Raw genomic sequence first — 56776 nt, forward strand, 5'->3', positions numbered from 1 at the left:
CCCCCCCCCCCCCCCCCCCCCCCCCCCCCCCCCCCCCCCCCCCCCCCCCCCCCTCTACAGGCAGGATTCAATCCACGCAGATCATGCCCTGCGCCTTGCCCTCATCAATGCGCTGGCGGCATCCGAAGTTCTGGCGCACATCGCGCTGGCAGATCCCGGTGGCGACGCTGCCGACAGTCACCTCGCCGCCGGCCAGGCACTGGCCCATGCAGTCGCTCTTGCGGCTGCAGGCCTTGCCGGCGTCGGCGTAAGGAATCACGCACTGTTCGCGCTGCAGCCGGCCCAGCCGCTGCAGGGTGCCGCCAGCGGCCTGGCAGTCGACGTCGCGCGCTTCGCGGTACGCCTCGGCCGCTTCGGGGCTGGTGGCTGCGGCGGATGCCGCCGCCGTATCGGCAGCCGGTGGTGTGCTGCTGCAGGCGGCAAGCAGCGCGGTCAGGACTAGGCTGGTGAAGCGGCGCAGGCGCATGACGATACCTGATCGAAGCGGACAGGCCGCCAGCATACGCATCGGCGATGCAGGCGGCGTGTCAGCGTGGCTCAGGCCTCGTCGCCGTCGCCTTCACTGCCCTCGTCCTCGGCGGCCGCATCACCCTTGGCCAGATCGCCGAGCAACGACTGTGCCTGTTCGGACGCCAGCGACTCCACGCCACGCAGGCGCCGTTCGATGGTGCGGGTCTTGCGGCTGGCCTCGCCGATGCTGCGACCCACCGTGGTGATCTGCTTCTCGGCCTTTTCGAGGATGCCGGCGAACTTGCCGAACTCGCTCTTCACCGCACCCAGCAGGCTCCACACCTCGCTGGAACGCTGCTCGATGGCCAGCGTGCGGAAGCCCATCTGCAGGCTGTTGAGCAGCGCGGTGACCGTGGTCGGGCCGGCCACCACCACGCGGTGCTCGCGCTGCAGCAGGTCGACCAGGCCCGGGCGCCGGATCACTTCGGCATACAGGCCCTCGGTGGGCAGGAACATCACCGCGAAGTCGGTGGTGTGCGGCGGCGCGATGTACTTGTCGCAGATCGACTTGGCCTGCACGCGCACCGCGCGTTCAAGCTGGATGCCCTGCAGGCGCACACCCTCGGCGTCTCCCTGTTCCTGCGCGTCCAGCAGGCGCTCGTAGTCCTCGCGCGGGAACTTGGAGTCGATCGGCAGCCACACCGGCGTGTCGTCGCTGCTGCGGCCCGGCAGGCGCACGGCGATATCGACCATCTCGCCACTATCCGGGCGCACCTTCACCGCACGCGCGTACTGCTCCTGGGTGAGCGTCTGCTCGAGGATGTTCTCCAGCTGCACTTCACCCCAGCTGCCACGGTTCTTGACGTTGGTCAGCACGCGCTTGAGGTCGCCGACGCCGGTGGCCAGCTGCTGCATTTCGCCGAGGCCACGCTGCACCTGTTCCAGGCGCTCGGAGACCAGCTTGAAGGAATTGCCCAGCCGCGTTTCCAGCGTGGACTGCAGCTTCTCGTCCACGGTGTGGCGCATCTGCTCCAGCTTCTGCGCGTTGTCGTTCTGCAGCGCGCGCAGCTGTTCTTCCAGCGTCGTGCGCATCTCGGCGATGCGCTGCTCGTTGCGCTGGGTCAGTTCCTGCAGGCGCAGGCCAAGGCTTTCGGTCAGGCGCTGCTGCGACTGCGCGCCCTCCTCGCGGCCCTTGCGTGCATCGTCCACCAGGGTCTGGCGCAGCGCGCCGAGCTGGGTATCGGTACGCCCGGTGAGCTCCTGCAGCTGCTGGCCAAACGCATGGATGCGCGCTTCCTGCTGCTGGCCGAAGGTCTCCAGCTGGCCCCGCAGTTCCTGCAGCCGCTGTCCCATCAACGCCGCGCCCCTCTGCTGGCTCTCGGCCGCTTCGGCGCGCGCCTTGCGGGCATCTTCGCCCAGCGCTTCGCGCAGCAGGTCCAGGCGCTGGTCGGTGCGGGTGGACAGATCGGTCAGCGCGCGGGCGAAGCCATCGAGCTGTTCGCGCAGTTCGCTGCGCCCGGCGCGCGCCTCCTCCCGCACCGCCTGCTCCAGGCGGTCGTGCGGCGGGCGGCGCAGCAGGGCGACCAGCTGCAGGATGAGCACGGCCAATAGAAGACCGCCAATGAGCAGATATTCGGTTTGCATGGGGCAAGTGTAGGCTGGCCGAGTCTCAGCTGCTGCGTCAGGACCATGCTCGCTCTGTACGGAAAGCCCACCTCCATCAATGTGCGCAAGGTGCTGTGGCTGTGCGCCGGTCTGGACTTGCCCCTGCACCACGAACCGGCCCCCCCGCCGGACCTGCTGGCCGCGCTGAACCCCAACCGGCAGGTGCCGGTGCTGCGCGATGGCGACTTCGTGCTGTGGGAATCCAACAGCATCTGCCGCTACCTGGCCGCACGCGCCGGTCGCGAGGATCTGCTGCCACCTGCAGCGAAGGACCGGGCCCGGGTGGAGCAGTGGATGGACTGGCAGGCCAGCGACCTCAACAGCGCCTGGCGCCACGTGTTCATGGCGCGCGTACGCCAGCATCCGGACTACCCGGACGATGCCCGCGCCGAGGCCAGCCTGGCGCAGTGGAACCGGCTGATGGGTGTGCTTGAAGCCCAGCTGGCCGCCACCGATGCCTACGTGGCAGGCAGCACCTTCACCCTTGCAGATATCGTGCTGGGGCTGTCGACCCAACGCTGGCGCAGCACGCCGGGCAGCAAGCCCGCGCTGCCCCACCTCGTCGCATGGTTCGAGCGCCTGCGAGAGCAGCCCGGTTTCGCCGAACACGTCGACAACGGCGTGGCGTGAGCCGTGGTTCCCGCAGCTGTTGGTAGGTGTCGCCCCTGGTCGACACGGCTGATCCACGCCATGCGTGGATGAAGCTCCGTAGAGCCGAGCCTATGCTCGGCTGACGCCCACGCGCGAACGGCAGCCGAGCGTGGGCCCGGCTCTACAGACAGCGTCTGCTCCTACCAGCCTTCCAGCACGATCTTGCCCTTGGCGCGATGGCTCTCCAGCAGCGCATGGGCACGGCGCAGGTTGGCTGCGTCGATGCGTCCGAAATGCTCGCCCAGGGTGGTCTGCAGCACGCCCGTGTCGATCAGCTCGGCCACCCGGTTCAACAGATCGTGCTGGCGCTGCATGTCGGCGGTGCGGTACAGCGGCCGGGTGAACATCGATTCCCAGTGCAGTGACAGCGCCTTGCGCTTGAGCGCCATCACATCCACCTGGCCCGGGTCATCGATCAGGCCGAGCTGGCCCTGCGGCGCCAGCAGCTCCACGATCTGCGCGTAGTGCTGGTCGGAGTGGGTCAGGCTGGCCACGTGCTGCACCTCGCTGATGCCGAGCCATGCCAGGCCCTCGGCCAGCGGCAGGCTGTGGTCGATCACGTGGTGCGCGCCCATCGCGTAGACCCAGTCCTGGGTATCCGGACGCGAAGCGGTGCCGATCACGGTCAGCTTGGTCAGCTTCCGCGCCAGCTGCACCAGGATCGAACCGACACCACCGGCAGCACCGATCACCAGCAGGGCCTGGCCCTCGCCACCGCCCTCGGGAATACGCAGACGGTCGAACAGCAGCTCCCAGGCGGTGATGGCGGTCAGCGGCAACGCTGCGGCGGCCGCATCGTCGAGACTGGCCGGCTTGCGGCCGACGCTGCGCTCGTCCACCAGCTGGTATTCGGCATTGCTGCCCGGCCGGTCGATCACGCCGGCGTAGTAGACCGCATCGCCAGGCTGGAACAGGGTCACCTCGCTGCCCACCGCATCGACGATGCCGACCGCATCCCAGCCCAGCACGCGCGGGCCGTCGGTGGCCACGCCACGGCGGACCTTGGTGTCGACCGGGTTCACCGCCACCGCGCGCACCGCCACGCGCAGGTCACGCGGGCCGGGCTGTGGCAGCTCCAGTTCGATGTCGATCAGGGCCTGGGCATCATCGATCGGCAGGCCGGCTTGGGTGTAGGCAATGGCGCGCATGGCAGCGGTCCAGTGGGGAAGGAGGCGACAGGTTGCGCCGCGCGCGCTCCCGCAGAAAGGCGCAGAATCGGGCAGCACTTTCACTCTGGCAATGAAGATGATCCGCTTCGACGATCTGCAGCTGTTCGTCCGCACTGCCGCGCTGGGCAGCTTCTCGCAGGCGGCGCGCGAGGCCGATCTGCTGCCGGGGCAGGTCGCCGCGGCGGTGGCGCGGCTGGAACGCGAGCTGGACCTTCGCCTGTTCGTGCGTACCACCCGCAGCCTGCGCCTGACCGGCGAGGGCGCACTGTACCTGCCATATGCGCAGGAGGTGCTGGCCACCCTGCGCGAGGGCCAGGCGCGCGTGCAGGGCGAGGACACCGAGCTGCACGGCACCCTGCAGCTGTCGGCGCCCTCGGACCTCGGCCGCAACCTGCTACTGCCCTGGCTGAGCGCCTTCCGCGCCGCGCACCCGCGGCTGCGCCTGCACCTGCGCTTGTCCGACGAGGTGGCCGATGTGTTCCGCGACCCGGTCGACGTGGCCATCCGCATCGGCCACTTCGACGACGCCAACTACGTCGCCCTGCCCCTGCTGGAAGGCAACCGGCGCGTGCTCGCGGCCTCGCCCGACTATCTGCAGCGGCGCGGTACGCCCACACGCCTGGACGAACTGCGCGAGCACGACTGCCTGGTCTACCAGCTCAGTGGCCGCGCCTACGATCGCTGGTCGTTCGAGGTTGACGGGCGCCGCAGCGTGATTCCGGTGCGCGGTCCGCTGGTCTGCGACGACGCCGATGTAGTGCGACGCTGGGCGGTGGCCGGCGAAGGCATCACCTACAAGTCCTGGCTGGACCTGCGCGAGGACGTGCTGGCCGGGCGCCTGCAGCTGCTGCTGGACGGTGTTGGCAGCAGCATCCCGCTGCAGCTGGTATGCCCGCACCGCAAGCAGTTCTCGCCAGCGGTACGGCAACTGCATGCGCAGCTGCGCCAGCACCTGCAACCGCTGCTGTCTGGCATGCCCGATGGCCTCGCCAGCCCCCTGTCGCCAAGTGCAGCACTGGCCGACAATGGCGGCCCCCCGTAAGAGAGAACGCCGCCATGCCGTGGATGGGCATCCAGGACCTGTGGACGTTTCTGGTCGCTGTGCTGGTGTTTCTCGCCCTGCCCGGCCCCGGCACCTTCACCCTGCTGACCGCCACCGGCCGGGGCGGCGTGCGTGGCGGCTACACCGCGCTGGCCGGCCTGCTGGTCGGCGACCAGATCCTGATGTGGCTGGCGCTGGCCGGTGTGGCCGCACTGCTGAAGGCCAACCCACTGGTGTTCCACGCCGTGCAGTACCTGGGTGCGGCCTACCTGGTGTGGGTGGGCATCAGCCTGCTGCGCACGCCGAAACACGAGGGGGGTGACGCCGGCCCGATCCGCATGCAGACGGGCCGCTACTTCCAGCAGGCGATCCTGGTCAGCCTGCTCAACCCGAAGGCGATCCTGTTCTACATGGCCTTCCTGCCGTTGTTCATCGATCCGAAGGCACACCAGGGCATCGCCACCTTCGCGGCACTGGCCGGCATCATCCTGGTGGTCAGCATCGGCTACTGCTCGATGCTGATCGGTGTGGGCAACCTGGCCCGTCGCCGGTTGATCCAGCACCCGCGGATCAGCGATGCGCTGCGCCGCGTGGCCGGCCTGTTCCTGGTGGGGTTCGGCATCCGGTTGGGGCTGAACGGATGATCCGGCGGCTGCTGGTGCTGGTGTTCATCGGGCTTCTGGCCGACACCGCAGCGGCCAGCGTGCAGGACCATCGCTGCCTCACCGGGGGCCGCAACGACGGCATCCACCTGCTGTGGCGCTGGCTGGACGATGGCAGCGCCGACGTGCAGTACGCCGGGCAGCGAGGCCGCCTGCAACTGCAACAGGTGTCGCAGGAAACGACGGTGCTGGCCGAAGACCGCCCGTACCAGTTCGACAGCGTCTGGGAAGAACGCATCGGTGGCCGCCTCAATGGGCGCTACTACCTGAGCACCCAGGGCGCGCACGTCTACGGTTTCAGCTACGAGCGCGCCCGCGACGGGCGACGTATCGAGTTCAACGAGGACGTCGAGGCGTGGCACGAGGATGGCTGCCATTGGCCGGGAGGCGTAGCGGCGCGCGTGGTCGATTGAAGCATGCCAACCAAGGTTGGCATCTACCGGTGGTGCATCTCCGCGCGCAGGTGATCGATGAACACCCGCAGCTTGGGCGCCATCTGCTCACGCGCGGGGTAGTACAGGTGGAAGCCGGGGAACGGCGGCTGCCAGTCCTGCAGCACGCTCTGCAGTCGCCCAGCGGCGATGTCGTCGGCCATCAGCGAAGCGAAGCCTTGGGCCATGCCCAGCCCCGCCAGCACAGCGTGATGGGCGACGCCGGCATCGTTGAACACCAGCCGCCCGCTCACTTCCACGTCCAGGTCGTGGCCTTCGCGGCTGAACTCCCAGGGCATCAGCCGGCCATTGGCCAGGCGGTGCACGATGCAGGCGTGGCCCTGCAGGTCATGCGGGGTCTGCGGCACGCCATGGCGTTCGAAATAGGCCGGCGTGGCCACCACCACCTGGCGCTCAGGTGGCCCGACCGGCACCGCGATCATGCCCTGTGCGAGTGATTCGCCGAGGCGGATGCCGGCGTCGAAGCCCTCGGCCACCAGATCGGTCAGCGCCGGGTCGACGCACAGTTCCACCTGCACCTGCGGGTAGCGCGCAAGGAAATCGGGCAGCCGCGGCAGGACCATGCGATCGGCGACGATGCGCGGCAGGGTCACACGCAGCCGCCCGGCAGGCACCGAGCGCGCGCTGTCCAGTTCGGCAAAGGCCTGGTCGATCTGGTCCAGGCCGCCGCGCACGCGCTGCAGGAAGCGCGCGCCGTGTTCGGTCAGGCTGACCCGCCGTGTGGTCCGCTGCAGCAGGCGCACGCCCATCCGCGCTTCCAGCGCGCGCACGCTCTGTGACAGCGCCGAGGTCGACACGCCCAGGGCATCGGCGGCGCGGGTAAAGCTGGCGTGCTCGGCCACGTGGACGAAGGCGACCACAGCGGTGAGGGGGACGGAGGCATCCATTGTGAAGCCAGTCTTCAAGGTAAGTCCGGTGGCACGCAGTTTATCCACATGATGACGTGGAGGATGCTGTGCCCCTCGTCACTGCCCATCCAGGCGTGGCGCCTTCCCCAAGGAGATCCGCATGAAGACCCGTACTCTCGGCCGCGCCGGCCCCACCGTGTCCACCCTCGGCCTGGGCTGCATGGGCATGAGCGCCTACTACGGCGGCCGCGGCAGTGACGATGACGGCATTGCCGTCATCCGGCACGCGCTGGACCGGGGCGTGACCCTGCTCGACACCGCCGATGTGTATGGCCCGCACACCAACGAGGTGCTGGTCGGCCGCGCGATTGCCGGCCGCCGCAACCAGGTGTTCCTGGCCAGCAAGTTCGGTATCGGCCTGGACCCGACCGACCCGAAGGGGCGGCCGGTCAACGGCCACCCGGACTATGTGCAGGCCGCCTGCGAGGCCAGCCTGCGCCGCCTGGGCGTGGACCACATCGACCTGTACTACCAGCACCGCGTCGACCCGACCGTGCCGATCGAGGACACCGTAGGTGCGATGGCACGCCTGGTGGAACAGGGCAAGGTGCGCTGGCTGGGCTTGTCCGAGGCCTCGGCGGCCACCCTCCGCCGTGCCCATGCGGTCCACCCGATCACGGCGGTGCAGAGCGAGTACTCGCTGTGGTCGCGCGATCCGGAGCAGAACGGAGTGCTGGCCACCACGGCGGAACTGGGCATCGGCTTCGTGCCGTATTCGCCGCTGGGCCGTGGCTTCCTGACCGGCGCCATCCGCAGCCCGGACGACTTCGACGCCGACGATTACCGGCGCACCTCGCCCCGCTTCGAAGGCGAAAACTTCCAGCGCAACCTTGCACTGGTGGACACCGTACAGACGCTGGCCGCCGAGCGCGGCATCGCCGCCTCGCAGCTGGCGCTGGCCTGGGTGCTGTCGCGCGGCGAGCACATCGTGCCGATTCCGGGCACGACGCGGCGGGTACGGCTGGACGAGAACCTCGGTGCGCTGCAGGTGGAACTGGATGCGGCCACGCTGGACGCACTGGATGCGGCCTTCCCGCCGCATGCCGCGGCCGGTGAGCGCTATTCGGTCAGCGGCATGGCCAACATCCAGTCGTAGCAGCGGCCGGGACCATTGCACACCGGTGGCTGCCGCCGGATTGTGCCGATTCCGGCAGCCTGGCCGGGGCGCAGCGCGCGCCCCGCTATGCATGACCCCCGTCAGTGGTAATGCTGCGCTGCGTTCGGTCACACTCGGGAACTTGTCGTTCTTAGTCACCCCTTCCGAGGCCTGCATGTCCCTGTTCCGGCGCAAGTCCCTAGATTCCGTCACCGTCCACGAAGCCGGCAGGCGCCTGATCCCCACGCTCAGCTGGCCGCACCTGATCGCGCTGGGCATCGGCGCCATCGTCGGTACCGGCATCTATACGCTGATCGGCGTGGGTGCCAACCTGGCCGGCCCGGCCGTGCTGATCTCCTTCGCCATCGCCGGTGCGGTCTGCGCCTGTGCGGCGCTGTCCTACGCCGAGCTGTCGACGATGATGCCGGCCGCCGGCAGTGCCTACACCTACAGCTACAGCGCGCTGGGCGAGGTGTTTGCCTGGGTGGTGGGCTGGAGCCTGATCCTGGAGTACTCGCTGGTGGTGAGTACGGTGGCGGTGGGCTGGTCCGGCTACTTCGTCGGCTTCCTCGAATGGGTCCATACCCAGTTCGGCTGGAACGTGCACCTGCCGGCCTGGCTGGCGGCCGGCCCGCATGTGGAAGGCGGCATGATCAATCTGCCGGCGATCATCATCACCTGGCTGGTGGCCGGCATGCTGATGGCCGGCACCAAGGAGAGCGCGACGCTCAACGCCATCCTGGTGGTGTTCAAGCTGATCGCGCTGGCCATCTTCGTGGCCGTGGCCCTGCCTGCGTTCGACAGCGCCAACCTGCAGCCGTTCATGCCCTACGGTTTCGCCAAGTCGATGGGCCCTGATGGCGTCGAGCACGGCGTGATGGCGGCAGCGGCCATCATCTTCTTCGCCTTCTACGGCTTCGATGCGATCTCCACCGCCGCCGAGGAAACCAAGAACCCGGGCCGCGACCTGTCGATCGGCATCATCGGTTCGATGATCGGCTGCACCATCGTCTACGTGCTGGTGGCGCTGGCCGCCGTGGGTGCGATGAGCTACGCGGTGTTCGGCCACAGCGCCGAGCCGCTGGCCCTGATCATGCGCCAGCTGGGCCATCCGACCGCGGCGATGGTGATCGGCGTGATTGCGATCATCGCCCTGCCGACCGTGCTGTTGGCCTTCCTGTACGGCCAGAGCCGCATCTTCTTCGTGATGAGCCGCGATGGCCTGCTGCCGCGTCGCCTGTCCAAGGTGAATGCACGTACCGGCACGCCGGTGGCGACCACGCTGTTCACTGCGGTGGTGGTGTCGGCGCTGGCCGGTGTCGCCCGCCTGGACGAGATCGCCGCACTGGCCAACGCCGGTACCCTGGCCGCGTTCACTGCGGTAGGCATCTGCCTGGTGGTGCTGCGCCTGCGCGAGCCCAACCGCGAACGCACGTTCCGTACGCCGCTGGCCTTCGTGGTCGGCCCGCTGGCCGCGCTGGGCTGCATCTACCTGTTCATCAGCCTGCCGCATACCACCCAGCTGTACTTCCTGCTGTGGAACGTGGCCGGCCTGGTGCTGTACCTGCTGTACAGCCGACGCCATGCGCTGATCGCGAAATAGACCGATCACCGGTAGTGGGGGGAATCTGGCGGCGCCACCACAAAGAGGCTCTACCCCCCACTGGGCGCCCCCCCCCCCCCCCCCCACCACCGCAGGGCGTTTCAACCGCCCTGCTTTGCGGCGTAGTCCTGCGCCTGGCGCATCACCCGCAGCAGGTTGCCGCCCCAGATGCCGGCGATCTGCTTCTCGGTATAGCCCTTGCGCAGCAGCCACGCGGTGATCTTCGGCAGCTGGCTGACATCGGGCAGGTCACTCAGGCCACCGCCGCCATCCCAGTCCAGGCCAATGCCCACGTGCTCGGGGCCGACCACCTTGAGGATGTGCTCGAAGTGGGCGAAGAAATCGTCCAGGCTGGCATGGCGCACTGGATGCTCGTGGTCCAGCGCCTGCTCGGCCTTCAGCAGGGCAACGCCCTGTTCGATGCCCATGCCTTCCCAGCCACCCAGCTGTTTGCTCAGCGCTTCCTCGGCCTGCTTGCGCTCGGGCGTCTTTGCGGTGTCGATCAGGTAACCACCATAGGCATTCACCTGGATCACGCCGCCGGCCTTGGCCAGCTTGCGCAGGCGCGCGTCGTCGAGATTGCGCGGGTGGTCGTAGACCGCCTTGGCCGAGCTGTGCGACAGCACGAACGGTACCGGCATCATTGCCAGCAGATCGTCGAACACCGCATCCGATGCATGTGACTGGTCGATCACGATGCCCAGCTTCACCGCCTGCCGCACCAGGTCCTTGCCGGCCGGGCTCAGGCCTTTCCATTCCGCGCCCTTGGGATCGGTGGCCGAATCGGCGAACTCGTTGTTGGCGAAGTGCACGGTACTGAGCAGGCGCAGGCCGGCGCGGTGATAGAACGAGAGCAGGCTAGGGTCTTCCACCAGCGGGCTGGCGTTTTCCATGCTGATGTAGACCACGCGCTTGCCGGCAGCCTTGATCCGCGCCGCGTCATCGGCGGTCAATGCCAGCGCGAAACGCTCGGGATTGGCGGCCAGCATTTCGCGGATCTCCAGCAGCCGCTGCAGGCCGTGGTCACGCTCGGCCAGATGGGCGGCGGCGGTGCGGTCGCCCTGGTCGGTGTAGATCGCCCAGAAACCGCCGTCCAGCGCGCCTTCGACCATGCGCGGGTAGTCCACCTGCGAGAGCGCGTTGCGGTCGTGGCGCTGCTCGATGTCGAAGCCGCTGCGGCCGAAATTGGCCGGCGTATCCAGATGGCTGTCGAGGGTGACCAGGCGCTGCTGCAGGGCCTTGGCGCGGACCAGTTCCTGTGCGCTGAACTCGATGGCATGAGCCGACAGCGGCGCGCACAGCGCCAGGGCAAGCACGACGGACAGGTGGCGCAACGATGGCATGGGCTCTCACCGGCAATGGGAAGAGCCCGACCATAGCGCTGCGGCCGCGCATTGGGTAGCGCCGGGCCACGCCCGGCGGATCTTGAGGCTGTCAGGCAGATCAGCCGAGCATGGGCTCGGCTCTACAGCGTCCCGCGGTCAATCCACCACGCGGCAGAACACGGCCTTGAGATAACGCGATTCCTGCACGTGGGCCATGAACGGATGGTCCGGACCGGCGCCGGCCACCTTCAGGATCTGGATCGTGCGGCCGGAGAAATAGGCCGCGCGGCGCAGCATGTCGAGGAACTGGTCCTCGGCCACCAGGCCGGTGCACGAGAACGTGGCGAACAGGCCACCGGGCTTGACCACGCCCAGCGCCAGCTTGTTCATGTCCAGGTACTTCTTCAGCGCGGTGATGACCTGGTCGCGGTCGCGGGTCATCTTCGCCGGGTCCAGGATCACCACGTCGTACTGCTCGCCGCGGTTGGCGGCATCGCGCAGCCACGGGAAGATGTCGGACTGGACGAACTTCGGGCGCACGTTGTTCAGGCGCGAATTGCCCTTGGCGATCTGGATGACGTCTTCATCGATGTCGATGCCGACCACTTCCGAAGCGCCACGCGCCGCCGCATACACGGCGAAACCGCCGGTGTTGCAGCACAGGTCGAGCACGCTCTTGCCTTCCACCTGCCGGCTCAGCCATTCGCGGTTCTCGCGCTGGTCGGCAAAGAAACCGGTCTTGTGCGCACCGGCCGGGTCGGCGCGGAACTTGATGCCGTACTCGGTGATCACCGACGCTTCGGTGGTGGTGTTGCCGTGGAAGTCGAAACTTTCCTGCTTCTGCACGTGCTCGTCGGCGAAGCTGTGGAAGCGGCAGCCTGGGAACTGCTCGCGCAGGGCGTCGTAGATCCACTCGCGATGGCGGAACATGCCGGCGGCGAAGAACTCGACCACCACCAGATCGCCATAGCGGTCGACCACCAGGCCGGACAGGCCGTCGCCTTCGCTGTGCACCACGCGCCAGGCATCGGAGACCGCATCGAGCTTGAGCACCTCACGGCGCAGCGACACCGCCTGGGCGATCTTGCGCGAGAACCAGCCGGCATCCACCGGCACGTTCTGATCGGTTTCGAGGATGCGCACGGCGATGCGCGAGTGCCCGTTGTAGAACCCGCGGCCAATGAACTCACCATCGATGCCGACGACGTCGACGATGGAACCGGGCTTGGGCCGGACGGTCGGCTTCTCGACCAGTTTCTGGAAGATCCACGGGTGGCTGGAACGCCACGCATTCTTGAGGCGGACAATCGGAAGGGGGGTATTCATCCACCTATTGTAAACCGGGCACCGGGGTCAGATTCCCGCAGCGGCTCTGACCCGGGCCGGCATCCCAACCAAGGTGGGCATCTACCAGAGCGGGGGTGCGGAGCCCTGTTGGGGATCCGACCCCAGTGCAGGGGCATTTGACGGCGGCCCGGCCAAGCCGCAGAATCGGCGTCAGAAGGGGAGTAGCTCCCAGACGTTGTCGCCGTCATTTCGAGCCCGCAGGCTCCGGTGCAACGGCAGTTCCAGCCGACTGGGACTGCGAGCGAGACCTTCGCCGTACTGGCGAAGCTCTGTCCCTGGATCCCCCTCCCGATCCTCCGTTGCAGATCCTCGCCGTCCGGCCTGGCATTCATCTTTCCAACGGACATTCCCAATGCAGACGATCGGTAACGTGTGGTTGTGGGGCGGCTTCGCAGCGGTGGTGGTCATCGCACTGCTGGTCGACCTCGTGTTGATGCGCCATGGTGGACCGCACAAGGTCACCTTCAAGGAGGCCTTGTGGTGGTCCATCGGCTGGGTCGCGCTGGCCCTGCTGTTCAATGCGGGCCTCTGGTACTACCTGAATGAGACTGCCGGCCAGGTGGTGGCCAACAAGGTCGGCCTCGAGTTCCTGACCGGCTACCTGGTCGAGAAGGCGCTGGCGGTCGACAACATCTTTGTCTTCCTGATGATCATGAGCTACTTCGCGGTGCCGGAGGAACAGCGCCAGAAGGTGCTGATCATCGGCATCCTGGGTGCGATCGTGCTGCGTACGATCATGATCTTCGCCGGCAGCGTGCTGATCAGTCAGTTCCATTGGCTGCTCTACGTGTTCGGTGCCTTCCTGCTGTTCACCGGCTGGAAGATGTGGTTCGCCGCCGGCCAGGAGCCGGACCTGGAGACCAACCCGGCCCTGCGCTGGATGCGCAAGCACCTGCGCCTGCTGCCGGACTACGCGGGCAACGCGCTGAGCGTGAAGCGCGATGGCGTGCGCTGGTTCACCCCGCTGTTCGCGGTGCTGATCCTGATCGCGGTCACCGACGTGATCTTCGCGGTGGACAGCATCCCGGCGATCTTCGCGATCACCACCGACCCGTTCATCGTGCTCACCTCCAACGTGTTCGCGGTGCTGGGCCTGCGTGCGATGTTCTTCCTGCTGGCCGGCATGGCCGACCGCTTCCACCTGCTGCCGTATGGCCTGGCACTGGTGCTGGGCTTCATCGGCATCAAGATGATGATCATCGACCTGTTCAAGATCCCGACCCCGGTGTCGCTGGGCGTGGTGGCGGTGATCATCGCCGCCACCGTGGTACTGAGCCTGAAGTACCCGCCGAAGGAAGGCGAAGGCCAGGCCTGAGCCCGACCCGCTGGATGGCGCGGCCGGTGGGATTGTCCCGCCGGCCGTTTCCACTCTCCCGCCGCGGTGGCCTTGGTTTCGCGCCAACCACCGCCATTGCTGAGGTATGGACAACAACGCGCCCCTGCCCGCTGGCGACGTGCCGGCCCCCCGCAATGACCGCTCGCGCATCCTGCGGGCGTTCAATGCCAGCCTGGCCGCCGTGCTGGTGCTGGTGGCCGTGTTCGCGCTGCAGGGCACGTTCGACTGGCGACCGTGGGCGGTCGCGCCGCTGGAAGCCAAGGGCCTGCTTGGCCTGATCGGCGGCCCGATGCTGCATGCCTCGGTCGAGCACATCGTCGCCAACAGCATTGCGATCCTGATCCTCGGCACGCTGGCCGGCAGCGTCTACCCGAAAGCCACCGTTCGCGCGCTGCCCCTGCTGTGGCTGGGCTCGGGCATCGGCGCGTGGATGCTTGGCAATCCGGGCAGCGTGCACCTGGGCGCCAGTGGCGTGACCCATGGCCTGATGTTCCTGCTGGCCAGCCTGGGCCTGCTGCGCCGCGATCGCGCGGCGATTGCCACCGGCCTGATCGGCATGCTGTTCTACGGCGGCATGCTGATGACCATCCTGCCGCACGCCGACGGCGTGTCCTGGCAGTCGCACATGGGCGGCGCCTTCGCCGGCATCATCGCCGCGCTGCTGTTCCGCAATGCCGACCCGCTGCCGCCGCGCCCGCGCTACAGCTGGGAAGACGAGGAAGAAGACATCGAACCGCTGCCCGACGACGAGCTGGAGCCGCCGTCACCGCAGCGCGTGCCGGTGCTGTGGCAGCCGCGCGAAGGCCAGGACTACGTGGTGATCCCGTTCCGCCGGCCGGACGAGCCGCGCAGCTAGGTGACGGTGGTGCCGGCCGCTGGCCGGCAACCTCATGACCCAGTAGTGGCCGACCTTGGTCGGCGCGGTTGTTGTGTGCCAACCAAGGTTGGCACCTACCGGAGCACACCGGCACCCCGGGTAGCGCCGGCCCATGCCCGGCGGCGTTGATCGCTCAGTTCCCTGCCGCGCCCGTGCCATCCACCGCCTGCCTGCCCAGTGCCGGGTCGTCGGTGAAGAAGGCATCGATGCCGGTGGCCAGGTAGGCACGCATTTCGGCGATCGATCCCTCTGCATTGCGCGCGTTGTCGGCCCCCTTGCGCAGGTTGCTGGCCTGGAAGCGGTTCTCCGGGCGGAAGGTGTACGGAATCACCATCAGGCCCACCGCATGCGCATCGCGCACCAGCGTGGTCGGCGTGCCCAGTGCGCCCTTGTCATCCAGCGGAATGATCGAGCGCAGCTCCGGGCCGATGCTGTCGGCGTAGCTGGCGATATCCTTCAATCCGGCCGGCGTCATCATCTGCGCGTAGGTCAGCGTGCCACCGGCCTTGGCGATGTCGGCCGGCTGGGTGTCGCCCTTCCACAGCAGCTGCAGCAGGCGGATGTTGCTGCCACGCGGGATCTTGCCGCGCAGGTAACGCAGGTTGGCGGTCTCGAACGACTGGATGGTGACCGGGCCGACGTTGGTATAGGGGTTGCCACGCAGCGCGGCCAGTAGTTTGTCTTCCATCGGCAGGCTGATCGACTGGAAGTAGGTCGGGTGCTTGATCTCCGGCACCAGGCCGATGCCGCGGTTGGCGCGGCCGGCCTGCTGGACCAGGAAGGCCAGGATCTCGTCCAGGCTGGCGATGCGGAACTGGCCGTCGTAGGCGGTGCTGCGCAGCTCCGGCAGGCGTTCGCGCGCGTACAGGGTCTTCAGCTCTGCCAGGGTGAAGTCTTCGGTGAACCAGCCGTCGACCTTCTGCCCGTCGATGACCTTGCTGGTGCGGCGGCTGGCGAACTCCGGATGCGAGGCGACGTCGGTGGTGCCACCGATCTCGTTCTCGTGGCGGGCCACCATCACCCCGTCCTTGGTCATCACCAGGTCCGGTTCGATGTAGTCGGCGCCATCGGCGATCGCCTGGGCGTAGGCCGCCAGGGTGTGCTCCGGCAACAGCGCGCTTGCGCCGCGATGGCCGTAGACCGACACCTTGTGCGCGGCCGGGGTGGAGGATTCAGCACTCATGGCCACCGATGGTGCCACGGCCAGCGACAACAGCAACGCACAACCCCACGACTTCACTGCGACTTCCCCAAGCGGTATGTGATGGGCGTCAGTATGCGGCGGCAATGTGACAGGTGGGGGACCTGGGGTCGGATCCCCGAAGGGGCTCCGATCCCGCGTCTTCAATCGACCAAGGCGTCATGGAAATCGCGTTCGTGAACGATCATGATCCGCAGTCCTTCCTTGCGCAGTTCCACTGCGCGTTCCACCTTGCGGCCGTAGCAGGCGTAGCTCCAGCAAGGGTTTCCCTCAGCGCCAATCACCAGGTAGTCAACCTTTTTCGAAGGTGCACTGTGCACCCGCCCTCCTCGCGCCGTTACCAGCGCCTGGATATCGGCACGCGACCCTCGGGACGATGCACCCGTAAAGCAGAATCCCCTCTCCTCGAAATGGATCTCGGGAGCCACCGCACAAAGCCCGACCAGACTACCGGCGATCTGCAACGACGGATCGGTCAAGGTGCGGTCATCGCCGAGGACGACGAACTCGCTGAAGAACTGGCGAAGCAGATCTTGTTCCTGCGCATCCACCACACCATCAGCCAGTACCTTGGCTACGAGGTGTCCGATTTCGTCGTACGGCCAGCATCCCTGTAGATGGGAATGCTCATCCATCCAGTCCGAAAGACCACGTAGCTCGGCCTCTGAAATCTGGCCATCAGCGATTATTCCGCCCAGTACGGCATGAAGTCGCTGGAGATCTGCTGTGGTGGCATTGACCCGATCACTTGAGCACATCCGGTCGATCAACCATCGCAGATCCTCCGCCGCATCTTCATCCATGCGACCTTCGCCAAGTGAGCGCTCGAGCACAGGCATCAGTTCAGTGAACGGATGCTGCTGGCGCTGATGCAAATGATCTTGGATCCAGTGCGCCAAGAAGCGACGCTCATCGGCGTTGATCTCTCTGTCAATGGAGATCCCTTCGATGATGCCCGCCAGTGAGTTCAACGCACGAGTGAGCTGCGCCGGGCTTGTGAAGTGAACGTAGGAAACATGGTCCGGATGCATCCGCAATTCCTTTGCCTGAATTTCCTGCACGCTAGCTCGGTCGGCGCCGGTACTCAAGACGTACCGGACAAGACTCCGGAGTATTGGAGCTGATCACGTCATTTCACGGGGTCAGAGGCCCTTCGCGGATCTTACCCCGAGTTGCTGAGACCTAAAGCAGCCGAGCATGGGCTCGGCTCTACAGTTACTTGCCGATGCAGAAACTGGAGAAGATCCTTCCCAGCAGGTCATCGGCACTCATCTGCCCGGTGATCTCGCCCAGCGCGTCATGCGCCAGCCGTAGTTCCTCAGCAGCCAGTTCCAGGTGCTCATGCGCCAGCTCGCCATCGGCGCGCTGCGCGTGTTCCTGCGCACGCTCGATTGCATCCACATGCCGCGTGCGCGCCGAGAACTCGCCATCCACCTGCTCCCCTGCCCCGGCCGATGCGATCGAACGCAGGCGCGCGTGCAGATCCTCCAGGCCGGCACCGGTCGCAGCGGAGACGAACACGCGGTCCGGATCGTCCAGCGCCGGCAGCACATCGAGCAGATCCGATTTGTTGTGGATGTAGACCTTGTGCGGCACCGCTGCCACGGCCTCGCCCAGCGCGGCTTCACCCGCCGCCGGATCGCGCGCATCCAGCACGATCAGGGCCAGGTCGGTGCGCTCGATCTCCACATGGGCGCGGCGCATGCCTTCGCGTTCGATGGCGTCACCGCCGTCGCGCAGGCCGGCGGTGTCGACCAGGGTCAGTTCCAGGCCATCCAGGCGGATGGTCTCGCGCAGGGTGTCGCGGGTGGTGCCGGCGATGTCGGTAACGATGGCGCGTTCGCTGCCGGCCAGTGCGTTCAGCAGTGAGCTCTTGCCGGCATTCGGCGGACCGATCAGCACGGCATGCAGGCCATCGCGCAGGCGGCGGCCACGTTCGGCGTCGCGGCGCAGCAGGGCCAGGTCGCTGCGCGCCTGTTCCAGGCCACGCCGCACCTGCGCGCCGCCGAGGGTATCCAGCGGTTCGTCGGCGAAGTCGATGGCCGCTTCCACATGGATGCGCAGCAGCACCAGCTGCTCGACCACGGCGTCGATGCGGCGCGAGAACACGCCGTCCAGCGAGCGACGTGCCGCGCGCGCCGCGCGGTTGTCGCCGGCCGCGATCAGGTCGGCGATGGCTTCGGCCTGGGCCAGGTCGAGCTTGCCGTTGAGGAACGCGCGTTCGCTGAACTCGCCCGGCCGCGCCTGGCGCGCACCGAGCGCGATGCAGCGCGCGACCAGTTGCTGCAGCAGGACCGGACTGCCGTGGCCCTGCAGTTCCACCACCTCTTCGCCGGTGAAGCTGTTCGGTGCCGGGAACCACAGCACGATGCCATCGTCGATGACCTCGCCATCGGCGTCGCGCAGGCGTGCGTAGTGCGCATGGCGCGGGCGCAGTGCAGGCGCACCCAACGCGTTGGCGATGGCCGCTGCGCGCGGACCGGACAGGCGCAGCAGGCCGACACCGCCCGCGCCGGGGGCACTGGCGATGGCCACGATGGTATCGGTGCGGATTGCATCATTCATGGCTCAGAGTTTCTCCAGCTGCGCCCGTGCCTGCGCGGCACCACTGCCCTGCGGCTGCAGCGCCAGGTAGGTGGTGTAGGCCTGCTTCGCCTTCGCCTTGTCGCCTGCGTTGAAGTAGGCATCGCCCAGGTTGAGATAGGCCACCGCACGCGAGGGGTCGATCTTCAGTGTGTTCTCCAGCCAGCGCGCCGCTTCGGCATAGCGCTGCTGGCGGTAGTAGACGAAGCCGAGGTTGTTGGCGGCCTGGGCGAAGTCCGGACGCAGCTTCAGTGCCTCGGTGAACTGGGCTACCGCTTCGTCGTACTGCTTCTCGCGGTACAGCTGCAGGCCGCGGTCATTGGCCTGCTGCGCGCGCTGGCGGTCGGAGGCCGGGCCGGCGGTGGGCACCACCAGCTTGGCCTTGCCGCCCTGCAGGTCGGCCACCGTCACCAGCGCCTGGCTGCCCTTGGCTTCGCTGGCGGCTTCAACCTTGTTGTTCAGTGCGATTGCATCGGCGGTCAGCTGGCGCGTATCGGCGTTGAGGAATTCCTGGCTGTCGGGCACCTGGAACACGAACTCGCCGCCCTGCGAACCCGGCAGGCTGCCGAAGGCCGGGGTCTGGTGCGAAACGGCCGAGACGGCCGGCGCCACGTAGGCGGCCAGTTCGGTACCGGTGATCAGGCCATCGCCGTTGAGATCGCCCTTGCCAGCCAGCGCCTGCAGCAGCACCCAGGTGAACACCGAGTGACCGTTCGGGCCGGCATCGGCCACCTGCTGGTCGGCGCCGCCGGCGGTCAGCATCTGCCGTGCGCTGCGACGTGCGTTCTCGCGCAGGAACGACGACGAAGAAGGGCCACCACGGGTCAGGCCCAGGCCGCTGTAGCAGGCATCCATCACGAACATCACGTGCTTGGCCTGCATGCTCTCGGCAATGTTCTGGATGTCGGTCATTGCGATGGCGTCGGTGGCGAACTCCTTCGGGTCCGAATCCACCGGAATGATGTAGCCCAGGTCACGCCCGGAGGCGAGTTGGCGGGTGGCGCCGTGGCCGGCAAAGAACACGAACACGCGGTCGTTCTTTCCGGTGCGGTCATCGGCCAGGCGGTCGTGGAAGGCGGCCAGGATGTTGTTGCGCGTGGCCTGCTCGTTCTTCAGCACGATCACCTGCGAAGACGGGAAGCCGAACTGCCCGGTCAGGGTATCGGCCACCGCCTGCGCATCGTGGCTGGCGTATTCCAGCTTTGGCCACTTGGCGTAGTTGTCGATGCCGACCACGATCGCCCACGACTTCTCGTAGCCGGTGGTGACGGTGGCGGGGCTGGTGTCACCCTTGCGCGCGCGGGCGACGGTGAAGTCGCGGCCATTCCACCCGGCGAACTGGTAGCCATCAGCGATCAGCCGGTCGAGGATCTGCGGCAACGCCTTCACCGCACGGTCGTGGATGTCATGGAACAGGATGATGCCGCGCTGTTCCTTGTTCACCTGGTCGAGCACGCGCTGCACGATCGATTCCGGCACCGGGTCGGCCCAGTCCATCGAATCGATGTTCCACATGATCGACTTCAACCCGGCTTCCTTGAGCAGCTGCAGGCCTTCGGCATTACGCGCGCCATAGGGGAAGCGGAACAGCGGCGCGCGCTTGCTGTCGACATCCTTCAGCAGCGTGTCGGTGTCCAGCACCTGCTGGCGCAGCGCATCGCCGGTGGTACGCGACAGCTGCGCATGGGTCAGGCTGTGGTTGCCGACGGCGTAGCCCTCTTCCATCAGGTTGCGGCTGATCTTCGCCATCGGCCCGAGGCTGACCTTGCCGTCGGTCTCGACCTTGCCGAGGTTGCGGCCGACCTCGAAGAACACGGCCGGTACGTCGTAGCGCTTGAGGATGGCCACCACTTCATCGGTATAGGCCTTGTGCGGGCCATCGTCGAAGGTCAGCACCACCGTCTTCGGCGGCAGGTCGCGGCCGAAGATCTCGCGTTCGCTGTCCTTCATCGACATCGGGTACGGCTCGATCACGCCGTAGTCGCGCAGGATCGCTTCGCGGCTGTAGTCCTTGTGCAGGTGCGCGATGTAGTCGTCCCACTTCTCGCGCTTCAGTTCGATGGCACGGGTGCGCTCGAAGCGGCTGAAGATGCGGGTCAGTTCCTGGTTGTAGTTGCGCTCGATCTCGTCCAGCGCCTCCAGGTCTTCGCCGATGCGCTGGTGCAGCTTCACTGCCGGCAGCGACGAATCGGCGCCGACGCGCTCATGCAGATCGCGCAGCACTTCTCGGAAGGCCAAGCGGTCGGCGTCGAACAGCTCCGGCGCCGATTCGATGTAGTCCAGCACGGTGCCGAGGGTGGCGAAGCGCTGCGGGCTGCTACCACGCAGCAGCGTGTCGAACTGCGCGGCAATGGCGCTGCGCTGTTCCAGGCCGTCGTGGAACAGCTGCTGGCCGATGCGGGTGGAGGTGCTGCGATCGGCCGCGGACTGCTGTTCCTCATCGGCCAGCAGCACGACGATCCGGCGATAGCCATCGAGCTGCTTCTGCAGCGCGGCCAGCAACGGCGCCGCGGCCGGATCGGCGACGGCCGCGGCCTGCGCGCTGGGCTGGGTGACGGTGGTCGCCGGCGCCTTCGCATCCTTGTCACCACAACCGGCAACGACCAGGGTCAACAACAGCGAGGGCAGGAACAGGCGGAACGACGACGCACGCGGCATGGCGGACTCGATGGATGCAGGATCGGTGTGCCGGCGATTCTAACGCCGGATGCGAAAAGCCCGCCTTGCGGCGGGCTTCTGCTGGGGTCAGCCGGCCAGCGGCCGGCTCTACCGATTACTTCTTTTTGACCGGGGCCGGAGCGGTGGTGGCCGGGACCGGCTCGCCGCCATGGCGCTTGGTCATCCACCACTGCTGCAGCAGGCCCAGGCCGCCGTTGACCACCCAGTACAGGACCAGGCCGGACGGCATGAAGGCCATCATGACGCCGAACACCAGCGGCATGAACTGCATCATCTTCTGCTGCATCGGGTCCATGCCCGGTGCCGGGGTCAGCTTCTGGGTGAACCACATCACCGCCACGTTGATCACCGGCAGGATGAAGTACGGGTCGCGTGCGGTCAGGTCCTGGATCCAGCCGAACCAGGGCGCCTGGCGCAGTTCGACCGATTCCACCAGCACCCAGTACAGGGCGAAGAAGATCGGCATCTGGATGAGGATCGGCAGGCAGCCGCCCATCGGATTGATCTTTTCCTTCTTGTACAGCTCCATCATCGCGGTCTGGAACTTCTGGCGATCATCGCCATAGCGTTCCTTCAGCTGCGCGATGCGCGGCTGGAAGCGACGCATCTTCGCACCGCTCTTGTACTGGGTCGCCGACAGCGGGTACAGCACCAGCTTCAGCAGCACCACCAGGCCGACGATCGCCCAGCCCCAGTTGCCAACCAGCTTGTGCACCTGGTTCAACACCCAGAACAGGCCCTGGCCGATCACCGCCATCATCGAGAAGCGGCTGTAGTCGACCACGCGGTCCAGGCCCGGCACATCTTCCTTGGCGATCAGGTTGACCAGCTTCGGGCCGACCCACAGGCGGGCTTCGGTGCTCGTGGACTGGCCCGGTGCCACGGTGAAGGCCGGGCCACGCGCTTCGATCAGGTCACGACCGGCCACCTGCGACAGCACGTAGTGTGCGGTCTGGTCCTTCTGCGGGATCCAGGCAGTGAAGAAGTGGTGCTGCAGCATCGCCAGCCAGCCGCCGGTGATGTTCTGGTTCAGCGTGCCGTCTTCCAGGTAGTCCTTGAACGCACGACGCTGGTACTTCTTGTCGTTGTCGTACCAGGTGGCACCGTTGAAGCTGAAGGAATCCGGGTTGGTCATGCTCCGCGACAGGATGGTCGGGGTGCGGTCCAGGGTGCGGTAGACGTAGCCGTTCCAGGGAGCGGCACCAGTGTTGCTGACTTCGTCCTTGAAGCGCACGGCGTACTCGTTGCGCGAGACGGTCAGGGTGCGCTTGATGGTCACGCCGTTGTCGGCGGTCCACACAAACGGGATCTGCAGCTCGTTCTGGCCCTTGGCCAGCACGAAGTCCTTGGTGTCACCCACCAGCTTGAAGCCGTCAGCGCCGGGGACCGGGGTGTTCTTGTCTTCGCTGGCCCAGCCACTGATCGCGCTGTACGGATGCGCGGGGTCTTCGGTCAGCAGGCGGACCGGCGGGCTGCCTTCGTCCTTGGTCTGCGGGAACTGCAGCAGCTCGGCGTCGAGCACGCGGCCGCCATCGAGCACCAGGCGCAGGACGTCGGTGGTGACGGTCACGCGCTGGCTGGCGGGGGTGGCGCTGGCCTGCGCCTGCACGGCGGCCTGGCCGGGCGCACCCGGAACCTGGGCGCTGGGGATGGCGCCCGGGGTTGCGCCCGGAACGCTCTGTGCAGCGGCCGGGGCCGACGTGGTCGTCGGTGCCGGGGTCGGAGCAGCCTTTTCACGGCTCCACTCCATCCACAGCAGCACGGCCACCATCAGCCAGGCAAAAATGAGGAATACGCGGGTCTGGTTCATCAGCGGACAGGCTCGGCGGGGCCGGGACGCGATGCCGGCTCGGTCAAAGAAGGAGTTGCGATGCCATCAGGCGGCGGCATTGTGCCGTCCACGCCCGGCGTGGGCAATGCACGCAGGCGACGCAGCAGGCGCAGGAAGGCCTGGCGGATCTCGTCGTTGCTGGCGGAACGCGCAGCACTACGAGCCACGACGACAAAGTCGCCTGGCTGGATGTCGGTACGTGTCTGACGCAGGATGTCCCGCAGGACGCGCTTGATCCGGTTACGCCCGACGGCGTTCGGATCAACCTTGCGGGAAACCGCCAGACCCAGCCTGGCCGGCCGGTCAGCCGGCAGCCAGTGCAGGGTCATCAGCGGATCGGACACACGGCGGGCGCCGTTGAAGACCGTTGAGTATTCGGCACGCGTGCGAACCCGCGCAGAGCGAGGGAATCGCTTGCGCGGGTCTGCAGTATTCACTGTCGAAGGGATTGCGTCTGCCGCGATGTGCGGCATGGCAATCAGGCGCTCAGGACTTTGCGGCCCTTGGCGCGGCGACGCGACAGGATCTTGCGGCCGTCAGCGGTCTTCATACGGGCACGGAAGCCGTGGTCGCGCTTACGCTTGAGGTTGCTGGGCTGGTAGGTGCGCTTCGTGGCCATTGGGGGCCTCTCGTATGAATGGGACGGAAAGAACCGGAAATTCTAGAGAGGTACCCCGCCCCAAGTCAACCCCTGGCAGCTACGCGAATTCACTGGGCTGTGCAATAGCTGTGGATGTTTTTGTGAATAAGTAGGGGACAAGCATTCCGAAGGCGGGCGCTCGGTGGTAGTCTGAGCCATCCATTTCCCCCCTTTCCGGCCTGTGTTTGGGCGCCTTGTCGCGTCCATGCCCCGGCCACCGGACGATTATTGCTGATGGATGCTTGGTCCCGTAGTCTCGAGCGCCTCGAAGCGGAGTTCCCGCCGGAAGACGTTCATACCTGGTTGAAGCCGCTGCAGGCCGATCTGCGCGTGGACAGCCTGGTGCTGTATGCACCGAATGCCTTCATCGTCGACCAGGTCCGCGAGCTGTATCTGGCCCGGATCCGCGAACTGCTGGCGCATTTCGCCGGCTTCAGCGACGTTTTTCTTGAAATCGGCTCGCGCCCGCGCCCTGTGGAGGCGCAGAACGCGCCGGTTTCCGCGTCATCGGCGCATGTGTCCAGCGAACCGCAGGTGCCCTTCGCCGGCAACCTGGACAATCACTACACGTTCGCCAACTTCGTGGAAGGCCGCAGCAACCAGCTGGGCCTGGCCGCCGCCTTCCAGGCAGCGCAGAAGCCGGGCGACCGCGCGCACAATCCGCTGCTGCTGTACGGAGGCACCGGCCTGGGCAAGACCCACCTGATGTTCGCTGCCGGCAACGCCATGCGCCAGGCCAATCCGGGCGCGAAGGTGCTGTACCTGCGTTCTGAACAGTTCTTCAGCGCGATGATCCGGGCCCTGCAGGAAAAGACCATGGATCAGTTCAAGCGCCAGTTCCAGCAGGTCGACGCGCTGCTGATCGATGACATCCAGTTCTTCGCCGGCAAGGACCGCACCCAGGAAGAGTTCTTCCACACCTTCAACGCGTTGTTCGATGGCAAGCAGCAGATCATCCTGACCTGTGACCGCTATCCGCGCGAAGTCGAGGGCCTGGAAGCGCGCCTGAAGTCGCGGCTTGCCTGGGGCCTGTCGGTCGCGATCGAACCGCCGGACTTCGAGACCCGCGCCGCGATCGTGCTGGCCAAGGCACGCGAACGCGGTGCCGAGATTCCCGATGATGTTGCGTTCCTTATCGCCAAGAAGATGCGCTCCAACGTGCGCGACCTCGAGGGTGCGCTGAATACCCTGACCGCCCGCGCCAATTTCACCGGCCGCGCGATCACCACCGAATTCGCCCAGGAAACCCTGCGCGACCTGCTGCGCGCCCAGCAGCAGGCGATCAGCATTCCCAACATCCAGAAAACCGTGGCCGACTACTACGGGCTGCAGATCAAGGATCTGCTGTCCAAGCGTCGGACCCGCTCACTGGCACGTCCGCGCCAGGTCGCCATGGCCCTGACCAAGGAACTGACCGAGCACAGCCTGCCCGAGATCGGCGATGCCTTTGCCGGTCGCGATCACACCACGGTGCTGCATGCCTGCCGCCAGATCCGGACCCTGATGGAGACCGACGGCAAGCTCCGCGAGGACTGGGACAAGCTGATCCGGAAGCTGAGCGAATGATGCACGGATGCCGATGAGGCGTCATCGCAAAAAACGGTGCAGAATCCGGTAGCAAGCGCGGGACACGTTGTGGATAAAAATGGCGTTTGAAATCGCTCCGAATTTATCCACAGCTTTCCCCACCCCCTGGGGGTCGGTAATACAGAGGGTTTCGAGGTCTGAAATTCTTTTATTTACAAAGACTTAGCGTTGTTTTCCAGCGATTCTGTCTCTACCAGCACCACCAAGCTTTTGATTTATTCCACATTTTTTAAAGCATAGGGGCACGGAACCACATGCGTTTCACACTGCAGCGCGAAGCCTTTCTCAAGCCGTTGGCACAGGTCGTCAACGTGGTCGAACGCCGCCAGACCCTTCCGGTTCTGGCCAATTTCCTGGTCCAGGTGCAGAACGGCCAGCTGTCGCTGACCGGTACCGACCTGGAAGTGGAGATGGTGTCGCGGATCGCGGTTGAAGACGCCCAGGACGGCGAAACCACCATTCCCGCCCGCAAGCTGTTCGAGATCATCCGCGCCCTGCCCGACGGCAGCCGGATTACCGTCTCGCAGACCGGTGACAAGATCACCGTGCAGGCCGGTCGCAGCCGCTTCACCCTGGCCACCCTGCCGTCCAATGACTTCCCGTCGGTGGACGAAGTGGAAGCCACCGAGCGCGTGGCCATCGGCGAAGCGACCCTGAAGGAGCTGATCGAGCGCACCGCGTTCGCGATGGCCCAGCAGGACGTGCGCTACTACCTCAACGGTCTGCTGTTCGACCTGCGTGGCGATGCACTGCGCACCGTTGCCACCGACGGCCACCGTCTGGCCCTTTGCGAAACCGACCTGGCCAAGCCCAGCGGTTCGAAGCGCCAGATCATCGTGCCGCGCAAGGGCGTGACAGAGCTGCAGCGCCTGCTGGAAAGCGGCGATCGCGAGATCGAGCTGGAAGTCGGCCGCAGCCACGTCCGCGTCAAGCGCGACGATGTCACCTTCACTTCGAAGCTGATCGATGGCCGTTTCCCGGACTACGAAGCGGTGATCCCGATCGGTGCCGACCGCGAAGTGAAGGTTGATCGTGAAGCACTGCGTGCCTCGCTGCAGCGCGCCGCGATCCTGTCCAACGAGAAGTACCGCGGCATTCGCGTGGAAGTCTCGCCGGGCAACCTGAAGATCAGCGCGCACAACCCGGAACAGGAAGAAGCCCAGGAAGAGATCGAGGCCGACACCACGGTCAGCGATCTGGCCATCGGCTTCAACGTGAACTACCTGTTGGATGCCCTCTCCGCCCTGCGCGACGAGGAAGTGATCATCCAGCTGCGCGACTCCAACTCCTCGGCGCTGGTGCGTGAATCCAGCAGCGAGAAGTCGCGCCACGTGGTGATGCCGCTGCGTCTCTGACGGAAACGCTGTTTCACGTGGAACCCAGAGCGCCCGGGACCTCCCGGGCGTTTTTTTATGTTCCACGTGGAGCATTGTCGAAACGGATCGTAGAAATCCTGGACGTGCCCTGCTCGGCCCCAAACCAACTCGATCTCGCTTGCTCGAAGCAACTCGGAATCCAGGACGTTGGGAATTCGTCTTGCAGTGCTCGTCGGGCTCCATGCGATCTGGGTTCTGGCAGCGAGCGCTTCGCATGTCCCACTTCGTTGTCCTGATCTTCAATGGTGGAAGCAGCAGATCATCTTCCCCGGGAGGAGGTCCTTCGCTTCTGCAAACGGCACTGTCCACTGGCCGGCTCGGGGGCACACTTGGGCAATCCTAGCTTCTAAATCTGGGTATAAATCTAAAGCATGGTGGTGATGGTAGAGCCAGATTTCGTGGAGAAATGTATTATCTGTTTGTTTTTAAAGGGATTTATGAGCCTGAAACCCCCTGTATAGAGGGCCCTCGGCCTGGGGGGGAACCTGTGGATAGTTTTCAGCGCTGAGCAAAAGGGCTTTTTTATCCACAGATTGCCCATACCTTGTGTATAAGTCATACATGCCTCCTGTGGACAGTGTGGAACTAGCGTCCTGGATTTCTTGAAATCTGTGGAACCCTCCAAGGCATCGGATCGCAGATTTGAAGGAATCGGCGGGATCATCCGTCGGAACCACCCGCGAGGTGTCCCGCGATGGCCCTGCAGTGCTCATGAAATCGGCGAAATCTGAGGGCCTGGACTCTGGAACCCCGCGCAGATTTGAAGAAATTTCGGGCAGTTCCTGCCCGGAACGGGCGCGTCACCCGCATTCCACGTGGAACGCGTCCATCGATGGGTGCAGAAGCTGCACCTTCGGCTCGACCGGCCTGCCCCGCGCCCGGCTTGACCGATGCAGTAAGCTGATGGATTCCCTGCCCCTCTACCGCCTCGTGCGGATGGTCTTTCGCGCCCCATGCAGATCCGCCGCCTCGCCTTGCATCAACTGCGTCGCTTCAGTGCGGTGGACCTGTCGCCCCAGCCGGGATTGAACCTGCTGACCGGCGACAACGGTGCCGGCAAGACCAGCGTGCTCGAAGCCCTGCACCTGATGGCCTATGGGCGCAGCTTCCGTGGTCGAGTGCGCGACGGTCTGGTGCGTCAGGGCCAGGAAGCGCTGGAAATCTTCGTGGAATGGGACGAACAGCGTGCCAATCACCCGCCGCACCGCCGAAAAGCCGGGCTGCGCCACAGTGGCCAGGATTGGAAGGGGCGATTGGACGGCGAAGATGTCGCGCAGCTGGGTAATCTCTGCGCAGCACTGGCCGTGGTGACGTTCGAGCCCGGGAGCCATGCACTGGTCAGTGGTGGTGGCGAACCCCGCCGCCGCTTCCTCGATTGGGGCTTGTTCCACGTGGAACCGGATTTTCTGTCCTTGTGGCGCCGCTACTCCCGGGCGCTGAAGCAGCGCAACGCCCTGCTCAAGCAGGGCGGGCCGTCGCGGATGCTCGATACCTGGGATCACGAGCTGGCCGAGGCCGGAGAACCGCTGACCAGCCGCCGCCAGCACTACCTGGAGCGTCTGCAGCAGCGCACTGTGGCTTTGGCCGCCAGCCTGGCGCCGCAACTGGGCATCCACGGACTGGACCTGAGTCCTGGATGGCGGCGGCATGAGCTCCCCTTGGCCGATGCCTTGCTTCTGGCCCGGGAACGTGACCGGCAGGCCGGGTATACCTCGGTCGGCCCGCACCGGGCGGACTGGAGTGTGGATTTCCACAGCATTCCGGGGCGTGATGCACTGTCCCGCGGCCAGGCCAAGCTGACGGCATTGGCGTGCCTGCTGGCACAGGCCGAGGACTATGCGGAACAGCGCGGCGAATGGCCGGTGATCGCGCTGGATGATCTGGCTTCGGAACTGGATCGCACCCACCAGGCGCGGGTATTGGAGCGCCTGCTCAATGGCCCGGCACAGATCTTCATCACCGCCACCGAAACCCCGGCGGCGCTGCAGGAACTGACCCACATCGCCCGGTTCCACGTGGAACATGCACAGATCGTGGCTGTGCCATAGTGGGCACACCAGGGCCGCTCGACCCCGGCTGGTATAATTCGGGTTGGAATCCTTTCATTCTCGGCGCATCGCCCCAAGCGGTGGCCGACCTGCGGAGCCTACGGCAAGCGCAATGAGCGACGAACAGAACACCCCGGCAAACAACGGCAATTACGACGCCAACAGCATTACCGCCCTGGAAGGCCTGGAGGCTGTCCGCAAGCGTCCAGGCATGTACATCGGCGACGTGCATGACGGTACCGGTCTGCACCACATGGTGTTCGAGGTCGTCGACAACTCGATCGACGAAGCGCTGGCCGGCCACGCCGACCATGTTGCAGTGACGATCCACGCCGACGGCTCGGTCTCGGTGTCCGACAACGGCCGCGGCATTCCGACCGGCAAGCACGAGCAGATGAGCGCCAAGCTCGGCCGCGAAGTGTCTGCGGCCGAAGTGGTCATGACCGTCCTGCACGCGGGCGGCAAGTTCGACGACAACAGCTACAAGGTTTCGGGCGGCCTGCACGGCGTCGGCGTCAGCGTGGTCAACGCGTTGTCGCAGAAGCTGCTGGTGGACGTGTTCCAGAACGGTTCCCACTACCAGCAGGAATTCAGCAACGGCGCAGCCGTGACCGCGCTGGCCAAGCTGGAAGCCACCACCAAGCGTGGCACCACCGTGCGTTTCTGGCCGTCCACCGTCGCCTTCCACGACAACGTGGAGTTCCACTACGACATCCTGGCCCGCCGCCTGCGCGAGCTGTCGTTCCTGAACTCCGGCGTCAAGATCGTCCTTGCCGACGAGCGTGGTGATGGCCGTCGCGATGATTTCCACTACGAGGGCGGCATCCGCAGCTTCGTGGAGCATCTGGCCCAGCTGAAGACTCCGCTGCACCCGAACGTCATCTCGGTCACCGGCGAGCACAACGGCATCGTGGTGGACGTGGCGCTGCAGTGGACCGACTCCTATCAGGAGACGATGTACTGCTTCACCAACAACATTCCGCAGAAGGACGGCGGTACCCACCTGGCCGGTTTCCGCGGTGCGTTGACCCGGGTGCTCAACAACTACATCGAGCAGAACGGCATCGCCAAGCAGGCCAAGATCAACCTGACCGGCGACGACATGCGCGAAGGCATGATCGCGGTGCTGTCGGTGAAGGTGCCGGACCCGAGCTTCTCCAGCCAGACCAAGGAAAAGCTGGTCAGCTCCGACGTGCGTCCGGCGGTGGAAAATGCCTTCGGTGCGCGCCTGGAAGAGTTCCTGCAGGAAAACCCGAACGAAGCCAAGGCGATCGCCGGCAAGATCGTCGATGCCGCCCGTGCACGTGAAGCTGCGCGCAAGGCCCGCGACCTGACCCGCCGCAAGGGTGCGCTGGATATCGCTGGCCTGCCGGGCAAGCTGGCCGACTGCCAGGAAAAGGATCCGGCACTGTCCGAACTGTTCATCGTCGAGGGTGACTCGGCAGGTGGCTCGGCCAAGCAGGGCCGCAACCGCAAGAACCAGGCGGTGCTGCCGCTGCGCGGCAAGATCCTCAACGTGGAACGCGCGCGCTTCGACCGCATGCTGTCCTCCGACCAGGTCGGTACGCTGATCACCGCGCTGGGCACCGGCATCGGCCGTGACGAGTACAACCCGGACAAGCTGCGGTACCACAAGATCATCATCATGACCGACGCCGACGTCGACGGCGCCCACATCCGCACCCTGCTGCTGACGTTCTTCTACCGTCAGATGCCGGAGCTGATCGAGCGCGGTTACGTCTACATCGGCCTGCCGCCGCTGTACAAGATCAAGCAGGGCAAGCAGGAGCTGTACCTGAAGGACGACCCGGCGCTGGACAGCTACCTGGCCAGCAGCGCAGTGGAAAACGCTGCACTGGTGCCGGCCACCGGCGAGCCCGGCATCGAAGGCCTTGCGCTGGAGAAGCTGCTGCTGGCCTACGCGGCCGCGCTGGATTCGATCGAGCGCAACGCACATCGCTACGACCGCAACCTGCTTGAAGCGCTGGTCGACTTCGTACCGATGGACCTGGAAAGCCTGCGCGCTGCCGGCGAAGGTGAAGGACTGGACGCACTGGCCAAGCGCCTCAACCAGGGTAGCCTGGGCAGCCCGCGCTTCACGCTGGAACTGCAGGAAGCCAACGACGAGCGCCCGGCCGCCGTGCTGGTGACCCGTCGCCACATGGGTGAACAGCACATCCAGGTGCTGCCGATGTCGGCCTTCGAAAGCGGCGAACTGCGCGCAATCCACCAGGCATCGAAGCTGCTGCACGGTCTGGTCCGCGAAGGCGCGACCATTTCCCGCGGTGCCAAGTCGATCGAAGTCGACAGCTTTGCCAAGGCACAGAACTGGCTGCTCGAGGAGGCCAAGCGCGGCCGCCAGATCCAGCGATTCAAGGGCCTGGGTGAAATGAATCCGGAGCAGCTGTGGGACACCACGGTGAATCCGGAAACCCGTCGACTGCTGCAGGTGCGCATCGAAGACGCTGTCGCTGCTGACCAGATATTCAGCACGCTGATGGGCGATGTCGTCGAACCGCGTCGCGACTTCATCGAAAACAACGCGCTGAAGGTCGCAAACCTGGATATCTGACACAATCGGGACACGGCCGGTGCGCGGGGAGGCGCGCCGGCCTTCGACTCTTGAACACAGGTACCTGATGTCCGCATCCGCCCCGGTTTCCGCTCCGCCCCCGGTTCCGCCGGCTTCTGCCGCGCCGCGTGCCGTTTCGCCGTTGGCGGGGTTCTTCATCGACCTGGGCATCGCCGCCGTCACCCTGTTCGGCCTGAGCCTGATCAGCGGCCTGCTGTGGGGCCTGTACCGTGGCGTGGTGGTCGGTTACGCGAACGCACAGGCCGGCGCTGGCGCACCCGAGGCCAGTTCGGTAGCGGCGTCACTGGGCCAGCCCGGCGCGCTTGCGCAGATTCTCATGGCGCTGTTTGCCACCGGCGGCGCCGCGCTGCTGCTGTACTTCTGGCGACGTCCGGCCAACACGGCCGAGCGCCACGCGTCGCGCCAGGCGCTGCGCCGTCCCTCCACCTGGGGCTGGACCCTGCTGGTGGCGACCCTGATCGTGCTCGGCAGCAATGGCATCGCCTTCCTGGCCAAGCAGTTCGGTATCGAGCCGGTTCCCACCAACCTGGCGCTGATGCAGAGCGCGATCGCGCGCTTCCCCTTGTTCCTGGTGCTGTTCGCGGTGGTACTGGCACCGGCCTACGAGGAGCTGCTGTTCCGCCGCGTGCTGTTTGGCCGCCTGTGGAAAGCCGGGCGTCCGTGGCTGGGCGTGGTACTGAGCAGCCTTGCTTTTGCCCTCATCCATGAAATCCCTGGCACCAGCGCCAACGGCCCGGCCGAGATCGCGCAGCTGTGGCTGGTCTATGGCGGCATGGGGGCTGCGTTCTGCTGGTTGTACCAGCGCACCGGTACGCTCTGGGCCGCGATCGCCGCGCACGCGCTGAACAACGGTGTGGCGCTTGCCGCACTTGTGTTCTTCGGGGCAACGTAACGCCGTGTCCGCTTGACGAAAGATTAAGCCGCTACGCTACACACTGCGCATATGAACACGGGGGTGGATCCATGAAACAACTGCTGCTGGCCCTTGTCATCACCACCCTGGTCAGCGCCTGCGCGACCACAACCTCCCCTACCGGCCGCCGGCAGATGGTGGGCGGGGTGTCGCAGGCGCAGCTGGATCAGCTCGGCGCTCAGGCGTTCGCCGAAACCAAGCAGAAGGAAAAGATCAGCACCGACGGCCGCCAGAACGGTTATGTGCAGTGCGTGGTCAATGCCCTGGTCGCGCAGTTGCCGCCTCAATACCGTGGCGTACGGTGGGAGACGGCGGTGTTCGTCGACAAGGAGCCCAACGCCTTCGCCCTGCCCGGCGGCAAGGTCGGCGTGAACACTGGCATCTTCACCGTCGCCAAGAACCAGGATCAGCTGGCTGCCGTAATCGGCCATGAAATCGGCCACGTCATCGCCCGCCACCACGAGGAGCGCATCACCCGGCAGATGGGCGCGCAGACCGGGCTGGCCGTGCTCGGTGCGCTGGCCGGCGCGGCCTACGGCGAAGGCGCTGCCAGCACCGTCAACCAGCTTGGTGGCATGGGCGCGCAGACCGCCTTCCTGCTGCCCGGTTCACGCACCCAGGAAAGCGAGGCCGACGTGATCGGCCAGCGACTGATGGCCCAGGCCGGCTTCAACCCGGCGCAGGCGGTCGACCTGTGGCAGAACATGATGGCTGCCAGTGGCGGTCGCAGCCCACAATGGCTGTCCACCCACCCCGACCCAGCCAACCGGATCCAGGAACTGCGACGCGATGCACCGGCTCTGACGCCGGTCTATCAGCAGGCGCAGGCGGCCGGGCTGCGGCCAAAGTGCGGATGAGTGCGCATTTCTATGCTGTATTGCAGCACATAAAACGATTTCTCACGCCATCTGTTTCTGATACGTTTGGCGGCTCAGATTTTTCTGACAGTCCGACTTTGCCGCTAACCGGCGGTTCGATCGAGGTGAACGATGATTTTCCGTAACCACAAAGCTGTGCTTTCCGTCCTCGTCGCGACCGCCCTGACCGGCGCCGTGGTCACCGATGCCTTCGCGCAGTCCTCGCGTTCCTCCGAGCGTGGCAACCGCGGCGGCAAGCAGGCCAAGGCCGAAGCGCTGTACCCGAACGCGACCCGCGAGGAGCCGACCGTCAAGGCATCGGCCAAGCTGGGCAGCAAGCTGCAGAAGATGATCGACAGCTACAACAAGGAAAAGTTCCCGGAGACGCGCACGCAGGCCGACGCGATCCTCGCTGACAGCGCCGCGAACGAGTACGACAAGTCGCTGGCCGCGCAGCTGGCCTCGCAGGCCGCCTACCAGACCGACGACACGCCGGCTGCCGTTGCCTACCTGAAGCAGGTCCTGCAGTTCAACGGCCTGGACAACAACGGCCACTTCCAGTCGATGCTGATGCTGGGCCAGCTGCAGCTGCAGGAAGACCAGACCGCCGAAGGCCTGGCGACCCTGGACAAGTACTTCGCCGAGAGCAAGTCGACCAAGCCGGAAGAACTGATCGCCAAGGGCCAGGCGCTGTACCAGCTGGAGCGCTACCAGGAAGCGATCCCGGTGCTCAAGCAGGCCATCGCCGGTGCCACCGAACCGAAGGACAACTGGAACCAGCTGCTGATGGCGGCCCTCGCCGAAGCCGGCCAGTCCGGCGAAGCGGTGAAGGAAGCCGAGGCGCTGGCCGCCAAGAACCCGAACGACAAGAAGGCCCAGCTGAACCTGGCCAGCATGTACATGCAGGCCGACCAGATGGAAAAGGCTGCCGCGGTGATGGACAAGCTGCGCAGCAGCGGCCAGCTCACCGAAGAGCGCGAGTACAAGCAGCTGTACTCGATCTATGCCAACACCGAACACAAGGAAAAGGACGTCATCGCGGTCATCAACGAAGGGTTGCAGAAGGGCATCCTGAAGCCGGATTACCAGGTCTACCTGGCGCTGGCCCAGTCCTACTACTACTCCGACCAGGTGCCGCAGGCGATCGATGCGTGGCAGAAGGCTGCCCCGCTGTCCAAGGACGGTGAGACCTACCTGAACCTGGCACGCGTCCTGCATGCCGAAGGTCGCATCCCGGAGGCCAAGCAGGCCGCCCAGCAGGCGCTGGCGAAGGGTGTGAAGAACCAGGCTGATGCCAAAAAAATCATCAACCTGAAGTAAGTAGGAATAACGCCTGAATGCCTGCACAGTTGATGCGCAGGCGCTCAGGATTGGTATAAGCTTGGAGGTTCCTGCGGTGTCATGCACCGCTGATCAGGGATTCCGCCCCCGGCATCCCGGCCCCACTATTGAGCTCTTGGCGCATGACGGAACAACTAGTCGTTCACCGGTACGAACAACCCGATGACAAGGGGCTGAGCTGGCCTCGCATCGTCGGCATCGCGTTTGTAATTGCCCTGCATCTGGCCGCGTTCATGATGCTCCTGATCCCCGCCGTGGCTCCCAAGGCCGTGGCTGAGAAGGAGCGCAACGTCATGGTGACGATCGTCGACGCCCCGCCGCCGCCGCCCCCGCCGCCGCCGCCGCCGCCGCCGACCGATACTCCGCCGCCGCCGGTGAAGAATCTGTCGCCGCCGAAGCCGTCGCCGGTCCCGCCGCCGCCGCAGGCGCCGGTCGTGGACGTGCCGGAACCGCGCCCGAACGACATCGTCACCCCGCCGTCGCCTCCGGCGCCGCCGGCACCGCCGACCTCGATCGAGGCCAGCGTGGACATCTCGTCGAAGGCCATGAATCCGCCGCGCTACCCGCCGGCAGCCTTCCGCGCGGGTATCCAGGGCGAAGTGATCCTGATCATTGATGTCGATGCCAGCGGCAACGTCACCAATGTCACGGTGGAAAAGTCCAGCCGTAACCGCGACCTGGACCGTGCTGCGATGGAAGCGGCTCGCAAGTGGCGCTTCAACGCCGCTGAAGCAGGCGGTAAGAAGACGGCAGGTCGCGTTCGCGTTCCGGTCAACTTTGCGCTGAACTGATGCGCCCGGGTGGCCGCCGGCCACCCCCGCTCCCGGTTCGATTGTTTAGCTTAGCTACACCCTTTATCACCACACACAACAAAGGTAAGCGTCATGCTGCAGGAAATTTTCATCGCCGCTGCTGCCGGGGGCAATCCGTCCAACGCCCTGTCGCAGATGGGCTTCGAGCACCTGATCCACGAAATGACCACCAAGCCGGGTGATTTCGCGGTTTCCTGGGTCGTGCTGCTGACCCTGGTCGTCATGTCGGCCATGTCCTGGTACTGGACCGTCATCAACATCTTCCGTGCTACCCGCCTGAAGAGCGCCGCCGATCGCGTCGTCAGCCTGTTCTGGGACACCCCGAACGCGCAGGACGCCATCCGTGCGATGGAAGAACAGCCGGCTTCCGAGCCGTTCTCGAAGATCGCCCTGGACGCTGCCCAGGCGGCTGCCCACCACCAGCGCGCTGAAGGCGGCGCCACCGGCGGCGTGGGTGAGAACCTGAGCCGTTCGGAGTTCGTCGACCGCGCCCTGCGTCAGGCCGTGACCCGCGAAAGCAACAAGCTGCAGTCGGGCATGACCCTGCTGGCCACCGTCGGCGCAACCGCTCCGTTCGTCGGTCTGCTGGGTACCGTGTGGGGCATCTACGGCGCGCTGATCAAGATCGGTGCCACCGGCTCCGCTTCGATCGACGCCGTTGCCGGCCCGGTGGGTGAAGCGCTGATCATGACCGCGATCGGTCTGTTCGTCGCGATCCCGGCCGTGTTCGCCTTCAACTTCTTCAGCAAGATCAACAGCGCGACCATCAGCAAGTTCGATACCTTCGCGCACGACCTGCACGACTTCTTCGCCACCGGCTCGCGCGTCCGCTAATTGCGGCGCGCGTCACCCAGCGACGAACGTAAGTAGTCACCAAGATCTAGACGGAGCCCGTTATGGCTTTCAGTAGTGGTAACAGCGGCGGCCCCATGGCCGACATCAACGTTACGCCCCTCGTGGACGTGATGCTGGTGCTGCTGATCATCTTCATCATCACGGCGCCCCTGATGTCCCACAAGGTCAAGGTGGATCTGCCGGAAGCCAACCTGATCCAGAAGCCGGAAGACGCTGAAAAGCGTTCCGGACCGATCACCCTGGCAGTCAAGGAAGACGGCTCGATCTACTGGAACGACGAAGAAATCAACAAGCAGACTCTCGAGTCGCGCTTGGCGACCGCCGCCCAGCAGACCCCGCAGCCGCCGCTGAACCTGCGTGGTGACCGCACCACCAAGATGCGTGTCATCAACGACCTGACCAAGGTCGCGCAGGAGCAGGGCATGCTTGACGTCGGCTTCGTCGCGACCAAAGAAAAGGGGCAATAAGCCATGGCATTCAGTAGTGGTGGTGGCAAGGGCCCCATGGCAGACATCAACGTCACGCCCCTCGTGGACGTGATGCTGGTTCTGCTGATCATCTTCATCGTGACCGCGCCGATCATGACGTACCCGATCGCCGTGGACCTGCCGCAGCGCGTGCTCAACCCACCGCCGCAGCTGGTCGAACCGCCGCCGCCGATCGAACTGAAGATCGACGCCAGCAACCAGGTCTCGTGGAACAACAGCCCGATCAATACCAGCGAGCTGCAGCAGCGGATGGAGCAGGAGGTCCAGCGTGACCCGACCAACCAGCCGGAACTGCGCATCGACGCCAGCCCGGATTCCGAGTACGACGTGATGGCCAAGGTTCTGGCCGCTGCGAAGAACGCTCAGATGAAGAAGATCGGTTTTGTGCAGCAGTAATCGCTACACCGCAACACAACAGTCATGACGCGACTGCAGACGCCCCTGGAAACAGGGGCGTCTTTTTTTGTTCTCATCCTGGCACACGGGTCGAGGTTGGATCCCATCGGGTGGCATGCGCCGCTATGATCGGCGGATGCTCGCCCTCTTCGACTCCCTGCGCCACTGGCTGGACGGCATTGCCCACCTCGGTACCATCCTGGCGGTGGCCTATCTGCTGTACCTGCTCGCGCTGACCGGCTGGATCATGCTGCAGAAGCGCGAGCCGGTGGCGACGCTGAGCTGGATCCTGTCGCTGGCGCTGCTGCCGTACCTGGGCCTCTTCATCTACTACCTGCTGGGCCCGCAGAAGGTGAAGCGGCAGCGTTTGCGCCGTGGCCGCGCGCGGTCGGGCATGGAGCACTACAGCGACGTCTGCCCACCCGACGCCGACTGCACCGAGCTGGCCAAGATCGCCCAGGCCACGACCGGGCTTGCGCCGAGCAGCGCCACCGAAGTGACCTGGCTGGTGGACGGCGCGGCGACCTACGCCGCGCTGCTTGAGGCCGTCGCACAGGCACGCGACCACGTGCATCTGGAGTACTACATCTTCAACCCGGACCATGCCGGAACCGCCCTGCGTGACGCGCTGGTGGAACGTGCACAGGCCGGCGTGCAGGTGCGCCTGCTGCTCGATGCCGTAGGCTCTTCCGCCCTGCCCAGCCGCTTCCTGCAGCCGCTGCTCGACGCCGGTGGCGAAGCGATCTGGTTCCACCCACGGCAGCTGCTGAAGCCGTTCAAGCGCCCGTGGTTGAACCTGCGTACCCACCGCAAGCTGGTGATCGTCGATGGGCGCCTCGCCTTCACCGGTGGCATCAACATCACCGACGACGAGGATGAAAGCCGCAGGGCGGATGCCTACCGCGACCTGCACATGCGCATCCGCGGCCACGTGGTGCGCAGCCTGCAGCTGGTGTTTGCCGAGGACTGGCTCTACGCAAGTGGGCAGGATCCCTCGCGCATGGACATCGCCCGTCTGTGGCCGGCCGACATGCCGCTGCGCGGCGATGGTGCGATCAACTCCCAGGTGCTGGTCTCCGGTCCGGACTCGGGCTGGGAAACGATCCATCGCCTGCACGTGGCGGCGATCCAGGAAGCGCATGAGCGTGTCTGGCTGGTCACGCCCTACTTCGTGCCGGGCGAAGCGGCGCGGATGGCGTTGACCTCGGCCGCGCTGGGCGGCCTGGACGTGCGCCTGCTGGTACCGAAGATGAGCGATTCCTGGTTCGTCACCCAGGCCGCCCGCTCCTACTTCGACGAGCTGCTGCATGCCGGGGTGAAGATCTACGAGTACGGCCCGCGCATGCTGCATACCAAGGCCTTCATCGCCGACGACGATGTCTGCATCGTTGGCAGTGCCAACTTCGATCACCGCAGCTTCCGGCTGAACTTCGAGCTGTCGATGATGATCAGTGACCGTGACCGGGTGGCTGCCCTGGCCGAACTGCTGCAGGGTGAGTTCGACCGTTCCACGCGGGTGCGCGACCAGGCCGGCCGCTCGTTGTGGCTGCACCGCCTGCCCGAGGCCTTCGCCCGGCTGGCCTCGCCGCTGCTCTGACGCAGCGCTACACTGCGGCGATCACCCGGGGAGCCCCACTATGTACTGGTTGTACCTGCTGCTGGCGCTGGGCTGTTTCGCCTTCGCGCTGAAGACCCCCAGCGCCGGGCTGATGACTCTGTGCCTGCTGGCCGCCCTCGCCTTCCTGCTGGCCTGGGTGCGAGGCGGCTACGTGGCCCGCTTCGGCGATCTGCAGCGCGACCCTGCCACCCTGGTCGATGCCGAGGAACTGCGCCGCCTGCGCGAGCGGGCCCAGGCCCGCCCTGGTGACGACCACAACGACCACGATCCGTCCCCTCTTTCCCAGTAGTTCCGTTCCATGACCCAGCTCAGCGTCAACGTCAACAAGATCGCCGTCCTGCGCAATTCGCGCGGCGGTGCCGAACCGGACGTGGTGCGTGCCGCCCAGGCCTGCCTGGACGCCGGTGCGCATGGCATCACCGTGCACCCGCGGCCGGACCGCCGACACATCACCGCCGAGGACGTGCTGGCGCTGTCGACGCTGACCCGCGCGCGTGGCGTCGAATTCAACATCGAAGGCAACCCGTTCGCGCCGCCGCGCGAGGGCTACCCCGGGCTGCTGCCGCTGTGCGAACAGACCCGCCCGGCGCAGGCCACGCTGGTGCCGGATGGCGATGGGCAGATCACGTCCGATCACGGTTTCGACTTCGAGCGTGACGGCGAGCGGTTGCGACCACTGGTGGCCGAACTGAAGGCGATGGGTTGCCGGGTCAGCCTGTTCGTTGACGCCGGTAATCCGCTGCTGGAGCAGGCGGCCGACGTCGGCGCCGATCGCATCGAGCTGTACACCGGCCCCTACGCCGAAGCGCACGCCGCCGGTGATGCCGAGGCGATGCTGGCGCTGTTTGCCACCGCCGCACGCCGCGCACAGGCGGTTGGGCTGGGCGTCAACGCCGGCCACGACCTGTCGCAGGACAACCTGCGTGACTTCCTGGCGAACGTGCCGGACGTGCTGGAAGTATCGATCGGCCACGCGCTGATCGGCGAAGCGCTGTATGACGGGCTGGATGCTACGGTGCGCGGCTACCTGGCGCTGCTCTGATGCATTGCAGCCGAGCGTAGGCTCGGCTCTACAAGGTCTCTGCATCAACTGTAGAGCCGAGCCCATGCTCGGCTCAGCACCGCCCTGAACCCTTCAGGCGGCCGTCGCAGCCATTGAGACGGCCACGATGTACGCTGCCACAATGGGTATTGCGATCAAGGGCCGAGGTTCCACGTCCCACCTTGCCGGGCGCTTTGAAAGCACCGTCAGCGAGGCGGTGGACGACGGCTGGGCGGTGGACGAGAGCGAGGAGTTCCTTGCCCCGCGCCTCCGCACCGAGGTGCGTGCCGAGACCGCGCGTAGCATCATCACCCGCAACACCTCGCCGGACGTCGGCTTCAGCCAGTCGGTAAATCCCTACCGCGGCTGCGAGCATGGCTGCTCCTACTGCTTCGCGCGCCCCTCGCATGCCTATCTGAACCTGTCGCCGGGCCTGGACTTCGAGACCAAGCTGTTCGCCAAGACCAATGCCCCCCAGCTGCTGCGCAAGGAGCTGTCGAAGCCGGGTTACGTGCCGCAGCCGATCGCACTGGGCATCAATACCGATGCGTACCAGCCGATCGAGCGCAAGTTCAAGCTGACCCGCCAGCTGATCGAAGTGATGCTGGAGACCAAGCATCCTTTTTCGCTGATCACCAAGAACGCACTGGTCGAGCGCGATATCGATCTGCTTGCACCGCTGGCGGCGGAGAACCTGGTCAGCGTGCACTTCTCGGTGACCACGCTGGACCCGCATCTTTCCGCAAAGCTGGAACCGCGCGCATCGGCGCCGCATGCACGGCTGCGCGCGATGAAGCGTCTGCATGAAGCGGGCATTCCGGTCGGTGTGATGGTGGCGCCGGTGATCCCATGGATCAACGACAGCGAGCTGGAGGCCGTGCTGGAGGCTGCGCACGACGCTGGCGCCAGTACCGCTGGTTACGTGCTGCTGCGCTTGCCGCTTGAAGTGGCGCCGTTGTTCCGCGACTGGCTGGACACCCATCATCCCGATCGTGCCGCGCATGTGATGAGCACCATCCAGCAGCTGCGTGGCGGCAAGGACTACGACAGCCAGTTCGGAACCCGCATGCGGGGCCAGGGTGTGTATGCGGATCTGTTGAACAACCGCTTCAAGCTGGCGCGCAAGCGCCTCGGCTTCAACGCGCAGAACAGTCATTGGCCGAAGCTGGATTGCAGCCGGTTCCTGAAGCCGTTGCCGCCGAAGAAGGATTCGCCGCAGGGGTCGTTGTTCTGAGTCCATCCGTCGAGCATGGCTCGACTCTACATCCGAGGCCGACGAGCCGCTCGGCGTCACCCCCCGAACAACTTCTGCGCACTCTGGAACAGGATCCAGCTGGTCGCGATGAACTTGTCCCCACCCTGCGGGCGATTGCCACGATGGGTATGAGTGAACGCAGTCGGCGCAATCAGCAGGCTGCCGGTACGAGGTGCGATCTTCCGCCCCTGGAACAGGAACTCGGTCTCGCCTTCGTCAAAGTCGTCGTTGAGGTACAGCGTCCACAACACGTGCCGATGCAGGGTCTCGGCCTGCGCATCCTTGGGGTACAGCTCGCAGTGCCAGTACGGATAGCCGCCCTCGCCTGCCGCATACCACTGCAGGTTGATCGCACCCGGACGCAGGCAGGTGCGAGCCAGGTCGGCCAGCTGCTGCGGTGGCATGTCAGGGAAGTCCTCGGCAGACAGGCGTCGCGGTTGGCCGTTGCTGTCCTGGATCTGCAACATCAGCGGGGCGATCAAAGCCTGTGGATAACGGCGTAGATAAGTCAGCAGGCCGTTGAACACCGCGATCTGCAGCTGCTGGTCGACATCCTGCCAGCCGTCCAGGCCACTGATACGCAGATCCTTGCTGTGCTTGAGTTCCGGGAACACGCCACTGCCCACGGCACCGGGCTGCAGGCCACGCGTGGCGCGCAGGCGTTCAACGATGGCCGCGCAGACCTCGCTGGGGACGGCGTTGTGGATGACTTCGATGAAATCGACCGGGCCCTGCTCGTGCATGCGTGCATTCCTTAGGCGGCAACGGCTTGATGGTGCCGTTTGCCGCCCTCGGTGTCACCCCACGGTCATGTCATCGAACTGCCATGACCGCTGTCAGGCGATAGGCCCTCAGCCCTGTGCGTCGTCGTGCGCGTTGTGGTAGCGCACGGCTTCAGCCACTTCCTCGCGCGAACCGAGGAACACCGGTACGCGCTGGTGCAGCTGGTCGGGCTGGATGTCGAGGATGCGCTCGCGGCCGGTCCAGGCGGCGCCGCCGGCCTGTTCGACCAGCAGGCCCATCGGGTTGGCTTCGTACATCAGGCGCAGCTTGCCGGCCTTGGACGGATCCTTCTTGTCCCACGGGTAGATGAAGATGCCGCCGCGGGTCAGGATGCGATGCACGTCGGCCACCATGCTGGCGATCCAGCGCATGTTGAAGTTCTTGCCGCGCGCGCCTTCCTTGCCCGCCAGCAGGTCGCCGACGTAGGCCTGCATCGGCGCTTCCCAGTGACGCTGGTTGGACATGTTGATGGCGAACTCCTGGGTTGCCGCCGGGATCTGCATGTTCTCGGTGGTCAGCACGAACTCGCCCTTCTCGCGGTCCAGGGTGAAGGCATGGGTACCGTGGCCGACGGTCAGCACCAGCTGGGTGCTGGGCCCGTAAATGCAGTAGCCGGCGGCGATCTGCTTGCTGCCCGGCTGCAGGAAGGCGTCATCGCCCGGAAGTTCGACGTTGGTCGGGCAGCGCAGTACCGAGAAGATGGTGCCGACGGAGACGTTGACGTCGATGTTGGAGCTGCCGTCGAGGGGATCGAACAGCAGCAGGAAATCACCACGCGGGTAGATGTCCGGCACCGGCTGGCTGTGGTCCATTTCTTCGGAGGCGCAGGCGGCGAGGTGGCCACCCCAGGCGTTGGCTTCAAGCAGGATCTCGTTGCTGATCACATCCAGCTTCTTCTGCGCTTCGCCCTGCACGTTGCCGGTACCGGCGTCGCCGAGCACGCCACCGAGGGCGCCCTTGCTGACGGCGATGGAGATGCTGGTGCAGGCGCGGGCGACCACGGCGATCAGCTGGCGCAGGTCGGCATTGATGCGGCCGGCGTGCTGTTCCTGGATCAGGAAGCGGGTCAACGAAGTACGGGACATGGTCGGGCAGGTCTCGGCAGCGGGAAAACGCCTATTGTCGCCCGTATGGCGGGGCCGTGCGTGAGCGCGGGAAGGCGTAATCGTTTCCAGATGCGTTGCGCTCGTGGCGCCTTCCTTCATGGAGGCGCAGGGCGAGGCACACCGTGGCCAGGACACGCCGTAAACCCATCCATGGGGGCTCGATCGGCGCATCCATGCGCCTCACGGTCCTGGCCACGGTGTGCCTCGCCCTGCGCTTCAGGGTTCGCCGCGAGCGCGGAGAGTGTGGCAAAGGCAAAGCAGGAGCAAAAACAAAGGCGCCTTTCGGCGCCTTTGTCTTCAAGCCACTGGAGCGTTGCTTCAGCCCTTGGCGACGGTGGCCACGGCCTTGGCGACGTACTCCAGGTTGTTCTGGTTCAGCGCGGCCACGCAGATGCGGCCGGTGCCGACGGCGTAGATGCCGAACTCGTCGCGCAGGCGCTCGACCTGCTCACGGCTCAGGCCGGAGTAGGAGAACATGCCGGCCTGCTCGTTGATGAAGCCGAACTGCGGTGCACCTGCAGCGGCCAGCTTCTCGACCAGGCCCTGGCGCAGGGCGTGGATGCGCTCGCGCATCTCGGTCAGCTCCTGCTCCCACATCGCACGCAGTTCCGGGTTGGTCAGCACGCCGGCCACCAGCGCGGCACCGTGGGTGGACGGGCTGGAGTAGATGGTGCGGATCACGCGCTTGACCTGCGACTGCACGGCCTTGGCGTCAACGGCGGTCGGCGCCACCATCGACAGCGCACCCACGCGCTCGCCGTACAGCGAGAACGACTTGGAGTACGAGTTGGCGACGATGAAGCTGTCGATGCCTGCTTCGGCGATGATGCGCACCGCGGCGCCGTCCTGTTCGATGCCCTTGTCGAAGCCCTGGTAGGCCATGTCGATGAAGGGGAACAGCTGGCGGTCCTTCAGCAGCTGCGCGACCTGCTTCCACTGGCTGACCGTGAGGTCGGCACCGGTGGGGTTGTGGCAGCAGGCATGCAGCAGCACCACGGTGCCGGCTTCCAGCTTGCCCAGGTCGGCCAGCATGCCGTCGAAATCAACCCCATGGGTGGTCGGGTCGAAGTAGGTGTAGTCCAGCACCTCGAAACCGGCCGCGCTGAACACGGCGCGGTGGTTTTCCCAACTCGGGTTGCTCAGCGCAACGGTGGCGTGCGGCAGCAGCTTCTTCAGCACGTCGGCGCCGACACGCAGCGCACCGCTGCCACCAACGGTCTGTGCGGTGGTGACGCGGCCGGCGGCCAGCAGCGGCGAGTCCTTGCCGAACACCAGCTCACGCGTGGCCTGCGTGTACGCCGGCAGGCCATCGATCGGCAGATAGCCGCGCGGTTTGGCTTCAGCGGCGAGCTGCTGCTCGATCTGCTTGACGGCGCGCAGCAGCGGAATGCGGCCGCTCTCGTCGTAGTAGATGCCCACACCCAGGTTGACCTTGGTCGGGCGGCTGTCGGCGTTGTACGCCTCGGTCAGGCCCAGGATCGGGTCGCCTGGGACCAGTTCCACGTTTGCAAAGAAGGACACGGCGGTACTCGTTCGGTAGACGGAAAGGGGGAGGAATTGCGCCACGCGGTTCGCGGCTTTTCGGCCGGAAACAGCCCATCGTAACAAAGCCTGCCGGGGCTGGCCGCCGCCATCGTCATCCGCGGCCCCGTACCATGGCGTGCGTTGCCGCCCGATCCATCAACCTGAATCATGAATCCCGCCGCACGACGCTGTTGCCTTCCGCTGTCTGCCCTGCTGCTGTCGCCCTGGACAGCGGTGGCCGAGCCTGCGCCCACCGCCCTGCCTGCGGTGCAGGTACAGGCCGCACGGGTGCCGGGCATCGACCCGTTCGCGCTGCCGGCCAGCCAGGACACGGTCTGGATCGATGCCAGCCGCGCTGGCACCGGCGCGCAGCTGTCCGAGGCGCTGGCCGGGGTACCGGGGCTGCTGGCGCGCGACCGGCAGAACTTCGCGCAGGACACGCAGCTGTCGATCCGTGGCTTCGGCGCGCGCTCGACCTTCGGTGTGCGCGGGGTGCGGGTGTTGATCGACGGCGTGCCGGCCACCATGCCCGATGGCCAGGGCCAGCTGTCACACGCCAGCCTGCTGGGCGCCGAGCGCATCGACGTGCTGCGCGGGCCGTTCTCGGCGCTGTACGGCAACTCCTCCGGTGGCGTGCTGCAGGTCTGGAGCGCGCAGGGCCAGGCCGGCGACCCGTGGCGGTTGCGGCTCAACGCTGGTGCCGACAACACGCTCAGTGTCGGCGCGCAGCTGAAGGGTGCCGGCCAACTGCTGGACTACAACATCGCCGCCAATCACCTCCGCACCGATGGCTGGCGGGACCACAGCCGTGCGCGCCGTGAATCGCTCAACGCACGCATCGGTGGTGCGCTGGGCGGTGGGCGGCTGGAGCTGTTGCTCAATGCGCTCGATGCCCCCGATGCACAGGATCCGCTGGGCCTGACCCGTGCCCAGGTGGCGGCTGATCCGCGCCAGGCCACGGCGGTGGCGCACCCGTACAACACCCGCAAATCGGTGCGCCAGCAGCAGGCCGGCCTGCGCTGGACCCGTGAAACGGGCGCGCAGCGCTGGCAGTTGATGGGCTATGCCGGGCAGCGCGCGGTGACCCAGTTCCTGCCCATTCCGCCCACGGCGCAGGCCAATCCGCTGCATGCCGGCGGCGTGATCGATCTGGACGCCGGCTACGGCGGGCTGGACGCGCGCTGGGGCTGGCACGGCGATCTGGCCGGGCGACCGCTGGACCTGGTGGCCGGGCTCAGCGCCGACCGCCAGCGCCAGCATCGGACCGGCTACGAGAACTTCATCGGCAGCACGCTGGGCGTACGGGGGCGCCTGCGCAGAGACCAGATCGACACCGTGCATAACGTCGATCAGTTCGCGCAGGCGTGGTGGCAGTGGAGTCCACGCTGGTCATTGCTGGCTGGCCTGCGCCACAGCACCGTGTGCTTCGAATCCGACGACCGCTACATCATCGGCCGCAACCCGGATGACAGTGGCCGCCGGCGCTACCAGGCCACCACGCCGGTGGCCGGGATCAGCTTTGAGGCCAGCCCGCAGTGGCGGCTGCATGCTGCGGTCGGCCGCGGTTTCGAAACCCCCACCTTCAACGAACTGGGCTATCGCGCCGACGGGCAGGCGGGATTGGCACTGGACCTGGCGGCCGCCCGCAGCCGCAATCTGGAGATTGGCAGCAAGTGGCACGCGCAGAGCGGAATCCAGCTCGATATCAGCCTGTTCCGTGCAGATACCGACGATGAGCTGGCCGTTGCCAGCAACACCGGAGGGCGCAGCACCTATCGCAACATTGGCCGCACCCGCCGCCAGGGCGTGGAACTGCAGTACCGACAGCCGCTGGCCGAGCAATTGGAACTGCAGTTGGCCTGGACTTGGCTGCAGGCGCAGGTGCGCTCGCCTTACCTGACCTCGAACAACGTGGTCGCGGCGGGCAGTCGCTTGCCGGGTGTGCCGCGCCAGCAGGCGTTCGCCCGCCTGCAGTGGAGCCCCGCCGACTGGCAATGGGCACTGGAGGCCACGGCCAGCAGCGATACCGTGGTCAACGACGTCGCCACCGAACGGGCGCCGGGCTTTGCCTTGTTGCACGTGGAGGGCGGACGCCGCTGGACCCTGCCCGGCGGTGAACTGCGTGCTTTCGCGCGGCTGGAGAACGTGCTGGACCAGGCCTACATCGGCTCGGTGATCGTCAACGATGGCAATGGCCGCTACTACGAGCCCGGGCCGGGACGGCGGGCCAGCGTGGGTGTGCAGTGGTCGTGGCGCTAGCGCGGGACCGCTGCGCGCGCCGGGCATGGCCCGGCGCTACCGTCAATCGGGGGCCTTGGCCGGCACGAATGGCGAGGTCGGGTCGCTGGCCGGGAAGGTCTCCTCCAGCGCCTCGTCCTGGTTGTCGCTGGCGCGCTGCTTGCGCTCGCGGCGCTTGAGCGGGCTCTCTTGGCCACCGCGATGGCGGTCACCGCCATCCTTGCGGTCCTGGGCGGCCTGTTCAGCCACATGTCTCACCGGCAGATGGTCGTCACCGTGCTCGGCGTCGAAGAACGGCGCACCGGTGCCGCGGTAGTCGGCGTTGTCGGCATCGCGCTTGCCGCGCTGTTCACCGGGAAGGGGCGGGTGGTTTTCCCGCATCGGGTCTCGTGAGGTCTCTCGGCTCATGGTCTGGTACCTGCACTCGGGGCTCCCACTACACCGCCCTGCAGGTAAAGCCACTGCGAACCTGGCGTCATGAACATCTCGCTCACCCCCCGGTAACGGCACCGCGCGTATTCCTGCCCACCCGCCCCCGCTGCAGGAGCCGGCCATGCCCCGTCTTGAACGACCCGCACCGTCCGTGTTCAACGCCCTGCTCGATCCGCTTGGCCAGCGCACCGCGCAGCGCCGCACGCGCCGCCAGGAAGATCCGCAGGCGGTGGCACAGGATTACCTGCAGTACATGCTCAGCGACTACGAGGAGAGGCGTGGCCAGAGCCACCGCAACTGGCGTGATCTGTGCCCGGTGTATGCCTTCGCGCTGACCACCCACGCCGCGGATTGGCCACGTGGTGATGCCGCCGATACCTGCGAGGAACTGGCCGAGCACTGGGAGCAGATGCGCGGGCAGTCGCGGTTGAGCTGGTCGCAGGCACGGCCGGTGGTGGAGGACGCCTGGCGCGCACTGGACCATATTCCGGCGGCGGCGGTGAGGCCGTTGCTGCAGTAGTGGCGGGCACTTGAAGCAGCCGAGCGCGGGCTCGGCTCTACAGCCAAGTGGTCGCGCCACCTGACGTGCACGGCACGGACACGGTTGGTTTACGCCCTCCGGCCCACGCTGGGCACCCTGCCCCGCCAAAGGTACGCCCATGGCCCGCCCGATCTGGACCGGCACGCTGTCGTTTGGCCTGCTCAATGTGCCGGTGTCGCTGATGTCCGGCGAACGCAAGGTCGATCTGCAGTTCCGCATGCTCGACTCCCGCGATCGCAAGCCGATCCGTTTCGAACGGGTCAACGCCGACACCGGCGAGGAAGTGCCCTGGAAGGACATCGTCAAAGCCTATGAGTACGACAAGGGCAGCTACGTCGTGCTGGAGGAAGGTGATATCCGGTCGGCCGCGCCGGAAAGCCACGAAGCGGTGGAGGTGGAATCGTTCGTGGATGCGGCGCAGATCGACCCGCGCTACTACGAGAAACCCTATCTGCTGGTACCCGGCAAGAAGGCCGAAAAGGGCTACGTGCTGCTGCGCGAGACATTGCGCAGTACCGGCAAGGTGGGCATCGCACGGGTGGTGGTGCGCACACGGGAATACCTGTGTGCGGTGATGCCGCATGAGGACGCGCTGGTGCTGATGATCCTGCGCTATCCGCAGGAACTGGTGGATCCCGAGGATTACAAGCTGCCCACCGGCAAGCTGTCCGACTACCGCATCACCAGCAAGGAAACGGCGATGGCCGAACAGTTGATCGAGTCGATGGCCGGCGACTGGGATCCGTCGCAGTACCACGATGAATTCCGCGAGCGCCTGCAGCAGGTGCTGAACAAGCGCATCAAGTCCAAGGGCGGCACCACGCGGGTGGACGATGAGCCGGCACCGCGCGAGGACGCCAGTACCAACGTGGTCGATTTCATGGCGCTGCTGCAGAAGAGCCTGGATGCGAACACGCGCACGCCGGCGAAGAAGACGGCGACGCGCAAGGCACCGGCGAAGAAGGCTGCGAAGAAGACCGCCAAAAAGGCCGTGAAGAAAACCACCCGGCGCAAGGCAGGTTGACCATGTCGCTGCACCAGTACCGGCGCAAACGCCGACTTGGCGGTGGCGCCGGGCAGACACCGGAGCCTGACGACACGCGCGTCCGCGGTGATCCGAGGCGGCGGCCGACCTTCGTCATCCAGCTGCACCATGCCAGCTCGCGCCACTACGACTTCCGCCTTGAGATGGACGGCGTGCTGAAGAGCTGGGCGGTGCCGAAAGGTCCTTCGCTTCGCGTCGGTGAGAAGCGGTTGGCCGTGGAAGTGGAAGATCACCCGCTGTCCTACGCCACCTTCGAAGGAGACATTCCCGAAGGCCACTACGGCGCGGGCCACGTCGAGGTGTTTGATCAGGGTACCTGGGCCTGCGAAGGTGATCCTCTGCAGGCACTGGCGGCAGGAAAGATCGACTTCGTGCTGCATGGGCAACGCCTGGCCGGTGGCTGGAAGCTGGTGCGCACCGCGATGAAAGGACGCCAGGTGCAATGGCTGCTGATCAAGCGCGACGATGGTGAAGGGCGCGACGCCGAGGCGGATGACCTGCTGACGGCACCGATGCCGAAACGAGCACCTGCGGCGAAGAAGCGTTCCGCAGGGAAGGCGGTGCGCTCGGTCCCCGCCGCACGGACGACCACACGCAAGGCCGATGCGCGCTGGCATGCATGCGCACTGCAGCTGCACGGCGCACGTGATACGCCCTATCCCCGCGGGTTCAAACCGCAGTTGACCGATCATCGCGACAGTGCCCCGGACGGCGAGCGCTGGCTGCATGAGATCAAGTGGGATGGCTATCGGCTGCTGGCCGACCTGCACGATGGCGAGGTGAAACTCCGCTCGCGCAACGGCCTGGACTGGACGGCCGATTTTCCCGAGGTCGTGCAGGCCGTGCGGGCGCTGCCGGTGCGTGATGCGCGACTGGACGGTGAGCTGGTGGTGCTGGACAAGGAAGGACGCAGTGACTTCGCAGCGTTGCAGCGCGTGATCGACGGCAGTTCGAAACAACCACTGCGCTACATCGTGTTCGATCTTCCGGGTGTGGCCGGCGTGGACATCAGTCGTGCACCGCTGGTGGAGCGCAAGGCGCTGCTGAAGGACCTCATCGGGCCCGCGCCCGGCACCCTGGCCTTCAGCGAACACGTGATCGACCATGGGCCGCAGGTATTCGATGCCAGCGGCGAGGCCGGCTTTGAAGGCATCGTCAGCAAGCAGGTGGATGCGCCGTACGTGAATACCCGCGCGCGCAGCTGGGTGAAGGTGAAGCACGAAGACACCGACGAGTTCGTGATTGTCGGCTACACGGCACCCAAGGGTTCCCGGGTGGGATTCGGTTCGCTGCTTCTGGCCACGCCGGACAAGGCTGGCCTGCGCTATGTCGGCCGCGTTGGCACCGGCTTCGACGATGAAAGCCTGCGTGCGCTGCTCAAGGCACTGCGGCCATTGGCAGTGAAGACGCCCGTGCTGCAGTTGCCGGCGCATGTGCCGTTCCGCGCTGCCAGCGTACGCTGGGTGACACCAGTGGCGGTGGCGGAGGTGGCGTTCCGTGGCTGGGGCAAGGAAGGCCTGCTGCGCCAGGCCAGTTTCAAGCGGCTGCGCAGCGACAAGCAGAAGGAGGACCTGGGAATGAGCACCGCAGATGCCGAAGCCGGAGGTGAGGTCCAGATCACTCATCCGGAGCGGGTGGTGTTTCCAAAGCAGAAACTGCGCAAGGGCGACGTGGCCGACTACTATCAGCGCATGGCGCGCTGGATCCTGCCCGAAATCGCCGGACGACCACTGTCACTGCTGCGCTGCCCGGACGGCGTAGGCAAGGCTTGTTTCTTCCAGAAGCACCATGGTCCCGGCCTGGGCGATGCGGTACATGCGGTGCCCCTGCAGCAGAAAAGCGGCCGCGAGGATTACGTCTACATCGACGACACGCGCGGCCTGCTGCAGCTGGTGCAGATGAACACCCTGGAGCTGCATCCCTGGGGCGCGACCGTGGCCGATCCCGAACATCCGGATCGTCTGGTGTTCGATCTCGACCCCGGCGAAGGCGTCAGCTGGGCACAGGTGAAAGCCGGTGCACGCGATGTGCGCGACCGCCTGCAGCAGGTGGGCCTGAAGAGCTTCGTACGCCTGTCCGGTGGCAAGGGCGTGCACGTGGTGGTGCCGCTGCAGCCCAAGGCAGGCTGGGACGAGGCGAAGGCGTTCTGCGAGGCGTTCGCGCAGGCAATGGCGCTGGAGCAGCCTGATCGCTACGTGGCGACGATGAGCAAGGCCAAGCGCGGCGGGGTGATCTTCATCGACTGGCTGCGCAACACACGGGGTGCTACCAGCGTGTGCTCGTGGTCGCTGCGCGCACGCGACAGCGCCGGCGTGGCAGTGCCGCTGCGATGGGAAGAGCTTGCACGCGTCAGTGCGGCCGACGCGTTTCCGATGGCCAAGGCACTGGCGCGCGCGAAGCGGCTGAAGGGTGACCCATGGCAGGGCATCGCGCGGTTGAAGCAGACGCTGCCGCGCATGGACCTGTAGAGCCGAGCCCATGCTCGGCTTGCATGCACATCGACACAGGCAGCCGAGCATGGGCTCGGCTCTACAGGGGCGGCGTTACCTTGCGTCGCGCGACGCGCGGCGGCCGAACCACCAGCCGGCCAGCAGCTGCAACGGCAGCGATGCCAGCAGCGAAATGACGAACCAGAGCGGAAAATCAGCGCCTGCGGCCCACACCGCGTAGCCGCAGCCCAGCGCGATCAGTGACCAGATGGAAAAACCATGCGAACGCGGCCAGCAGGGCGCGTAGTAGGTGGCGAAGGAAATGCCGGCGATGCCACCGAGCACGCTGAAGGCCAGATCCCACCCCAGCTGCACGCTGTTGTTGTCCGGCGACATGCCCACCAGCGGGGGCAGCCAGCTGGCGACGCTGCTGACCAGCGCAAGCGACAGCACGCCGCCGATCAGGGCGACGAAGGACAGGAACAGGGTCTTGAGCAGTGCGGGCATGCGCGCATTGTAAGGCTGCGCGAAGTGCCTGGGGTTGCTGGCCTGCGGCCGGTACTACCGATGGATCGGCATGGCCGCCGCGTCCGTGGGAGAGGGGGACGGAGCGACGGCGGCCATGCACAAGCGGTCAGGCGGCGAAGTCGAGCACCACGCGGCCTTCGATGGTGCCCGCGTGCATGCGCGCGAACACGTCGTTGATGTTTTCCAGGCGGTCGGTGCTGACTGTGGCGGCGACCTTGCCCTCGGCGGCGAACTGCAACGACTCCTGCAGGTCCAGCCGGGTACCGACGATCGAGCCCCGCACGGTGATGCCGTTGAGCACCATGCCGAAGATGTCCAGCGGGAAGTTGCCCGGCGGCAGACCGTTGAGCGAAACGGTACCGCCACGGCGGACCATGCCCAGCGCCTGCTCGAACGCCTTCGGCGACACCGCCGTGACCAGGGCGCCGTGCGCGCCGCCGATTTCCTTCTTCAGGAAGGCAGCGGGGTCGGTGGTGCGCGCGTTGACGGTGATCTGCGCGCCGAGCTGCCGGGCCAACGCCAGCTTGTTGTCGTCCACGTCCACCGCCGCCACGTTCAGGCCCATTGCGCGGGCGTACTGCACGGCCATGTGGCCCAGGCCACCGATGCCGGAGATCGCCACCCAGTCACCGGGCCTGGTGTCGGTGACCTTCAGGCCCTTGTAGACGGTCACGCCGGCGCACAGCACCGGCGCGATCTCCACGAAGCCCACGTCCTTTGGAAGCAGGCCGACATAGTTGGCATCGGCCAGTGCGTACTCGGCGAAGCCGCCGTTGACCGAGTAACCGGTGTTGCGCTGCGTTTCGCACAGCGTTTCCCAGCCCCCCAGGCAGTGTTCGCAATGGCCACACGCCGAGTACAACCAGGGGATGCCGACCCTGTCGCCTTCCCTGACGTGCCCGACCCCGCCACCCACGGCCACGACGTGCCCCACGCCCTCGTGACCGGGGATGAACGGCGGGTTCGGTTTGACCGGCCAGTCGCCCTCGGCGGCGTGCAGGTCGGTGTGGCAGACACCACAGGCCTCGATCCTGACCAGTACCTCGCCCGCCCCCGGGCGTGGTACCGAGACTTCCTCGATGACCAGTGGCTTGCCGAACTCACGCACGACAGCGGCCTTCATGGTGGAATTCATGTTCGGATCTCCGTAGTGCGCTTGCCCACAGAATGACGCCGGCACGAGGCCGGCGCTTTGATCACGATCAAACCTTTGAAGATCCGTGCGCCGGGTTCAGCTGGCCAGCACCGAGGCCTCGCGGGCGAGGCGCTCGATGGCCTCCCAGTCGCGGGTCTGCAGCAGTGCCGGCGTGGTCAACCACGAGCCACCCACGCACAGCACGTTGGGCAGGTGCAGGAACTGCGGCGCGGTCTGCGCGCTGATGCCACCGGTCGGGCAGAAGCGCACGTCGGCGAATGGACCGTGCCAGGCCGCCAGCAGCGCGGCACCGCCGGCCTGCACGGCGGGAAAGAACTTGAACGTGTCTTGGCCGTGCTCCAGGCCCAGGATCAGGTCCGAGGCCGTGGCCGCACCGGGCAGGTACGGCAGGTCGGCATCGCGCGCGGCCGCGTACAGTGCCGGCGTGGCGCCGGGGGACACCGCGAAACGCGCTCCGGCCTGCTTCGCCGCCTGCATCTGCGCCGGGGTAAGCACGGTGCCGGCACCGATCACCGCGTCCGGTACGGCCTCGACCATGGCCGTGATCGCGTCCAGCGCCTGCGGCGTGCGCAGGGTCACTTCGATCACCGGCAGGCCGCCGCGGAACAGGGCCTGGGCCACTTCGACCGCGTCATTCACGTCTTCGGGGGTGTACACCGGAATCACCGGTGCCAGTTTCAGGACCGCGCGTACGCGCGGATCAGCGGCGGACATCGAATCGCTCCTCGCCCATCAGGGCCAGCACGTCAGCTTCGCTGACAGGATTGAAATCGCCGGGGATGGAGTGCTTCAGCGCCCCGGCGGCCAGGCCGAACCGCACGGTGGCGTCGGCATCAAGGCCGGACAGGATGCCATGCAGGATGCCGGCCGCGAAGGCATCACCGCCACCGATGCGGTCGACGATGCCCTGCAGATGACGCAGTGGGGCCTGTGCGCGGGTTCCGTCGCAACCCAGCAACACAGCGCCCAGCACATGGTGGTCCACGCTCAGCACCTGCCGCTGCGTGCAGGCCATCCACTGCAGTTGCGGAAAGGCACCGAACGCGGCGGCAGCGGCCGCGTCGATCCGCTCCATCAGGTCCGGCTGGGTGAAGCGGGTGCCCAGTACGACCTCCATGTCGCGGTAGTCGGCGAACACGATGTCGGCCTGCGCGAACAGTTCGCGCAATACCGCCTGCGCATCGCCTCCCCAGCGCTGCCAGAGGCGGGGCCGGAAATTGCCGTCGAAGGAGACGCGGACACCGGCCTGTCTTGCCGCGCGCGCCGCCGCCAGCGTGGCCGCCGCCACGTGCGGGCCCAACGCCGGGCTGACCCCGGAGACGTGCAGCCACTGCGCGTCCTGCAGCAGCGCTGGCCAGTCGTAGTCGGCTGCAGTGCTGCGCGCGAACGCCGAATCCGCGCGGTCGTAGACCACTTCGCTCGCGCGCTGTACCGCGCCGGTGGTGAGGAAGTACAGGCCCATGCGGCCCTCGGCGTCCTCGCGCACACCGCGCGTATCCACGCCGTGCCGCCGCAGTTCACCCAGTACATGCGCCCCCAGCGCATTGCCGGCCACGGTGCTGACCATGGCCACCTGATGTCCAAGCCGGGACAGCGAGACACCCACGTTGGCTTCGGCCCCTCCCACATGGACCTGGAGTTGCGGCGACTGCAGCAGCAGTTCGTTGCCGGGGGCACCCAGGCGCAGCAACAACTCTCCAAAACACACGATACGACCCATCTCAGCTCCTTCACGCGTGCCACCAGCATGGGACACTGCATGGCGTGTAAGTGGACCACGCGAGGGGCGTGGCGATTGGCTAGCGGTGTCATTCTAGACCGAAGACGCCTTGAGAGCGCTTGGGCTATATGTCGAAACCTTTGTCCTGCAAGCGTCTTGGAGACATTGCAAATCTGTTGCGGTGCAAGATGCCCGATCCCGGTGGTGCTGCTAACGTCGGTTTTGACTAGCGGTGTCATTTCGCCGCGCAGCTGCGATACCAGACCTTTGGGAGAGGGGAAAGGCATGCAATCTCGGATCCATGGAAAAAAGACACCGGTTACCTTGCTGGCCCTGGGGGTGGGACTCGCCCTGTCCACCAGCGCGGCCGCCCAGCAGCAGACCGCTACCGACCTGGACACGGTGAACGTCACAGGCTATCGCGCCAGTGTCGAAAAGGCGCTGGACATCAAGCGCGGCGAGGCCGGCGTGGTCGATGCCATCGTCGCCGAAGACATCGGCAAGTTTCCCGACCTCAATCTGGCTGAATCGCTGCAGCGCATTCCGGGCGTGGTGATCACACGCGAAGCCGGCGAAGGCCGCAACATCTCGGTGCGCGGCCTGGGCCCGGATTTCACCCGCGTGCGCATCAATGGGATGGAAGCGCTGACCACCGTCGGCGCCGGTGACCAGAGCGGTGGTACCAACCGCGGCCGCGGTTTCGACTTCAACGTGTTTGCCTCGGACCTGTTCTCGCAGCTGGTGGTGCGCAAGACCGCCTCGGCCGACGTCGAGGAAGGCTCGCTGGGTGCCACTGTCGACCTGCGCACCGCGCGCCCGTTCGACTACGACGGCTTCACCTTCGCCGCAAGCGGCCAGGCCGGCTACAACCAGATGGCCGAAAAGGCCGACCCGCGGCTGGCCGCGCTGGTCTCCAACACCTTCGCCGATGGTACCTTCGGCGCCCTCCTGTCGGTGGCCTACTCCGAGCGCCAGGCACTGGAGGAAGGCTCCAACACCGGCCGCTGGGCCAACGGCCCGAGCAATGGCAACTTCGCTGCGTCATCGCCGTTCGCCGCCGCACGCGCCGCTGATGTATTCCACCCGCGCTTCCCGCGCTACGTGCAGATGGAACACGAGCAGAAGCGCCTGGGCGTGACCGGCTCGCTGCAGTGGAAGCCCAGCGATGCCAGTGAAGTATCGCTGGACATGCTGTACTCGAAGATCGATGCCACCCGCGACGAGCAGTACATCGAAGCGATTTCCTTCAGCCGTGGCAGCAGCAGCACCCCGCGCCTGGTCGGCAAGCCGAGCACCATCGTCAGGAACGGCGAGATCCGCAACGGCGCGCTGCTGTACGGTGAATTCGACAACGTCGACATCCGTACCGAGAACCGCCACGACGAGTGGAGCACCGAGTTCAAGCAGATCAGCCTGAACGGCCAGCACCGTTTCGGCGACGACTTCACCGTGTCCGGCAAGCTGGGCATCTCGCGCTCCAGGCACGAGAATCCAGTGCAGACCACCGTCATCATGGACAAGTACGACGTCAAGGGCTACAGCTACGACTACCGTGGCAACAGCCGCTTCCCGATCCTCAACTACGGCATCGACCCGACCGACCCCAACGGTTGGGAACTGGCGGAAATCCGCCTGCGCCCGCAGTACGTGGACAACGACTTCGATACCGGCCAGATCGACTTCAACTGGAACATCAGCCCCGGCTTCCGCCTGAAGGGCGGCGTGCTTGCCAAGGACTACACGTTCAAGACCACCGAACTGCGCCGTGCCAGCGAACTGGCCGTGCCGACCTTCGCCAGCGGCAGCAGGATCGTGCCCGTGGACATGATCAACCAGGCCGGCCTGAAGGGCATCAATGGCAATCCGTCCAACTGGGTGGTGCCGAACCTGGATGCAATCGCCGACCAGTTCGACATCTACAGCAACAGCGGCATCTATGCCGTCGCGCCGCGCGCCAACAACGTGCGCAGCGTGGAAGAGAAGGACCGTGGTGCCTACCTGATGGGCGAGTTCAGCACCGAAATCGGCTCGCTGCCGCTGTCGGGCAACTTCGGCGTGCGCTACGTGCGCACCAGGCAGACCTCCACCGGGCTGTCGACGCTGGCCAGTGGTACCACCTCCACCACCGCCACCCGCACCTACGATGACACCCTGCCCTCGTTCAACCTGGTGGCCGAGGTCACGCCCGATTTCCTGATCCGCCTGGGTGCGGCCAAGGTCATGACCCGCCCGGGCCTGGGCAGCCTGACGCCAGGTGCAACCGTGGCCGTGGCCGGTGGTGCGCGCACCATCTCCAGCGGCAATCCCAACCTGGACCCGACGCGCGCCACCAATGTCGACCTGGGCTTCGAGTGGTACTTCGCCGAAGGCGCGATGGCGGGCCTGGGCCTGTTCTACAAGGACATCGAGACCTCGGTCCAGACCCTGCGCGAGAACCGCCCGTACACCGACAGCGGCCTGCCTGCCGAACTGCTGACCGGTACCGGCGCCTCGCCCACCGACGACTTCACCTTCACCCGGCCAGTCAATACCCCCGGCGGTGAGCTGTACGGCGCCGAGGCGAACTACACCCAGCC

At 66.1% G+C, this 56776-nt stretch carries 49 protein-coding genes (1 of these 49 cut by a window edge); 28 read left to right on the plus strand and 21 right to left on the minus strand.

Annotated features, from left to right (window positions below; translation table 11 throughout):
* Positions 1–67: 67 nt before the first annotated feature.
* Together ACTJJM_RS07645 and rmuC are read right to left on the minus strand one after the other, a co-directional pair.
* The gene (locus tag ACTJJM_RS07645; protein ID WP_241874152.1) at positions 68–466 is read right to left on the minus strand and encodes a hypothetical protein; all 399 of its coding nucleotides are present in this window, start codon (positions 464–466) and stop codon (positions 68–70) included.
* Between the two features lie 71 nt (positions 467–537).
* Entirely contained in the window at positions 538–2094 is a 1557-nt protein-coding gene (gene rmuC, locus ACTJJM_RS07650) for a DNA recombination protein RmuC (RefSeq protein WP_241874153.1), read from the minus strand.
* 45 nt (positions 2095–2139) lie between these two features.
* On the opposite strand from rmuC, the gene ACTJJM_RS07655 reads away from it, so the two are divergent.
* Positions 2140–2745 carry a glutathione S-transferase family protein gene (locus ACTJJM_RS07655; RefSeq protein ID WP_010487466.1) on the plus strand — a complete coding sequence of 202 codons (606 nt, stop codon included), beginning with the start codon at positions 2140–2142 and terminating at the stop codon, positions 2743–2745.
* Between the two features lie 161 nt (positions 2746–2906).
* Here ACTJJM_RS07655 and ACTJJM_RS07660 read toward each other — a convergent pair whose 3' ends face one another.
* Positions 2907–3914 carry a zinc-binding alcohol dehydrogenase family protein gene (locus tag ACTJJM_RS07660; protein ID WP_440865379.1) on the minus strand — a complete coding sequence of 336 codons (1008 nt, stop codon included), beginning with the start codon at positions 3912–3914 and terminating at the stop codon, positions 2907–2909.
* Positions 3915–4005: 91 nt separating this feature from the next.
* On the opposite strand from ACTJJM_RS07660, the gene ACTJJM_RS07665 reads away from it, so the two are divergent.
* Genes ACTJJM_RS07665 through ACTJJM_RS07675 form a run of 3 tightly spaced genes read left to right on the plus strand, consistent with a single transcriptional unit; the run spans position 4006 to position 6052 of the window.
* A complete protein-coding gene (locus tag ACTJJM_RS07665) occupies positions 4006–4977 on the plus strand; it encodes a LysR substrate-binding domain-containing protein (RefSeq protein WP_440865380.1) in 972 nt (323 codons plus the stop codon).
* A 14-nt stretch (positions 4978–4991) separates the two neighbouring features.
* On the plus strand, positions 4992–5621 hold the full coding sequence (gene leuE / locus ACTJJM_RS07670) for a leucine efflux protein LeuE (RefSeq protein WP_440865381.1): 630 nt from the start codon (positions 4992–4994) through the stop codon (positions 5619–5621).
* Entirely contained in the window at positions 5618–6052 is a 435-nt protein-coding gene (locus ACTJJM_RS07675; protein ID WP_010487459.1) for a hypothetical protein, read from the plus strand. The genes leuE and ACTJJM_RS07675 overlap by 4 nt, the downstream gene beginning before the upstream one ends.
* A gap of 23 nt (positions 6053–6075) precedes the next feature.
* Here ACTJJM_RS07675 and ACTJJM_RS07680 read toward each other — a convergent pair whose 3' ends face one another.
* Positions 6076–6978, minus strand: coding sequence for a LysR family transcriptional regulator (locus tag ACTJJM_RS07680; protein ID WP_029380155.1), 903 nt, complete (start codon positions 6976–6978; stop codon positions 6076–6078).
* A 121-nt stretch (positions 6979–7099) separates the two neighbouring features.
* Here ACTJJM_RS07680 and ACTJJM_RS07685 point away from each other — a divergent pair, with 121 nt between their 5' ends.
* Positions 7100–8095, plus strand: a complete 996-nt coding sequence (locus ACTJJM_RS07685) for an aldo/keto reductase (RefSeq protein WP_010487455.1) — start codon at positions 7100–7102, stop codon at positions 8093–8095.
* 175 nt (positions 8096–8270) lie between these two features.
* Complete coding sequence (locus tag ACTJJM_RS07690; protein ID WP_440865382.1) at positions 8271–9698, plus strand: amino acid permease; 1428 nt, start codon at positions 8271–8273, stop codon at positions 9696–9698.
* A gap of 101 nt (positions 9699–9799) precedes the next feature.
* Here ACTJJM_RS07690 and ACTJJM_RS07695 read toward each other — a convergent pair whose 3' ends face one another.
* Both ACTJJM_RS07695 and ACTJJM_RS07700 read right to left on the minus strand, forming a co-directional pair.
* Positions 9800–11041, minus strand: coding sequence for a dipeptidase (locus tag ACTJJM_RS07695; RefSeq protein WP_440865383.1), 1242 nt, complete (start codon positions 11039–11041; stop codon positions 9800–9802).
* Positions 11042–11179: 138 nt separating this feature from the next.
* Positions 11180–12349 (minus strand): class I SAM-dependent rRNA methyltransferase, encoded by a 1170-nt coding sequence (locus ACTJJM_RS07700; protein ID WP_043397689.1) that lies wholly within the window; start codon positions 12347–12349, stop codon positions 11180–11182.
* Positions 12350–12722: 373 nt separating this feature from the next.
* Between ACTJJM_RS07700 and ACTJJM_RS07705 the strand changes: the two genes are divergently transcribed.
* Complete coding sequence (locus ACTJJM_RS07705) at positions 12723–13685, plus strand: TerC family protein (protein ID WP_010487446.1); 963 nt, start codon at positions 12723–12725, stop codon at positions 13683–13685.
* Between the two features lie 106 nt (positions 13686–13791).
* Positions 13792–14562: a rhomboid family intramembrane serine protease gene (locus tag ACTJJM_RS07710; RefSeq protein ID WP_019336827.1), complete on the plus strand. Its 771-nt coding sequence runs from the start codon at positions 13792–13794 to the stop codon at positions 14560–14562.
* A 154-nt stretch (positions 14563–14716) separates the two neighbouring features.
* Here the strand turns inward: ACTJJM_RS07710 and ACTJJM_RS07715 are convergent, their stop codons facing one another.
* From ACTJJM_RS07715 to rpmH, 7 genes are all read right to left on the minus strand, one after another.
* Positions 14717–15823: a glycerophosphodiester phosphodiesterase gene (locus ACTJJM_RS07715; protein ID WP_440865384.1), complete on the minus strand. Its 1107-nt coding sequence runs from the start codon at positions 15821–15823 to the stop codon at positions 14717–14719.
* Between the two features lie 104 nt (positions 15824–15927).
* Positions 15928–16845: a BRCT domain-containing protein gene (locus ACTJJM_RS07720; RefSeq protein ID WP_227199920.1), complete on the minus strand. Its 918-nt coding sequence runs from the start codon at positions 16843–16845 to the stop codon at positions 15928–15930.
* Positions 16846–16999: 154 nt separating this feature from the next.
* On the minus strand, positions 17000–18349 hold the full coding sequence (mnmE, locus tag ACTJJM_RS07725) for a tRNA uridine-5-carboxymethylaminomethyl(34) synthesis GTPase MnmE (protein WP_100447237.1): 1350 nt from the start codon (positions 18347–18349) through the stop codon (positions 17000–17002).
* Between the two features lie 3 nt (positions 18350–18352).
* Positions 18353–21025 (minus strand): polysaccharide deacetylase family protein, encoded by a 2673-nt coding sequence (locus ACTJJM_RS07730; RefSeq protein WP_440865385.1) that lies wholly within the window; start codon positions 21023–21025, stop codon positions 18353–18355.
* Positions 21026–21140: 115 nt separating this feature from the next.
* Positions 21141–22856 carry a membrane protein insertase YidC gene (gene yidC / locus ACTJJM_RS07735; protein WP_043397705.1) on the minus strand — a complete coding sequence of 572 codons (1716 nt, stop codon included), beginning with the start codon at positions 22854–22856 and terminating at the stop codon, positions 21141–21143.
* On the minus strand, positions 22856–23350 hold the full coding sequence (rnpA, locus tag ACTJJM_RS07740; protein WP_021203275.1) for a ribonuclease P protein component: 495 nt from the start codon (positions 23348–23350) through the stop codon (positions 22856–22858). The genes yidC and rnpA overlap by 1 nt, the downstream gene beginning before the upstream one ends.
* A 5-nt stretch (positions 23351–23355) precedes the next feature.
* Positions 23356–23496, minus strand: coding sequence for a 50S ribosomal protein L34 (rpmH, locus tag ACTJJM_RS07745; protein ID WP_005411729.1), 141 nt, complete (start codon positions 23494–23496; stop codon positions 23356–23358).
* A 255-nt stretch (positions 23497–23751) separates the two neighbouring features.
* On the opposite strand from rpmH, the gene dnaA reads away from it, so the two are divergent.
* From dnaA to ACTJJM_RS07820, 15 genes are all read left to right on the plus strand, one after another.
* Positions 23752–25083 (plus strand): chromosomal replication initiator protein DnaA, encoded by a 1332-nt coding sequence (dnaA, locus tag ACTJJM_RS07750; RefSeq protein ID WP_049453872.1) that lies wholly within the window; start codon positions 23752–23754, stop codon positions 25081–25083.
* Between the two features lie 275 nt (positions 25084–25358).
* Positions 25359–26459, plus strand: coding sequence for a DNA polymerase III subunit beta (gene dnaN / locus ACTJJM_RS07755; protein WP_005411731.1), 1101 nt, complete (start codon positions 25359–25361; stop codon positions 26457–26459).
* Positions 26460–27433: 974 nt separating this feature from the next.
* Positions 27434–28528 (plus strand): DNA replication/repair protein RecF, encoded by a 1095-nt coding sequence (gene recF, locus ACTJJM_RS07760; RefSeq protein WP_043397711.1) that lies wholly within the window; start codon positions 27434–27436, stop codon positions 28526–28528.
* Between the two features lie 112 nt (positions 28529–28640).
* A complete protein-coding gene (gene gyrB, locus ACTJJM_RS07765; protein WP_440865386.1) occupies positions 28641–31100 on the plus strand; it encodes a DNA topoisomerase (ATP-hydrolyzing) subunit B in 2460 nt (819 codons plus the stop codon).
* A gap of 67 nt (positions 31101–31167) precedes the next feature.
* Entirely contained in the window at positions 31168–32013 is an 846-nt protein-coding gene (locus tag ACTJJM_RS07770; protein WP_010487423.1) for a CPBP family intramembrane glutamic endopeptidase, read from the plus strand.
* A gap of 71 nt (positions 32014–32084) precedes the next feature.
* Entirely contained in the window at positions 32085–32891 is an 807-nt protein-coding gene (locus tag ACTJJM_RS07775) for a M48 family metallopeptidase (protein ID WP_010487422.1), read from the plus strand.
* A gap of 132 nt (positions 32892–33023) precedes the next feature.
* Positions 33024–34211: a tetratricopeptide repeat protein gene (locus ACTJJM_RS07780; protein ID WP_010487420.1), complete on the plus strand. Its 1188-nt coding sequence runs from the start codon at positions 33024–33026 to the stop codon at positions 34209–34211.
* 143 nt (positions 34212–34354) lie between these two features.
* A complete protein-coding gene (locus tag ACTJJM_RS07785; protein ID WP_010487418.1) occupies positions 34355–35023 on the plus strand; it encodes an energy transducer TonB in 669 nt (222 codons plus the stop codon).
* A gap of 93 nt (positions 35024–35116) precedes the next feature.
* Entirely contained in the window at positions 35117–35878 is a 762-nt protein-coding gene (exbB, locus tag ACTJJM_RS07790) for a TonB-system energizer ExbB (RefSeq protein ID WP_004132614.1), read from the plus strand.
* 62 nt (positions 35879–35940) lie between these two features.
* Positions 35941–36366, plus strand: coding sequence for an ExbD/TolR family protein (locus ACTJJM_RS07795; RefSeq protein WP_005411739.1), 426 nt, complete (start codon positions 35941–35943; stop codon positions 36364–36366).
* Between the two features lie 3 nt (positions 36367–36369).
* Complete coding sequence (locus ACTJJM_RS07800) at positions 36370–36783, plus strand: ExbD/TolR family protein (protein ID WP_005411740.1); 414 nt, start codon at positions 36370–36372, stop codon at positions 36781–36783.
* Positions 36784–36919: 136 nt separating this feature from the next.
* Entirely contained in the window at positions 36920–38380 is a 1461-nt protein-coding gene (cls, locus tag ACTJJM_RS07805; protein ID WP_241874158.1) for a cardiolipin synthase, read from the plus strand.
* A gap of 40 nt (positions 38381–38420) precedes the next feature.
* Positions 38421–38690 (plus strand): hypothetical protein, encoded by a 270-nt coding sequence (locus ACTJJM_RS07810; RefSeq protein WP_440865387.1) that lies wholly within the window; start codon positions 38421–38423, stop codon positions 38688–38690.
* Positions 38691–38699: 9 nt separating this feature from the next.
* Positions 38700–39443 carry a pyridoxine 5'-phosphate synthase gene (locus tag ACTJJM_RS07815; RefSeq protein ID WP_043397717.1) on the plus strand — a complete coding sequence of 248 codons (744 nt, stop codon included), beginning with the start codon at positions 38700–38702 and terminating at the stop codon, positions 39441–39443.
* A 142-nt stretch (positions 39444–39585) separates the two neighbouring features.
* The gene (locus ACTJJM_RS07820; RefSeq protein WP_043397720.1) at positions 39586–40677 is read left to right on the plus strand and encodes a PA0069 family radical SAM protein; all 1092 of its coding nucleotides are present in this window, start codon (positions 39586–39588) and stop codon (positions 40675–40677) included.
* A gap of 56 nt (positions 40678–40733) precedes the next feature.
* Here ACTJJM_RS07820 and ACTJJM_RS07825 read toward each other — a convergent pair whose 3' ends face one another.
* The 3 genes from ACTJJM_RS07825 to ACTJJM_RS07835 form a co-directional block, all read right to left on the minus strand.
* Positions 40734–41441, minus strand: coding sequence for a 2OG-Fe(II) oxygenase (locus ACTJJM_RS07825; RefSeq protein ID WP_019337497.1), 708 nt, complete (start codon positions 41439–41441; stop codon positions 40734–40736).
* Between the two features lie 108 nt (positions 41442–41549).
* On the minus strand, positions 41550–42566 hold the full coding sequence (locus tag ACTJJM_RS07830; RefSeq protein ID WP_049436134.1) for a class 1 fructose-bisphosphatase: 1017 nt from the start codon (positions 42564–42566) through the stop codon (positions 41550–41552).
* 339 nt (positions 42567–42905) lie between these two features.
* Positions 42906–44108: an amino acid aminotransferase gene (locus tag ACTJJM_RS07835; RefSeq protein ID WP_049453882.1), complete on the minus strand. Its 1203-nt coding sequence runs from the start codon at positions 44106–44108 to the stop codon at positions 42906–42908.
* Positions 44109–44279: 171 nt separating this feature from the next.
* Here ACTJJM_RS07835 and ACTJJM_RS07840 point away from each other — a divergent pair, with 171 nt between their 5' ends.
* Positions 44280–46370 carry a TonB-dependent receptor family protein gene (locus tag ACTJJM_RS07840; protein ID WP_126560149.1) on the plus strand — a complete coding sequence of 697 codons (2091 nt, stop codon included), beginning with the start codon at positions 44280–44282 and terminating at the stop codon, positions 46368–46370.
* A 42-nt stretch (positions 46371–46412) separates the two neighbouring features.
* Here ACTJJM_RS07840 and ACTJJM_RS07845 read toward each other — a convergent pair whose 3' ends face one another.
* Positions 46413–46757, minus strand: coding sequence for a hypothetical protein (locus ACTJJM_RS07845; RefSeq protein WP_029380149.1), 345 nt, complete (start codon positions 46755–46757; stop codon positions 46413–46415).
* Positions 46758–46902: 145 nt separating this feature from the next.
* Here ACTJJM_RS07845 and ACTJJM_RS07850 point away from each other — a divergent pair, with 145 nt between their 5' ends.
* The 3 genes from ACTJJM_RS07850 to ligD all read left to right on the plus strand — a co-directional run bounded on the left by ACTJJM_RS07850 (position 46903) and on the right by ligD (position 50835).
* A complete protein-coding gene (locus tag ACTJJM_RS07850) occupies positions 46903–47301 on the plus strand; it encodes a hypothetical protein (protein ID WP_010487387.1) in 399 nt (132 codons plus the stop codon).
* Between the two features lie 139 nt (positions 47302–47440).
* The gene (ku, locus tag ACTJJM_RS07855) at positions 47441–48346 is read left to right on the plus strand and encodes a non-homologous end joining protein Ku (RefSeq protein ID WP_010487384.1); all 906 of its coding nucleotides are present in this window, start codon (positions 47441–47443) and stop codon (positions 48344–48346) included.
* A gap of 2 nt (positions 48347–48348) precedes the next feature.
* Entirely contained in the window at positions 48349–50835 is a 2487-nt protein-coding gene (gene ligD, locus ACTJJM_RS07860; RefSeq protein ID WP_126560151.1) for a DNA ligase D, read from the plus strand.
* A 75-nt stretch (positions 50836–50910) separates the two neighbouring features.
* On the opposite strand, the gene ACTJJM_RS07865 is transcribed toward ligD, so the two are convergent.
* The 4 genes from ACTJJM_RS07865 to ACTJJM_RS07880 form a co-directional block, all read right to left on the minus strand.
* Positions 50911–51303, minus strand: a complete 393-nt coding sequence (locus ACTJJM_RS07865) for a hypothetical protein (RefSeq protein WP_043397740.1) — start codon at positions 51301–51303, stop codon at positions 50911–50913.
* 127 nt (positions 51304–51430) lie between these two features.
* Complete coding sequence (gene adhP / locus ACTJJM_RS07870; protein WP_043397743.1) at positions 51431–52459, minus strand: alcohol dehydrogenase AdhP; 1029 nt, start codon at positions 52457–52459, stop codon at positions 51431–51433.
* Positions 52460–52555: 96 nt separating this feature from the next.
* The gene (gene eda / locus ACTJJM_RS07875; RefSeq protein WP_019658823.1) at positions 52556–53194 is read right to left on the minus strand and encodes a bifunctional 4-hydroxy-2-oxoglutarate aldolase/2-dehydro-3-deoxy-phosphogluconate aldolase; all 639 of its coding nucleotides are present in this window, start codon (positions 53192–53194) and stop codon (positions 52556–52558) included.
* Positions 53181–54200: a sugar kinase gene (locus ACTJJM_RS07880; protein WP_026346897.1), complete on the minus strand. Its 1020-nt coding sequence runs from the start codon at positions 54198–54200 to the stop codon at positions 53181–53183. Before ACTJJM_RS07880 ends, eda begins: the two co-directional genes overlap by 14 nt.
* Before the next feature lie 285 nt (positions 54201–54485).
* On the opposite strand from ACTJJM_RS07880, the gene ACTJJM_RS07885 reads away from it, so the two are divergent.
* Positions 54486–56776, plus strand: partial view of a TonB-dependent receptor gene (locus ACTJJM_RS07885; protein WP_029550752.1) — the 5' portion only. The gene runs 460 nt beyond the window's last position; the window shows 2291 of its 2751 coding nt (coding positions 1–2291); its start codon is at positions 54486–54488; its stop codon lies beyond the right edge, outside the window.

The organism is Stenotrophomonas sp. 22692 (assembly GCF_052045015.1).
Taxonomy (GTDB): Bacteria; Pseudomonadota; Gammaproteobacteria; order Xanthomonadales; family Xanthomonadaceae; genus Stenotrophomonas; species Stenotrophomonas geniculata.

What these genes read in the sequence shown, in the direction of transcription:
- ACTJJM_RS07645 (WP_241874152.1), bottom strand. Translation starts at nt 466, where the DNA reads ATGCGCCTGCGCCGCTTCACCAGCCTAGTCCTGACCGCGCTGCTTGCC.
- rmuC (WP_241874153.1), bottom strand. Translation starts at nt 2,094, where the DNA reads ATGCAAACCGAATATCTGCTCATTGGCGGTCTTCTATTGGCCGTGCTC.
- ACTJJM_RS07655 (WP_010487466.1), top strand. Translation starts at nt 2,140, where the DNA reads ATGCTCGCTCTGTACGGAAAGCCCACCTCCATCAATGTGCGCAAGGTG.
- ACTJJM_RS07660 (WP_440865379.1), bottom strand. Translation starts at nt 3,914, where the DNA reads ATGCGCGCCATTGCCTACACCCAAGCCGGCCTGCCGATCGATGATGCC.
- ACTJJM_RS07665 (WP_440865380.1), top strand. Translation starts at nt 4,006, where the DNA reads ATGAAGATGATCCGCTTCGACGATCTGCAGCTGTTCGTCCGCACTGCC.
- leuE (WP_440865381.1), top strand. Translation starts at nt 4,992, where the DNA reads ATGCCGTGGATGGGCATCCAGGACCTGTGGACGTTTCTGGTCGCTGTG.
- ACTJJM_RS07675 (WP_010487459.1), top strand. Translation starts at nt 5,618, where the DNA reads ATGATCCGGCGGCTGCTGGTGCTGGTGTTCATCGGGCTTCTGGCCGAC.
- ACTJJM_RS07680 (WP_029380155.1), bottom strand. Translation starts at nt 6,978, where the DNA reads ATGGATGCCTCCGTCCCCCTCACCGCTGTGGTCGCCTTCGTCCACGTG.
- ACTJJM_RS07685 (WP_010487455.1), top strand. Translation starts at nt 7,100, where the DNA reads ATGAAGACCCGTACTCTCGGCCGCGCCGGCCCCACCGTGTCCACCCTC.
- ACTJJM_RS07690 (WP_440865382.1), top strand. Translation starts at nt 8,271, where the DNA reads ATGTCCCTGTTCCGGCGCAAGTCCCTAGATTCCGTCACCGTCCACGAA.
- ACTJJM_RS07695 (WP_440865383.1), bottom strand. Translation starts at nt 11,041, where the DNA reads ATGCCATCGTTGCGCCACCTGTCCGTCGTGCTTGCCCTGGCGCTGTGC.
- ACTJJM_RS07700 (WP_043397689.1), bottom strand. Translation starts at nt 12,349, where the DNA reads ATGAATACCCCCCTTCCGATTGTCCGCCTCAAGAATGCGTGGCGTTCC.
- ACTJJM_RS07705 (WP_010487446.1), top strand. Translation starts at nt 12,723, where the DNA reads ATGCAGACGATCGGTAACGTGTGGTTGTGGGGCGGCTTCGCAGCGGTG.
- ACTJJM_RS07710 (WP_019336827.1), top strand. Translation starts at nt 13,792, where the DNA reads ATGGACAACAACGCGCCCCTGCCCGCTGGCGACGTGCCGGCCCCCCGC.
- mnmE (WP_100447237.1), bottom strand. Translation starts at nt 18,349, where the DNA reads ATGAATGATGCAATCCGCACCGATACCATCGTGGCCATCGCCAGTGCC.
- ACTJJM_RS07730 (WP_440865385.1), bottom strand. Translation starts at nt 21,025, where the DNA reads ATGCCGCGTGCGTCGTCGTTCCGCCTGTTCCTGCCCTCGCTGTTGTTG.
- yidC (WP_043397705.1), bottom strand. Translation starts at nt 22,856, where the DNA reads ATGAACCAGACCCGCGTATTCCTCATTTTTGCCTGGCTGATGGTGGCC.
- rnpA (WP_021203275.1), bottom strand. Translation starts at nt 23,350, where the DNA reads ATGCCGCACATCGCGGCAGACGCAATCCCTTCGACAGTGAATACTGCA.
- rpmH (WP_005411729.1), bottom strand. Translation starts at nt 23,496, where the DNA reads ATGGCCACGAAGCGCACCTACCAGCCCAGCAACCTCAAGCGTAAGCGC.
- dnaA (WP_049453872.1), top strand. Translation starts at nt 23,752, where the DNA reads ATGGATGCTTGGTCCCGTAGTCTCGAGCGCCTCGAAGCGGAGTTCCCG.
- dnaN (WP_005411731.1), top strand. Translation starts at nt 25,359, where the DNA reads ATGCGTTTCACACTGCAGCGCGAAGCCTTTCTCAAGCCGTTGGCACAG.
- recF (WP_043397711.1), top strand. Translation starts at nt 27,434, where the DNA reads ATGCAGATCCGCCGCCTCGCCTTGCATCAACTGCGTCGCTTCAGTGCG.
- gyrB (WP_440865386.1), top strand. Translation starts at nt 28,641, where the DNA reads ATGAGCGACGAACAGAACACCCCGGCAAACAACGGCAATTACGACGCC.
- ACTJJM_RS07770 (WP_010487423.1), top strand. Translation starts at nt 31,168, where the DNA reads ATGTCCGCATCCGCCCCGGTTTCCGCTCCGCCCCCGGTTCCGCCGGCT.
- ACTJJM_RS07775 (WP_010487422.1), top strand. Translation starts at nt 32,085, where the DNA reads ATGAAACAACTGCTGCTGGCCCTTGTCATCACCACCCTGGTCAGCGCC.
- ACTJJM_RS07780 (WP_010487420.1), top strand. Translation starts at nt 33,024, where the DNA reads ATGATTTTCCGTAACCACAAAGCTGTGCTTTCCGTCCTCGTCGCGACC.
- ACTJJM_RS07785 (WP_010487418.1), top strand. Translation starts at nt 34,355, where the DNA reads ATGACGGAACAACTAGTCGTTCACCGGTACGAACAACCCGATGACAAG.
- exbB (WP_004132614.1), top strand. Translation starts at nt 35,117, where the DNA reads ATGCTGCAGGAAATTTTCATCGCCGCTGCTGCCGGGGGCAATCCGTCC.
- ACTJJM_RS07795 (WP_005411739.1), top strand. Translation starts at nt 35,941, where the DNA reads ATGGCTTTCAGTAGTGGTAACAGCGGCGGCCCCATGGCCGACATCAAC.
- ACTJJM_RS07800 (WP_005411740.1), top strand. Translation starts at nt 36,370, where the DNA reads ATGGCATTCAGTAGTGGTGGTGGCAAGGGCCCCATGGCAGACATCAAC.
- cls (WP_241874158.1), top strand. Translation starts at nt 36,920, where the DNA reads ATGCTCGCCCTCTTCGACTCCCTGCGCCACTGGCTGGACGGCATTGCC.
- ACTJJM_RS07810 (WP_440865387.1), top strand. Translation starts at nt 38,421, where the DNA reads ATGTACTGGTTGTACCTGCTGCTGGCGCTGGGCTGTTTCGCCTTCGCG.
- ACTJJM_RS07815 (WP_043397717.1), top strand. Translation starts at nt 38,700, where the DNA reads ATGACCCAGCTCAGCGTCAACGTCAACAAGATCGCCGTCCTGCGCAAT.
- ACTJJM_RS07820 (WP_043397720.1), top strand. Translation starts at nt 39,586, where the DNA reads ATGGGTATTGCGATCAAGGGCCGAGGTTCCACGTCCCACCTTGCCGGG.
- ACTJJM_RS07825 (WP_019337497.1), bottom strand. Translation starts at nt 41,441, where the DNA reads ATGCACGAGCAGGGCCCGGTCGATTTCATCGAAGTCATCCACAACGCC.
- ACTJJM_RS07830 (WP_049436134.1), bottom strand. Translation starts at nt 42,566, where the DNA reads ATGTCCCGTACTTCGTTGACCCGCTTCCTGATCCAGGAACAGCACGCC.
- ACTJJM_RS07840 (WP_126560149.1), top strand. Translation starts at nt 44,280, where the DNA reads ATGAATCCCGCCGCACGACGCTGTTGCCTTCCGCTGTCTGCCCTGCTG.
- ACTJJM_RS07845 (WP_029380149.1), bottom strand. Translation starts at nt 46,757, where the DNA reads ATGAGCCGAGAGACCTCACGAGACCCGATGCGGGAAAACCACCCGCCC.
- ACTJJM_RS07850 (WP_010487387.1), top strand. Translation starts at nt 46,903, where the DNA reads ATGCCCCGTCTTGAACGACCCGCACCGTCCGTGTTCAACGCCCTGCTC.
- ku (WP_010487384.1), top strand. Translation starts at nt 47,441, where the DNA reads ATGGCCCGCCCGATCTGGACCGGCACGCTGTCGTTTGGCCTGCTCAAT.
- ligD (WP_126560151.1), top strand. Translation starts at nt 48,349, where the DNA reads ATGTCGCTGCACCAGTACCGGCGCAAACGCCGACTTGGCGGTGGCGCC.
- ACTJJM_RS07865 (WP_043397740.1), bottom strand. Translation starts at nt 51,303, where the DNA reads ATGCCCGCACTGCTCAAGACCCTGTTCCTGTCCTTCGTCGCCCTGATC.
- adhP (WP_043397743.1), bottom strand. Translation starts at nt 52,459, where the DNA reads ATGAATTCCACCATGAAGGCCGCTGTCGTGCGTGAGTTCGGCAAGCCA.
- eda (WP_019658823.1), bottom strand. Translation starts at nt 53,194, where the DNA reads ATGTCCGCCGCTGATCCGCGCGTACGCGCGGTCCTGAAACTGGCACCG.
- ACTJJM_RS07880 (WP_026346897.1), bottom strand. Translation starts at nt 54,200, where the DNA reads ATGGGTCGTATCGTGTGTTTTGGAGAGTTGTTGCTGCGCCTGGGTGCC.